Source organism: Flavobacterium sp. ALJ2, from assembly GCF_015594725.1.
Lineage (GTDB): Bacteria > Bacteroidota > Bacteroidia > Flavobacteriales > Flavobacteriaceae > Flavobacterium.
Genome location: NZ_JADNRC010000010.1, coordinates 1 through 57,671, shown reverse-complemented (window position 1 = coordinate 57,671; position 57,671 = coordinate 1). Strand labels below are relative to the sequence as shown.

The following is a 57,671-nucleotide window of genomic DNA, read 5'->3' as shown; positions in this document are numbered from 1 at the left end:
TGTTATTACAATGGAGAAAGATTACAAGCAAAAATACGAAGGATTTGATCCGAATTCACCAGAATCAATGATTGGGATGACTTTAATGCAGGAAGAATATTTAGATTATAGTATTGCCTTGGCTAGTAAAATTGAGGATGCTTTTGGTTTAATGGGTAAAAAACTGCGTGGAGGTGGAGTAAAACAAGCCCCTTTTATGGTACTTCATAAAGCATATATGCCAAGAGTTTTGGTAGAAACAGGTTTTATTTCTAATACAGCCGAGGGAGATATCTTAAATTCAGAAGAAGGACAAAATGAATATGCAAAAGCTATTGCTGGAGCAATTATTAGTTATAAAAAAGAATATTTCGGCAGTGGTTCTGGTGAACCTGTCGATGAAAAGCCTTCTGAAAAAGCAGTGAAGGATTCTACACCAGTAAAAACAACAAATGCTCCATCTCAAAAAGCTACTGCAAAACCTAATTTAGATGGTTCTATATATAAGGTACAACTTTTGGCTAGTATAAAAAAGACGTCATTAGCACCAGCAAATTTCAAAGGCTTAACAGGAGTTGCTGTGGTATATGAGAATAATGTTTATAAATATACGTATCAACAAACAGCCGATTATAATCAAGCAAAAAAATATTTGCAAGAAGCAAAAGCCAAGGGGTATGACTCCGCTTTTTTGATTGCATTTAAAAATGGAGAAAAAATTAGTATCCAAGACTCGCTTAAATAATAATTACAAGTTCAATATTTTATATTAAATTTGTACAAACACTTACAATTTTGAAACTAACAAGAGAAATTAAAACGGCTATTTTAGTCATTGCATCAATTTTATTATTTATTTGGGGGTATAGCTTTTTAAAAGGTAAAGACCTCTTTACAAACTACAAGATATTTTATGTTGAATATGATAATGTAGAAGGATTAGCTACCTCTGCACCAGTTACCTTAAACGGATTGGCAATTGGAAAAATAAATAGTATAAAAATTAATGAATCTACAGGAAAATTGTTGGTTGAATTACAATTAAAAACAGATTTCCTTATTTCTAAATCCAGCACAGCTTCTATATATGAGCCTGGGCTAATAGGAGGAAAGCAAATTGCAATTTATCCAAACTTTGAAGATAAAGAACCAGCTGTTGAAGGACAACTGCTAAAAGGAACTACCAAACTTGGTTTAACAGCAGGTTTGGCTGATAAATTAGCTCCAGTTCAGGATAAAGTAGAAAAGATGCTAATTAATATTGATAAACTAGTTTCTGGATTAAATAATGTTTTAGATCAAAAAGGACAAGAAGACTTGAAAAAAAGTTTAGCTGAATTAAGTAAAACAATGGAGCAATTTCATAAAGCTTCAGGAAGTATCAATTCAATTTTAGATACTAATAAGGGACAAATAAATGGAGTTGTTACTAACTTTAATAAAATGTCTGGGAATTTTGCTAAAATGTCAGACTCTTTAAATAAAGCTGATTTAGGAAAAACGGTTAGAAATTTAAACCAAACGTTGGCTAAAGTTGATGGTATAATGAATGGATTAAATTCTGGTAAAGGTACAATGGGTAAATTGTTAAAAGATGAAGTTCTTTATAATAATTTGCAAGCAACTTCTAAAGAATTAGAATTGTTATTACAAGATGTGCGTTTATCGCCAACACGTTATGTAAATGTTTCTCTTTTTGGAAAGAAAAACAAGCCATACGTGGCACCAGTTAATGATTCAATTTCTAAAAAATAAATTTAAGATATGAGTTATTTAGATAATATTTTATTTGCTATCCTGCTTATTATTGGTTTTGGTTTTTTTGCGTCAAGTGTAAAAAAAATTATTCGGAACATAAATTTAGGAGTAGATGTAAATCGTAAAGACAATCCCAAAGCACGTTGGAAGAATATGGCTATGATCGCTCTTGGCCAGTCTAAAATGGTGAAAAGACCAATTGCAGGAGTATTGCATATTATTGTTTATGTTGGTTTTATTATTATAAATATCGAATTACTCGAAATCATTATTGATGGTTTATTTGGTACACATAGAGTTTTTGCACCCTATTTAGGTCCAGTATATGATGTACTTATAGGTTCTTTTGAAATATTAGCCTTATTGGTTTTGATAGCAGTAACAGTTTTCTGGATAAGAAGAAATATTATTCGATTAAAACGTTTTATTAATCCAGATTTAAATGGTTTTCCAAAGAATGATGCAAATTACATTTTATACTTTGAAGTTGTATTAATGACATTGTTTTTGTTAATGAATGCCTCTGATTTGCATTTGCAAAATGTTCCAGGAGGATTTTCACATTTTTATAAAGCAGGAAGTTTTCCTATAAGTCAATTTATAGCACCTATTTTTAATGGGATGTCTAATGAGTTAGTGATGCTTTTGTTTGAAGCATTTTGGTGGATGCATATAATAGGTATTCTAATTTTTATGAATTACTTATATTTCTCAAAACATTTACACATTTTATTAGCTTTCCCAAATACGTATTTTGCTGATTTAAATCCTGAAGGACAATTTGATAATTTAGAATCAGTTACAAAGGAAGTTAAATTAATGATGGATCCTAATGCTGATCCATTTGCAGCAGCTCCAGTAGATGAAAATGCAGTACCAAGTAAGTTTGGCGCGAGCGATGTTCAGGATTTGAATTGGGTTCAGTTGTTAAATGCATATACTTGTACAGAATGTGGTCGTTGTACTTCATCTTGTCCTGCAAATCTAACAGGAAAAAAATTGTCTCCTCGTAAAATTATGATGGACACAAGAGATCGTTTACAAGAAGTGGGAAAAAATATAGATACCAATAAAGGAGTTTTTGTTCCAGATAATAAAACGTTATTAAATGATTATATTACTCCCGAAGAATTATGGGCGTGTACATCATGTAATGCTTGTGTTGAAGAGTGTCCAGTAAATATTAGTCCATTATCTATTATTATGGATATGCGTCGTTATTTAGTTATGGAGCAAAGTGCCGCCCCAATGCCTTTAAATGCGATGATGACAAATATTGAAAACAATGGAGCACCATGGCAATATAATCAACAGGATAGGTTGAATTGGAAGAATGAGAATTAAAGAGAATATTATTTCAATAATTAGTGCTATAAAAAAAATATAGTTTTCAGATTAAAACATGAAACTTTAAACAAAATAGAGAGAAATGTCAGAAAGTTTAGTTGTGCCAACAATGGCAGAAATGCTAGCCCAAGGAAAACAACCAGAAGTTTTATTTTGGGTAGGTTGTGCAGGAAGTTTTGATGATAGAGCTAAGAGAATTACAAAAGCATTTGTACGAATATTAAATCGTGCAGGTGTTTCTTTTGCGGTTCTTGGTACAGAAGAAAGTTGTACTGGCGATCCTGCAAAACGTGCTGGAAATGAATTTTTGTTTCAGATGCAAGCTATGATGAATATTGAGGTTCTTAATGCATATGAAGCAAAAAAAATAGTTACAGCCTGTCCGCATTGTTTTAATACATTAAAAAATGAGTATCCTGAATTGGGAGGGCAATATGAAGTAGTACATCATACTGAATTTCTTAAATCATTGCTTGATGATGGTAGGTTAACTATCGAAGGTGGGCAGTTTAAAGGAAAACGTATTACTTTTCATGATCCGTGTTATTTAGGAAGAGCTAATAAAATATATGAAGCGCCAAGGGCATTAATCGAGAAACTTGATATTGAGTTGGTCGAAATGAAACGTTCTAAGGCAAATGGATTATGTTGTGGTGCTGGTGGTGCGCAAATGTTTAAAGATGCAGAACCAGGAACTAAGGAGATTAATGTAGAGCGTACAGAAGATGCTCTTGAAACAAAACCAGATATCATTGCAGCGGGTTGTCCGTTTTGTAATACAATGTTAACTGATGGTATTAAGCATCAGGAAAAAGAAGATTCTGTGAAAGTATTGGACATTGCAGAGTTAATTGCAAATGCTCAGGATTTGTAAGTTAAGTTTTGAGAATCTTAGTGATTTATGAACAAAGCCTGCTTAGATTAGTAAAGGTTTTTTAATTTGAAAACTGAAAAAAAATAACATAAAATAATTAAAATGTATATCCCTTTTGAAAATTTACCTGGTGAATCCAGAATTTGGATTTATCAATCAAACAGAAAGTTTTCTGAGGAAGAATTTTCTGAAATAGAAACTGCCTTACAATCTTTTATTGAAGGTTGGGCAGCACACGGAACAAGTTTGGAAGCTTCTTATCAATTGAAATACAACCGATTTATAATATTAGCAGTAAATCAGGATGTACAAGCGGCTACTGGATGCTCTATTGATAGTTCAGTCGAGTTTATACAAAGCTTAGAGAAAAAATATAATGTTGAGTTACTTGATAAAATGAACGTTACTTTTAAATTAGGCGAGCATATTGCCCATAAGCCTTTAATTGATTTTAAGAAAATGGTTAAAGATAAATCAGTATCAGAGAATACGATTGTTTTTAATAATCTTGTAAATAATATCGAAGAATACAACGAATCTTGGGAAGTTCCCGCATCGGATAGTTGGCATAGTCGTTTTTTCTAAAAGACTTTCGAATAGTAATCAAGGCATAAAATTCATATTTTATGCCTTTTTTTGTGGAATTATTTCAGTTCAGCTTTTTTAGGATCTATAAATTTTTATCAAAATCATAAAGCTTGATAAAGGAGAGTTGGATAATAGTTTCTCATTTAAGAAGAGCCTCAAATTTAGCCCCGATGGGAGTGATATCCTTTTTTAGTCTTTTTTAGACTGAAAAAGATATAGCAGACAGCGGGACAGGTAGGTTTCTTTTGGAAAAATAATAATGTGCTCCTAAAATAATTATATGCTATTATTTAAGTCATAAAACTGGTAAATGTAAAAGACTAGTATTGCAATAATCGGATATTATTAACAATCTAAAGTTTTAATTCAAAGTTAATTTTAAGTACTTTCGTAATACTAAAATTAATACATGAAAATAGCAATAGTTTGTTATCCTACTTTTGGTGGGAGCGGAGTCGTGGCAACAGAGCTTGGCCTTGAATTAGCAAGACGTGGTCACGAAATTCATTTTATAACTTATAGCCAGCCTGTTAGGTTAGCACTCTTAAATCCTAATGTGCATTATCACGAAGTAAACGTTCCAGAATATCCTCTATTTCACTATCAACCTTATGAATTGGCTTTGTCAAGTAAATTGGTTGATATGGTAAAATTATACAAGATCGAGCTTCTTCATGTGCATTACGCTATCCCTCACGCATATGCAGGCTATATGGCAAAACAAATGCTAAAAAATGAAGGAATTGATATTCCGATGATAACAACGCTTCACGGGACTGATATTACTCTAGTAGGGAATCATCCGTTTTATAAGCCAGCTGTGACTTTCAGTATCAATAAATCGGATTATGTGACTTCGGTTTCGCAGAGTTTAAAAGATGATACTTTGAAATTATTTAATATTAAAAATAAAATTAAGGTAATTCCTAATTTTATAGAATTGGATAAGGTTAAAAAAGATTTAGATGCTCCTTGTCATCGATATGTTATGGCTAAGGAGAATGAGCGTATAATTACACATATTAGTAATTTTAGAAAAGTAAAAAGAATTCCAGATATTATCAAGATTTTTTATAATATCCAGAAAGAAATACCTGCTAAATTAATGATGGTTGGTGATGGCCCTGAAAAAGAAAAGGCAGAAATTTTATGTCAGGAATTGGGGATTTATGATAAAGTAATCTTTTTTGGTAATAGTAATGAAATAGATAAAATTTTGTGCTTTACTGATTTGTTTTTATTGCCATCTGAAACCGAGAGTTTTGGTTTAGCAGCACTTGAAGCTATGTCTTGTGGGGTTCCTGTAATTTCGAGTAATTCAGGTGGATTGCCAGAAGTAAATTTTGAAGGGTATTCAGGATATTTAAGTGATGTTGGTAATGTTGAAGAAATGGCTATGAATGCGCTAAAAATTCTTAAAGATGACGCAACTTTAAATGTGTTTAAAGCAAATGCTTTAGAAGTTGCTAAGAAATTTGATATCAAAAATATATTGCCAAAGTATGAGGCGTTATATCAAAAAGCTATTAACGATTATAAAGAAATAAAGTAATTATTAATTTAAATAATTAAAAATGAAAAAGGTACTCGTATTGTTTATTTCAGTTTTTGCAATTTCTTGTGGAACAACTAAATCTGTAGATAAAAGCACAGCCTTGTATGAAGTTTTGACGCAACGTAGTGATGGCGGAGGGAATATACGTTTTTTTGAAATCTTAAGTGAACCTAATGAAATTAAGATGTTGTTAAACGATGAGTCTTTAAAAGGTAAAATAAATGGAGATGATATTGATAAAGCAAATTATATCATCTTGAATATGGGTGAGAAAAGCACGGGAGGTTATTCTATAGGGGTTGAAAAAGTAGAAGAAACAGATAAGAATATTGTTATTACTGTTAAAGAAACTGCTCCGGCTCCAGATAGTATGGTAATGCAAGTGATTACTTATCCTTATGCGGTTGTGAAGATAAATTCAAAAAAGGAAATTGTTATTAAATAAAAAAAATCCTGTTGTATAAACAACAGGATTTTTTTATAAATACATTTTATTAAAATTGAAATTTAATTCCTAATCCGATATCAAATCCAAAATTGTCATCGTCATAATACCCAGAACCAATTTCTGGTCTGGCATCTAATGAAAGTAAGATTGGTACCTCTTTAAATCCGTATTCGATACCTATATTTCCAGCAGCAAACACAAAAGTTCCATTATCTTTATATTGGTTATAATCATGACTCCAGCTACCGATACCACCACCGACACCTGCGTACCAATTAAAACCTTGGTCTATATTCCATACCCATTGATAAAGACCTACTAATTTAAAAGCATCAATGTCTCTGCTGTTCCTCCAGCCTAAATCAGCTTCAATTCTATTGTTTTTAGATAATGCTCTCTGGTAAGAAATCTCTCCTCCAAATCCGTGATTATCTCCTAAACGTAAACCAAGTGCATTTTTAGAAATATCTTGTGCCTGGGCAGTAAATGCCAATCCTAGCAGCATAATAGCTGACAAAATTATTTTTTTCATAAGTAAGTATTTATTTTGACAAAGTTATTATATCAATTATAAGTTAAAATTACAGAAAATTTGTTAAAAGTTTCATAATTCACATTTTACTTTACTAATAAAATAATTTTACCAATGAGTTGCAATGATTTTATTTTGGTATAAAACGTGATGTAATTAATTGATTGCTTAAGCTATCTTCCATTTCAAAAAGATTTTCTTCTTCTGTAAAACTCATCTGCGAGTAATGAAATAGTTTCCATCTTTTTTTATGGTATTCTAATGCGGTTAAGTTTTCAATCCAGTCTCCAGAATTTAGATATAGTGTTGATCCGTTTTTATTTTCTTTTTTTTCAATTTTGGGTTCATGGATATGACCACAGATTACATAATCATATTTTTTTTCGATAGCTAAATCGGTTGCAGTTGTTTCAAAATCTGATATATGTTTGACAGCTTTTTTTACGCTAGCCTTTATCTTTTTTGAAAAAGAGTACGGTTCTCTATCTATTTTGGATAAGCACCAGTTTATAAATCGATTGGTTAAAATAAGATAATCATAACCTATTCCGCCTAGTTTTGCAATCCATTTGGAATGTTGTACAGATGCATCAAATACATCTCCATGAAAAATCCAGGCTTTTTTATTGTCTAATTCTAGAATTAATTTATCGACTAAAGCAAAACTTCCCATGGTCATTTCGCTAAATTTTCTTAAAATCTCATCGTGGTTTCCGGTTACATAGTATACTTTTGTGCCTTTAGATGCAAAGCCAATAATTTTTTGAATCACCTTTAAATGGGACTTTGGAAAGTACGATCTTCTAAATTGCCAAGCATCAATTATATCGCCATTTAATACTAGAATTTTTGGTTTAATGCTTGATAAGTAGTTACTTAGTTCTTTGGCGTGGCTTCCATATGTTCCCAAATGTACATCTGATATTACGACAACTTCAACATTTCTTTTTTTCAATTGTTCTTGATTTGGTGTTCAACAAATTTAAAGATTCTGTTGTTGATTTACTTTTAATAAATAGTTATCAATTACTCTTCAATTTTAAGAAATAGTGATGTTTATGTATCTTAACCTTTAGATAATAATACCAATTTTAAATTTTTTAATTTAATTCATAAAACTTACATTTGCTCAAAACTAATTACAATGGCGGGAAATAGCTTTGGAACACTATTTAAAATTACAACATTTGGAGAATCACACGGCGAAGCTTTAGGCGGAATTATAGATGGTTGTCCTTCAGGGATAACATTGGATCTTGAAGCAATTCAGTTTGAAATGTCTAGAAGAAAACCAGGACAATCGGCAATAGTAACCCAACGAAAAGAGCCAGATGATGTTCAATTTTTATCGGGAGTTTTTGAAGGAAAAACTACGGGTACTCCAATTGGTTTTATTATTCCTAATACAAATCAAAAGTCGGATGATTATTCACATATAAAAGATAATTACCGACCTAGTCATGCAGATTATGTTTATGACAAGAAATATGGTTTTCGTGATTACCGTGGTGGAGGTCGTAGCTCTGCCCGTGAAACTGCCAGTAGAGTTGTTGCTGGGGCAATTGCGAAACAAATGTTACCTAGTATTAAGATTAATGCTTACGTTTCGTCAGTAGGACCAATTCATTTAGATACGCCATATCAGGAATTGGATTTTTCTAAAACCGAAAATAACCCAGTTCGTTGCCCAGATGAAGCTGCTGCAGCAACGATGGAAGAATATATTAGAGATATAAGAAAACAAGGAGACACTGTAGGAGGTGTTGTATCATGTGTGATTCAAAATGTACCTGTAGGTTTAGGTGAGCCTGTTTTTGATAAGTTACATGCTGAATTAGGTAAAGCAATGCTTTCTATCAATGCTGTGAAAGGTTTTGAATATGGTAGCGGGTTTTCGGGTTCAGAAATGAAAGGAAGTGATCATAACGATTTATATAATCCAGATGGAACTACCAAGACGAATCTTTCGGGTGGTATTCAGGGAGGAATTAGTAACGGAATGGATATTTATTTTAGAGTTGCTTTTAAACCTGTTGCAACAATTATGCAAACTCAGGATTCATTGGATAACAAAGGAAATATTACACCAATGACTGGTAAAGGACGCCATGATCCATGTGTTGTTCCTCGTGCTGTACCAATCGTTGAGGCAATGGCTGCAATAGTTCTTGCAGATTTTCATTTGATTAACAAAACATATTAGAGAGATACGTAAGACATGTGAGCGTCTTATATTTAATTAATAATACAAAAACAATTGATGAACAATAAAACAGAAATCAAAAAAAAATCTTTTTTTAGAGGCTTAACTGGGCAAATTCTTATTGCCATGTTTCTTGGTGCTACACTGGGTATAATATTACATAATACTATTTCGCATGAAGCTGCAGTAGAGTTTAGCAATAAAATAAAGATGCTAGCTACTATTTTTATTCGTTTGGTACAAATGATAATTTCTCCTTTGGTGTTTACTACTTTAGTAGTAGGAATTGCAAAATTAGGAGATATAAAAACTGTTGGTAGAATTGGAGGAAAGGCATTAGCATGGTTTTTTACAGCTTCTTTTGTATCATTACTAATAGGGTTGTTTTATATAAATATTTTACAACCAGGAGTGGGTTTGAAATTGGACCATGTTGATATGGAAGCTGCTAGTGAAGTAACAGCTAAAACACAATCATTGTCTTTTGATAATTTTATTACGCATATTGTTCCTAAAAGTATTTTTGAAGCAATGGCTACCAATGAAATTTTGCAAATTGTAGTATTTTCAATCTTTTTTGGATTAGCAGCTGCTTCATTAGGGAGTACAGTGAAACCAGTTATTAATGCGTTGGATAAAATGTCGCATATTGTCCTTAAGATGGTAAACTATGTAATGAACTTTGCTCCGATTGGGGTTTTTGGAGCTATTGCAGGAGTATTTGCTGTGAGGGATGCTGAGGAATTATTGATTACATATTTCAAATTTTTTGGATCTTTTTTAATAGGGATAAGTACTTTATGGGCTGTTTTGATTTTAGTAGGATATATTTTCCTTAAAGGAAGAATGACTGAGTTGTTAAGGCGTATTACTGGCCCTGTAGCGATTGCTTTTGGAACAACAAGCAGTGAAGCTGTATTTCCTAAATTAACAGAAGAATTAGAAGAATTTGGTGTAAAAGATAAAATTGTTTCATTTATGTTGCCGTTGGGTTATTCTTTTAACTTGGATGGTAGTATGATGTATATGACTTTTGCCAGTATTTTTATTGCTCAGTTCTATGGTGTACATTTAGATATAGGAACTCAAATGGTAATGCTTTTGGTTTTAATGCTAACCAGTAAAGGAATTGCTGGAGTACCAAGAGCCAGTTTAGTTGTTGTAGCTGCAACGTGCGGTATGTTTGATATTCCTATAGAAGGGATTGCTATAATTTTGCCAATTGACCACTTTTGTGATATGTTTCGTAGTGCCACAAATGTGTTAGGTAATGCTCTTGCTACATCAGTAGTAGGGAAATGGGAAGCTGATAACGAAATGAATTTCGATGCTCCTAGCGATACTAATAGCTAGATTTGAAGATTTAATTAGATAATATAATAAGGATATTCTTTTTAGTGAGGAAAACAGCATTCTTTTCTATTAAAAATATATTTTAAGGAGTTGTATTTTATTTATAAAATACAACTCCTTTTTTATTTTAAATGTATATTTGATAAAACTACATTTGTTTATGCCTAAAGTTCGTATTGTTTTAATTCTTTTTTGGATGATTTGCTTTGGGGAATCTGTAATTGCTAAGACTGAATTACCATCAGAGCAACAAATTTCAAAAACTGCCGAAAAGGCACTTAAGTATTTAAAAGAATCTGATTTCGAAAAATCTCTAATTGTTTCACGAGTTGCTTTACAGCAAGCATTAATAGTTAAAAATAATAACTTAATAGCGGTTTCATATAATATTATTGCAGCAAATTATAACGAGTTCTCCGAATTTGATAAGGCAATATTCTATTATAATAAAGCGCTGTCGTTTGCTAATAGAACAACTAATAATGTTTTAAAAAATAAAATTAATAACAATTTAGGTAATATGTATTGTTTTGAAAAAAAACAATACAAAAAAGGAATTGAGTTTTATAAAAAATCTCTTGAATACAGTAAAAGAGAGAAAAATAGTTCGCTTGTTTATTTAATTAATATAAATATTACATGGGCTTATTTTGATATTGGAGAATTTAAATTAGCATTGCCGTATTTTAATTATATGAATGAGCATCATATAGAACAACTCAGTGAATCTACGCTTGTAGTTTTTAATATGATTAACGGAATGTATTATTCTCATATTAAAGCTAAAGCTAAAGCAAATGCCTATTTTGTTAAAGCGATTAAGTATGGAATGATTGGGGTTGAAAAATCTGATTTATTGTATTCTTATATCGAATATTCTAAGTTTTTGAATAAAAGTGGTGACTATAAAAAGGCTTATGAGAATATCATTAAGCACAATGCAGTAAAAGAAAACATTTATAACGAGGGAAAATTAAAGAAAGCCGAAAGAGCTGGTTTTAATCTCGAATTGGATGAGTATAAAAGAAAAATAGGTAAGATAGAGATTGAAAAAGAACTTCAGGATCTGAGTTTAAAAAAGTCTAGGATTATAGTTTTATTATTTATTTTAACGTCATGTATTTTTTTGATTTTAATAGTTACATTATATAAAAATATTGTTTTTAAAAAGAGAAATAATGCCAAGTTATTATTTACAAACGAAGAACTTATTAAGGCTAAAGAGCAGGCAGAAGAGGCCTCGATACTTAAAACGCAATTTATATCTACAATTAGTCATGAATTACGAACGCCATTATATGGGGTTGTTGGTATTACTAATATGTTGCTAGAAGAGCATAGAGAATTGGCAAGAAGCGAACATTTAAGTTCTTTAAAATTCTCGGCTAGGTATTTATTGTCTTTAGTTAATGATATTCTCCAAATTAATAAAATAGAAGATAATAAAGTTATTCTTGAAAGGTTGACTTTTAATTTATCAGACGAGATAAATATGATTAAGAATTCATTGTCTTACTTATCTCAAAAAAACAATAATCAGATTACAGTAATTATCGATTCAGATATTCCAGAATATTTAATTGGAGATAAGTTGAGATTTGCTCAAATATTGATGAACTTGATAAGTAATGCTTTAAAATTCACTAAAAACGGGGAGGTATTTATTATTGCAGATTTGGTTAATGTTGTTGGGAGAGCACATTTTATTGAGTTTCAGATAAAAGATACCGGAATGGGAATTGCTGTTGTAAATCAAGATAAGATTTTTGAGAAGTTTGTTCAAGTAGGTCGTAATGAAGAGGATTATCAGGGTACTGGCTTAGGATTAACAATTGTAAAACGATTGTTGGGTTTGTTTGGTAGTTCAATATCATTAGAGAGTAATATTGGAGAAGGAACAATATTTACATTTACAATAGCTTTTGATTATGATTCAGAGAAAACAAAAAGTATAATAAATGAAATTCAAGTTGATTTAACCTCTAATCAATTGTTTAAGGTTTTGGTTGTTGAGGATAATCTGATCAATCAACTTGTCACTAGAAAAATTATTGAAAAAAATAATTATAGTTGTACTGTTGTTGATGATGGGTATGCAGCATTGGATATATTAGAAACGGAGTCTTTCGATGTGGTTTTAATGGATATTAACATGCCAATGATGAATGGGTTTGAAACAACTAGAAAAATACGCTTAAAAGGCATAAAAACACCCGTTATAGCATTAACAGCTTTTGATAAAGATGAAATCACAGAAGAGGCTATCTCTGCAGGGATAAATGATATTATGATAAAACCTTTTGAATCTGTAAAATTATTCAAAATTATAAATTGCCTTATTGTAGAAACAAGAAAACGTTGATTGTAAAGTCAACGTTTGAATATAGATTGGTTTTAAACACAAATTTTACTAATTAGTGACAATTCGTAAAATCTGTGTTTAATTTTTTTATTGATGCTTCATCAGTTTTAATACCAACGTTTTTTATTCTGTTTGGATGCGTCTGACTTTCTTGATTTATGAGCTCCGCCACTTCGATTTGAGTTCTTAGGCTTAGCTGTTGCAGCTGCTTCTGGATTTCCTGCATGCCATTGATAAGGATGGTCACTTATGGTTTTTACATCTACTTTTATTAATTTCTGTATGTCTTTCCAGTACCCGTGTTCGTCTTTACTACAAAATGAAATTGCAATTCCTCCATTTCCAGCACGTCCTGTTCTACCAATTCGGTGTACGTATGTTTCAGGAATATTCGGTAAATCAAAGTTAATAACATATGGTAGTTGATCAATATCAATACCACGTGCAGCAATATCTGTTGCTACAAGTACCCCAACTTCTTTATTTTTGAAAGCATCAAGTACACGTTGTCTCGCATTTTGAGATTTATCACCGTGAATTGCTTCGGCAGCGATATTGTTTTTTCTAAGTGCTTTTACAACATTGTCTGCTCCATGTTTTGTTCTAGAGAAAACTAAAACATTTGATAGATCTTCATTTTTAATTAAATGATATAGTAGGTTTCTTTTTTCTGTTTTTTCAACAAAATAAACGCGTTGTTCTACATTTTCAGCTGTAGATGATACAGGAGAAACTTCGACTTTTGCAGGGTCTTTTAAGAACATTTCGGCTAGTTCACGAATTGCAATCGGCATTGTGGCTGAGAACAATAAGGTCTGTCTGTTTTTTGGAGTAAGTTTTACAATCTTTTTTACATCATTTATAAAACCCATATCTAGCATTTGATCCGCTTCATCTAATACTAAAACATGTAGATTATCTAAATCTAAAAATCCTTGTTTTTGTAAATCGAGTAATCTTCCTGGTGTCGCTACCAGAATGTCTACACCTTTTTTAAGGGTATCTACTTGTGGGTTTTGAGATACTCCACCAAAAATTGTAAGTTGAGTTAAGTTGGTGTATTTTGCATAAGTTTCAAAACTCTGCCCAATTTGCACTGCTAACTCTCTTGTTGGCGTTACTATAAGTGCGCGAATTTGTTTGGCTTTTTTTGATGAACCTACAATTCTGTGTAATTGATGTATGATAGGAATAGCAAATGCTGCAGTTTTTCCAGTACCTGTTTGTGCACATCCTATTAAATCTCTTCCAGATAATACAATCGGAATAGATTGCTCCTGTATAGGAGTGGGGTTTGTGTAGCCTTCTTCAAATACGGCTTTTTGTATACTTTTTGAAAGTGATAAGTCTTCGAATAACATATTTTCGGTATTAAGAATTTAGTTTTAAGTACTAAATTTCTGTGCAAAGATAGGTTTATTCAGTTAATCGTTTATTTGATTATGGTTTTATTTGGTAAAAGAGAAAATTAATTAGACTTTTTCATAATTTGATTTTATAAAATCGGTGACTAAATAGCCTATTAATTTACCTATTAAGTGATTGTTTTTTTCTTCACCTAAATCTGGGGCTCCTTCACAAATATGTAAATAAGCAGCATTTCGATGTTGTCCAAAATAAGATATAAACTGGCGTAATTCTTCAATAGAAAACCCACTCAATGTCATGGCGCTACTTGCAATATTAGGAATTGAATCCAAATCGATTTCGATTCCGAAGACATCTGTTTTAACGAAGTCTAAAGCAAACTGCATTTCAGCATTAAAATCTTTTTCTTTTCGAATTTTTACACTGTCGTAGGTATTATAGCGAACGCGGTCTTCGATTTTTTTGATAATATCCAACACACTTTTTGAAGTGTAATTTTCATGTAGACCAAATATGAAATACTTTTTTAAGAACCCTTCTTCGTATGCATATGAAAATCCATTTCCGCTATGTCTTCCCTCAAGAATTCTAAAATCGGAGTGAGCATCAAAATTAACAGCATTAATAGGTTTTCCATGGGCAAGAGCTGCTCCTTTAATGTTTCCGTAAGCATTATTATGACCTCCACCAATAATAATTGGGGTTTTTCCTGCTTTGATAACGTTAAATATGATATGCGAAACTTCTTTATCTACTCGCTCTACAAGTTGGCTTAGTTTTGATCGGTCATCGATGTCGTTGAAATCAAGATGTTCTACTTCTTTCATTTCTTGTCGCACATCGATTTGTCCTAAGACGATAATATGGTTTCCTTTACAGAATCGATTATGCTGGATGTTTGCAATGCTTTTTATAGCGCTACTCCAGGCTGATGCTGCTCCAGGTCTACCATAGTTGGCACGTATGCCTATATCTTCTGGAATACCAATAAGGACATATTTTGCTTCACAATTTTTTAGAAAATCAATTATGTCAGCGCCTTTAGGAACTATAATCATTTTTTCGCCGAATTTTATTTCACCACTTCTGTGATTTGTAACTTTGGCCAAGTCGTTAATAGTAAAAGGGATTAGTTTTTCCATAAAAAATAATATATTTCCCAAAAATAATATATTTGTAGCAACTTACGTTATTAGCTTATATTAATTATTAAATTTGTTTATAAAAAATATTTAAATATGGAAAATCAAAAGAACAACAACTCAAGTCTAAAGGCTGTAATAGCGGTTTTAGCAATTTTATTGGTAGGTAGCTTAGTTTATATTTTTAAAATGACATCTGATAATGATGTTGCTAAGAGTGAGCTTACTACTACATTAACAGAGAAAGAATCTGTTATGAAAGATTTGCAAGAGTTAAAAGCGACTTATGATGCTGCAATTGCTGAAAACACATCTATGTCTGATGAATTAATTCAAGAAAGAGACAAGGTGGTTGGTTTAATGGATGATTTGAATAAAACAAAAGGAGATGTATCTAAGTTTAGATCTCAAGTTCAGGCTATGCAAGGTAAAATGAAGGTTTTAGTAGCTGAGAATGATGAGTTGAAAAAACAAAATGGTGTATTAACTGTTCAACGTGATAGTACAATTGTAGTTTTAGGAGAATCTAAAAAATTCAATGAAGTATTAGTTGGTCAAAATGAAGAATTAGCTAAAACTCTTGAAAAAGGATCAAAATTATCTATTCTAAATACAAAAACTGCAGCTTATAAATTAAGAAGCTCTGGGAAACAAATTGAAACTGACAAGGCTAGTAGAGCTGATGTCTTAAAAATTAGCTTTACGATTGCTGAAAATCAAATTGCTAAATCTGGCGATAAAACATATTATGTACAAGTTATCGATAGTAAAAACAATGTTTTAGGAGATAAAAAAATAGAGTATTTTGGGGATAAAACTTTAATTTATAGTTTTTTAACTAAAGTTCAGTATGAGAATAAAACAGTTAATGTTTCTGAAGATTTACCTGGTAAAAACTTTGAAAAAGGTACTTATTTTATTAATATTTTTGATAACGATGAATTGGTTTCTAAATCAAGTTTTAGTTTAAGATAATTAGAATAAAGTTAAATGTATTTTAATATTAAAAGGGCAGTAAAACTGAGTTTTACTGCCCTTTTTTTGGAATTTAGTTACTTAGATTTTCTTTTTTTATTCTGACTATCCTCTAGTTTTTTTAAAGCTTTTTCTTGTTTCTGTGCTTTCAAATCTTTAGTAGGTGCTTTCATATTTTTTACTTTAGCCATGATCTTTATTTTTTAAAATTATTTAAATAGTTTAAAATAACCGTGATCCTAAAATTTATGGGAATAAATAAAACTTTATATAGCGAGTAACATTATCCAATTTGTATTGGGATATGCTGGAGTAAAAATAAAGTTTATAGGATTTAATAAGCACACTCGCGGGTGCTTAATAATTCGGGAAGATTTTTAATTTAAATGAATTAAGAAACGTAATTGGAATGCTTATATCAGGAACCATCATTATGCTAGTTTTGAAACCTTTTTGTTTCAAACTAAACTTGCATAAATCTACGATGTTACCTAATGTATTCATAAGAAAAAAGCTATATTTTAAAAAGTAAAGATACTGACTTATTTAGTTGTAACCAAATATAAAGCATTCTTTTATAGTCTTTTAAATTAATTAAGGTTTTTACTTTAGCTTTCAGATTTGTTATTTAAAAATTTTACCTTCGATAAAAACAGTTTCTATTAAATTACTACCAAAAGCATAAGGGAGTTGGTAATAGGATGCAATAGGTTTTGTAAGTATTAAATTAGCTTTTTTGCCCACTGTTATGCTTCCATGAGTATCTGAAACTCCCATTGCATAGGCTCCATTTATTGTAGCTGCATTAATTGCTTCTTCAGGTGTCATTTTCATCTTGATACAGGCTGTAGCTACAACAAAATTCATATTGCCTGATGGAGTAGAGCCTGGGTTGTAGTCTGTGGCCAATGCCAAAGGTAATCCTGCGTTTATCATTTCTCTTGCAGGCGTGTATGGAATACTTAAGAAATAGGAACAAGAAGGTAATGCTACTGGCATCGTTTCGGTGTCTTTTAAAGCTAAGATATCCTCTGGGGTCATTATTTCGAGATGATCGACAGAAAGGGCTTTATGCTTAATCCCGGCTTGTATCCCGCCAATAGAATTGAATTGGTTGACATGAATTTTTGGTATTAATCCATTTTGGATACCTGCTTGCATTATTTGCTCTGTTTCTTCAACAGAGAAATAGCCTGTTTCACAAAATATATCGACATAATCTGCTAGTTTGTCTTTAGCAATTTCTGGCAGCATTTTATAAATAATCTCATCGATGTACCCTTTTTTATTTTCTTTGAATTCCAAAGGGAATGCATGTGCTCCTAAAAAGGTTGCCTTTATAGTTATTGGGTAGTTTTCGTCAAGTTTTTTTATCACTCTCAACATTTTTAATTCCCCATCAACCGTAAGTCCGTAACCTGATTTTATCTCAACAGCTCCAGTTCCTAATCGAATTACTTCTTCTAGTCTGGCTTTGGATTGATTGTATATATCTTCTTCTGAAGTTTCGTTAAGCTTTTTGGCGGAATTTAGAATTCCGCCACCGCGATTAGCGATTTCTTCGTAAGAAAGGCCGTTTATTCTATCCACAAATTCTTGTTCTCTGTTACCAGCATATACAATATGTGTATGGCTGTCGCACCAGGTAGGAAGAATCATTTTTCCTGTAGCATCAATAACAGAATCGGCTTTTATTTCTGGAATACTTTCCATTGTGCCAAAGTCTGCAATTAGATTGTCTTTTAAAACTAAATAGGCATTTTTTATAGTTGGAAGAATTGCCATTTCGGCTCCAGAAACTTTAGAAATTGAAGTTTCTCGAACTTGTATTAGCTCTTTTATATTGATAATAAGGGTCGTCATGATTTATTTTGTATTATTCAGAAACAGTTATTTCAAACATTTTGTCCCAGTTTTTACCTGTTACAAAAATTGTTTTTGTTTTTGGGTTGTATGCAATTCCGTTTAAAACATCATCGATAGTTATGCTTGGAGCTAATTGTTTGCGTAAGGCAGACATATCTAATATTCCTTCGACTGTACCGCTTGTTTGGTTTACAACAGCGATAGCATCTTTTTGGAATACATTTACATAGAATTTTCCATTTATTAGTTCTAATTCGTTTATTGCTTTAATTTTTGAGCTTCCAGAATATACATTGATATAATCAATCATTTTTTGAGTTTCTGGATCCATTTTCCAAATTTTTTCGGTTCCATCGCTTTGATAAATATATTTTCCATCATTTGTCATTCCCCAGCCTTGAATGTCTTTTTCGTAAGTAAATGTTTTTTCAAGTTTTAATGTGTTGATGTTATATATAAAACCTGTTTTTTCTTGCCAAGATAATTGGTATAGTTTGTTGTTGATAATAGTGATCCCTTCTCCAAAGTATTTATTATCAAGTGTTATTTCTTTATATACTTTGCCAGTTTTGTAATCGTATTTTCTAAAATAAGAATCTCCTTTTTGACCTGTGCTTTCATAAAGAGTATCTCTAAAAAACTCCAATCCTTGAGTAAATGATTTTGCATCATGAGGATATGTATTTATGATTTTATATTTTAATAATTTTGGTTGTATGTTTGAAACTAATTCGATTCTTGAAGTCGCTTCTGAGTTTTCTCCACCAAAATAAACTAATGCTTTTAATTTTTGGTAACCTAGTTTTTGATCTTTTAATTCAAAACTTAATTTGTTTATACCTTTTACTGTACCAGCTTTTTTATCATTTACAAAGTACACAATACTATCAATTTGTTTTGAATTTGGGTTTGTAATACCCAAAGAAACTGACTGATTTGTTAAAAAATGGGCAGGAAAATTAGAGTCATCAAAAGAAAATATAGAATTTTCTTCTTTTTTTGTCTCTTTACAACCAATTAGAGTAATCCCTAATAAAATGAATGTTAGGATGTTATGTTTTTTCATAGTCTAAAATTTAAAGTAGCCAATATACAATGTTATTTTTATAGGCCAAAGCTCTTGCAAAAATATAAAAAGTTTGTATATTTGCACCGGCAAGTCCTACACGATCTGCTCCTGCAGACTCCCCCAGGATGGGAACATAGCAAGGGTAAGTGGTTGAGCGATGCGATGTAGGTCGCTTGCCTTTTTTTTAATCTGAATTTTATTCAGATTTTTTTTGAAATTTATTTAAATGTAGTCTTCCTTCGGGGAGATTTTTTTATTTTTGGACTTGTCTAAAGTTAGAAGTTATATGCGAGAGGTTTGGGGTTTTTAAATACTTGATCCAAATTCTATTCGTAAACACTAACATTTAATCTATTAATATTTAATATCTAACCTAAAAATGAGCAAAGTCATTTTAATTACCGGAGGATCTTCAGGGATTGGAAAATCGATTGGAGAATTTTTGCATAACAAAGGATATGTAGTGTATGGAACTAGCAGAACTCCAGAGAAGGTTTTGAATTCTGTTTTCCCTTTAGTTGCATTAGATGTTCGAAATGTAGAGTCGATTAAGACTGCTGTTGCAAAAATCATTGAGACTTCAGGACGTTTAGATGTTGTTATTAATAATGCTGGTGTTGGAATTACTGGTCCTTTAGAGGAAATTCCGACTGAAGAAATCAAGAATAATTTTGAAACTAATTTTTTTGGTCCTATCGAAGTAATGAAAGCTGTTTTGCCACAAATGCGTGAGCAAAAATCGGGTTTGATTATCAATATTACTTCTATTGCAGGTTATATGGGATTGCCTTATCGTAGTGTATATTCGGCTTCGAAAGGGGCTTTGGAATTAATTACAGAAGGGTTGCGTATGGAAGTGAAGTCTTTTGGGATTACTATTACTAATGTTGCTCCTGGTGATTTTGCTACAAATATTGCTGCCGGACGTTATCATGCACCAGTAATTAAGGGGTCTGCTTATGAAGTTGTATATAGCAGAACACTTGAAACTATGAATGAACATGTTGATGCGGGAGGAAATCCTAATGAAATGGCTGAGGCAATTTATGAAATTATGCAAACTAAAAAACCAAAAGTACACTATAAAGTGGGGGCATTTATGCAGAAATTTTCGATTGTTTTGAAGCGGATCCTTCCTGATAAAGTTTATGAAAAGATGTTAATGAATCATTATAAGTTGTAATTTTGCAACGATTTTGCGTGAGGGATAGGAGTAGACTACCGAAGTAGTGCGGATAGCCCGACCCGATTTACGAAAGGCGCCTAATAAGCGGTTTGTAGATAGCGCCTTTGGAAAATAGGGGCATGCCCAAATTTAGGAACACAATTAAATATAATACATATGAAATTTTTTATTGACACAGCTAATTTAGCTCAAATTAAAGAAGCACAAGCATTAGGCGTTTTAGACGGAGTTACTACTAACCCAACATTGATGGCGAAAGAAGGTATTACTGGAAAGAATAATATTTTGAAGCATTATGTTGACATTTGTAATCTTGTTGAAGGTGATGTAAGTGCCGAAGTTAATGCTTTGGATTACGACGGAATGATTAAAGAAGGTGAGGAATTGGCTGATTTACACGAGCAAATTGTGGTTAAGTTACCAATGACTAAAGAAGGAGTTATGGCTGCAAAATATTTTTCGGATAAAGGAATTAAAACGAATGTAACTCTAGTGTTTTCTGCTGGACAGGCTTTATTAGCTGCTAAAGCGGGAGCTACTTATGTTTCTCCATTTATTGGTCGTTTGGATGATGTTTCTACTGATGGTTTAGCGCTTATTGAAGAAATTAGATTGATTTATGATAACTATGGTTATGAAACTGAAATCTTAGCTGCTTCTGTACGTCATACTATGCATATTGTAAATTGTGCAAAAATTGGTGCTGATGTTATGACTGGACCTCTTTCTGCAATTTATGGTTTATTGAAACACCCATTAACAGATATAGGATTGGCACAGTTTGTTGCTGATTTTGAAAAAGGAAATAAATAATTATCCTTTAGATTTATTCTAAACCGCCATGTTTGTTAAAAGCATGGCGGTTTTTTATGCCTATAAATGAGTTTTAGATAGATAGGTCTAGTTTTAATGTAAGCAAAAAAAAAGACCCATTGTAAAATGGGTCTTTTTCTATTTTAATGCGGTAGCTTTTAGTGACCTCCACCTTCACTTTGAGTATGACTAATTCCTTGTCTCTTAAGTATTTTAGGACAATAGTAACCATAGAATCCTAAATATGCAAAACCAAGTAATGGTACAATATAAGAGAAATGTGTCCATGTGATTCCAAAAATTCCTTCTGGACTAGTAAGGTCAATATCACAAATACTTCCTTGTACTAAAGGGATAACTCCTCCTCCAAGAATCATCATGATTAAAAATGAAGATGCTTTTCCTGTGTTTTTGCCTAGACCAGCGATAGCTAAATCGAATATAGATGGCCACATAATAGATAAGAATAAACCTCCAGAGATAAAGAAAAATTTAGCAATTGATGGGTCTGGACAAACTAATCCTGCAACCATCATTAATAATCCTGAAATTCCGAAAAGCATTAAAGTTTTTCCGGCATTTTTACCGCCTACAAAGCTTACTGCTATGAATAATAAGATCCAGATTGGGTAGATATAGAATGAAGAAACATCATGTGCTGCAAAAATATTCGCTCCAATAATTACTCCAAATGCTATAGCTGGAACAATAAATTTTAATGCGGTATTTACTAACGTCGAAGTATTGAAAACGTTTACTCCGCCATTCCAACGACCAATCATTAAACTTCCCCAATAAAGAGCGATAAATGGTGCGATAGCGTCTTCTAAAATATTGCCAAATTCGGCAGTATGTAGTAAAGCTGGTAAATTACTAATAATTGTTACCTCTGTTCCTACGTATATAAAGATTCCTAACATTCCTAAATATAGTTGTGGGTAATCTGAAATGTTGAATTTTTCGTGTGCTACTTTAACTACTTCTTCCTCTTCTTTTGCAGGATCTTCAATTTTAGAGAAGTTCATGAAAATAGCTACTACGATAAAAGCAAGTCCAAGGATAATGAAAGGTAGTTTGATGTCTTCTAATGAAAGAGATGTGTTTTTATTATCTCCCATTCCAAACAAAGCAATTCCTAGTAAGATTGCTCCAATTGTTGTTCCGAAAGAGTTGATACCTCCTGCTAAAGTTAAACGGTGAGCTCCTGTTTGTGGACTTCCCATTTTAATAGCTAAAGGATTGGCTACAATTTGTTGGATAGAAAAACCTAAACCAACAGTAAATAATGCAGTTAAAAAGAAAGGGAAGCTTTCCATAGTCGCTGCTGGAACAAATAAAAATGAACCTACAGCAGAAAGAATTAAACCAGCAGAAAGTGTTTTTTTATATCCAAATTTTTGTAGCACATCCATTTTTAAAGATACTAGAAAGAAAATGATAGATCCTACGAAGTAAGCAGCATAAAACGCCCAAGCTACTAATTGCGATTGTACTTGAGATAAAGTAAATACTTTTTTAAATACTGGTATTAGGATATCATTGGCTGATCCAACAAAACCCCAAAAGAAGAAGACTATTATCAATGAGATAAATTGTCCCCATTTGGTTTGTACATTTTCTGAACTCATAATGCGATAAGGTTAATTGTATTTGTTTTTATTGTTTTTTGACGAGCGTAAATATATTTGTTAACTCGTTTAAAAAAAAATAAAACAGAACAAATAATGTTAAAATTATACCAACAGCATGAATTATTCAACAAAGTGTTGTTTTTTGAACACTTAAAACTGATGATAGTGAGGTAGTTATTCTAGTATTTTGCTTTTTACTTCTTTGCTATAATTCCTACCTATCGGTAAAGTGAAAGATTGGATTTGTATACGATTTCCTTCAATAGATTTTACTTTATTGACTGCAATTAGATATGATTTGTGAATTCGCATAAATCTATCGGCTGGTAACTCGTCTGACAAAGCAGTTAATGACTTGTGTGTGATGTAAGTTTTATCAAGAGTTATAACCTTGATGTATTCTTTCATGCCTTCTACAAATAAAATTTCATCAATATTTATCTTTATCATTTTTTTATCTACTTTGATAAAAAGATGTGGTTCGACACGGTGATTTTCAACCTTGATGTTATTTTTTAAATTATATTCGGTTGTGATTTTATTTATGCATTTTATAAATCGGGGTAGTGGAATAGGTTTTACTAAATAATCTAAAACTTCAAGATCATAACTTTCTGCTGCAAATTCTCTAAAAGCTGTGGTTATAATAACCTTAGTTTTGTTTTCTATTAAACTAATGAGTTCAAAGCCAGTCATCATTGGCATATTAATGTCCAAAAACACGGCATCGACACTGTTATTGTTTATGTAATCTAGTGCTTCTAGTGCGTTAACAAATGTACCGGTAATTTCAAAATCGGTAAAGTTTGTAAAATAGTTTTGTAGAACTTTGATTGCTAATGGTTCATCATCAATCAATACGCATTTAATCTTCATTATTAATAGGTATTTGCAAACGAATTATATAATAATTAAATTTAGTTTTATGTTCTAAATTGTAATTATTTTTATAGATCAGTTTTAGTCTTTTTAGGGTGTTAGTTAAGCCAATCCCTTTTTTTGTCTTAAGATTTTGTGAATGTACAAAATTATTTATTACTTCAAAATCTAGCGTTTTGTTATCAATGATTTTGCAATTTACTTTTATTTTTAAATTAGGGTTATTAAGACCTCCATGTTTAAATGCATTTTCTATTAATGAAATGAATATCAATGGAGGAACCTCAATTTCATCAATATTAGATTCTAAATTGATACTAACTTCTACATTGTCAAATCGGAGTTTTTCTATTTCAACATAATTATGAATATAGTCTATTTCCTGAATTAGTTTAACAGACTTGGTTCCTTTTATGTCATATAGTACATATTCCATTAACTTGGATAGTTTAATAATCACATCTGGAACCTTATCGGATGATTCGAGAGATAAAGCATATAAGTTGTTTAAGGTGTTAAAGAAAAAATGTGGTTGTATCTGATTTTCGAGGTATTTTAATTTGATTTTAAATTGATTTTCTCTCAAAGACCGATTTCTTTCTCTTTCACGCAACCAAGTGAGTGTTAGATATACAGAAGAAGCCATTGCTACTACATATAATTCACCAATACATACAGCAACGATGTGATTTATTTCAAAAGGCTTGTATTCTCGATTTGCTTCTGGCCAAATGTTTTGTGATATAATATAATAGGTAAGAGCCGTTTTTACCAAATAAATTACAAAAAGGCTTGCTATTAAACTAAAGGTGTATTTGGTGTATTTTGATTTTAACACATAATGAGGTACCAGAACAAAAAGATTAAAATAGACTAAAGGTATATGTAATGAGAATTCAATAAGGTTCGATTTAAATGAGTAAGGATAATCATTAAAGTAGGCTCCCCATCTTAAAAAATTTAATAAAAAATAAAGACCCCAAAACCAAAGGTGATTTTGAAGTTTGATATCAAATTTCATTTTATTGATTGCTTTCAATTATTTAGTAGGTTTTTGATGGCTAAGAATATTTTTTGCAACTTTAAACAATTAGTTAGTAAAATCAACTATTTTTTGAGTAAAACTTTAAAAAAAATGCAAAATACGTTATATTTTGGATATGAAAACGTTTTCGTATAGCGTATTATTGATTATTTTGTGTCGTTCGTTTAAAGTTTGTTGTTGTTGGTATAATTTATTTTTTTTAACAATATCTTAAGAATAGATTTACACCATAACTAACAAAAATAAAAAAAACATGAAAAAAATTTTCTTAATCTTTATGATTGTTTTTACGGCGCAGGTTTCGCTTGCTCAGGTTAAAAACATTAAAGGTGTGATTACAGATTCTGATGGGATGCCGTTACCAGGGGCTTCTATTGCGGTTCAAGGAGGGCAAAGAGGAACAATTACCGATTTTGACGGTGTTTTCTCTATTGAAGCTCAAAAAGGACAAACATTGGTTTTTACCTATGTAGGTTTAGAAACACAAAATGTTGTAGTTGGAGATGCGACTACAATTAATGTTAAATTAAAATCAGCAGCTTCTAATATATTGAATGAGGTTGTTGTAACTTCACTAGGTATTAAAAAGGCAAAAAAAGCTTTAACATATTCAGCTCAAGAACTTAAAGGAGAAGAATTAACTCGAGTAAAAGATGCGAATCTTATCAATACAGTTGCAGGTAAAATTGCTGGTGTAACCGTAACTAAAAGCTCATCTGGTGCAGGAGGAAGTACTAAAGTTACTATTAGAGGTAAATCATCTTTTGTTAATAACCAACCTTTATATGTTATTGATGGTATTCCTTTGTATAATGGAGGTTCAGGACAGCCTAATGGAACTTTTGGGGATTTAGCAGGTGGTAACCGCGATGGAGGTGATGTTGTTTCTTTAATTAACCCAGATGATTATGAAGGAATGACTGTACTTAAAGGTGCGGCAGCTTCAGTATTGTATGGTAGCCAAGGTGCTAATGGAGTAATATTATTATCTTCGAAAAAAGCAAAAAATGGAGCAGAAACATTTAATGTAAATTCAGTGACTACTTTTGAATCAGCGGCTTATTTGCCAAAATTTCAATCTGATTACACTTCTAATGTTGGAGATCCAAGAACTTGGGGAGTAAAACAAAAAGTTGAAGGAGATATTGATGATTTCTTTGAAGTAGGTAATACGCAAATTACTTCAATGACTTTTTCTAAAGCTACAGATGGTGCTTCTACTGCTTTAAGTTATGCTAATACTAATGCATCTGGAATTGTTCCGGGTAATGATTTAAAGAAAAATAATTTTGGGATACGTCAAACTAGCAATTTTTTTGATAATAAGTTAAGTGTTGCCGTTACTGCAAATTATGTTTCACAAACAATTAATAACAGACCTACTAACGGTTTATATTTTAATCCAATTGCAGGAGTTTACGGGCATCCAAGAGCTTTTACTCTCGATGACTTAAAAACATATGAAGTTTTTAATCCCGTAAAAAATATGATGGAACAATACTATCCGGGTTTTAAAAAAGTAAATGAAAGTAATGAAAATCCATATTGGCAAATTAATAAACAAAAATCTGAAGACAAAAATAACTTCTTCAATGGAGCGATTGCTTTAGATTATAAAGTAAATAATTGGTTGCATTTAACGTCTAGATATAGCTACAACAGAAATGAAAGTACTTTCCAAAAAAGAATGTATGGTTCTTCAGCAGAATCTTTGGTTCATGAAACCGGTAGATATATTAATGCTGGTTTAGTAGGTGCTCAAAATTATGGTGATTTAATAGCTTTGATTGATACTAAATTTTCTCAAGATTTTAGTTTTAATGGGACATTAGGTGCAAGTATAAATAATTCAAAAGTTACCGGTTTAACTGTTGATTCAGGAATAGGTAAAGGTCTTGTTTTTGACAATATCTTTACATTGGGTAACTTTGTTAGTAACAATGGAAATTTTCAAACTGGAGCAGAAAGAGAAGTTCAATCTGTATTTGCGGCTACAACTTTTGGTTATAAAGATTATTTGTATTTAGATTTAGCTGCGAGAAATGATTGGTCTTCTACGTTAGTAAATACCGAAAATCCCGGATATTTTTATCCATCAGTAGGTTTAACTGGTATTATTAGTGAAATGACTGCAATGCCAGACTTTGTTAATTTTGGTAAGGTTCGTGCTACTTTTGCAAAAGTAGGTAACGATATTGCTTCTACTATTACTAGTCCTACGTCTGCTATTGTTGCAGGAGAAAGCTTAAATCCTATAGTAGGACCAAGACCAGGAACTAGCTTAAAAAATGAATTAAAAACGGAGATTGAGTTAGGTACTGAATGGAGAATGTTTAATAATAGATTAGGTTTTGAACTTTCATATTATACTTCAGAAACTAAAAATCAATTTATCCAAATTCCTGCAGAATCTACAAATGTTAATGGATATACTAATTATGCAATTAACGCAGGAAGTATTTCAAATAATGGTTTTGAGGTTGTTTTATTTGCTGACATTATTAGAGGAGATAAATTTAATTGGGATACTAGAATTAATTATTCACACAATAGGAGTAAAGTAAATGATATTCCTGCCGAAAGTGAAGAAGGAAGAATTGTTCTTACTGATCCGGGATCTAATTCGTATAGATACTCATTAATCGAAGGAAGACCTTTTGGTGTAATCGAAGGATATAACTTCAAAAAAGATGCACAAGGGAGAATATTGGTAAATGATGACAATACAATTCAAAGAACAGATTGGGAAGAATTAGGGAATGCAACTCCTGATTTTATGTTAGGCTGGTCAAATACATTTAAATTTGGTGCATTTACAGCAAATATCTTATTGGATGGGCGTTTTGGAGGAGAGGTTTTAAGTTTAACAGAAGCGATTAATGATTTTAATGGTGTTTCTAAAGCTACTGGTGATGCAAGAAATGCAGGAAGTGTTAAAATTAATGGTGTAAAAGCTAGTGACGGTGTAACGCCAGTTACTTCAATGGATGCATATACGTATTATGATGGAACTGCTGGGAGAAATGGTGTAAGTGGTGAGTATATTTATAATGCTACTAATGTTAGTGTAAGAGAAGTATCTATTGGGTATACTTTTAATAAAAAGACATTACCATTTGTACAATCGGCTAGCTTATCATTAATTGCAAGAAACTTGTTCTTTATATATAAAGACGCTCCTTTTGATCCAAATGTTGCTTTAAGTACAGGAGAAGGATTACAAGGAGTTGATGTTTTCGGTATGCCATCAACAAGAAGTATTGGTCTTAATTTAAACTTAACTTTTTAATCTTACTATCATGACATTAAATATAATAAAAAAGACAGCAATATGTTTCTCTTTACTTGCAGCTGTTAGTTGTACAGATAATTTTGATGAGATAAATCAAAATCCAGTAGGTGCAACGACACCAGATTTAGAACAAAACTTTAATAATATTAAAAGTTTAATTAAACCTGCTTTTACAAGACTGTATGTTTCTGATTTTACTTGGCAATATCAATTACAGCAAAGTTTGCAGGCGGATGGGTGGTCTGGTTATATGACAACACCTAATAATTTTGATGGGATTAGCAATCATAATTATGCATTGAATGCAGGATGGAATGGATATGCTTGGGATGATGCTTATATAAGAATTATCGCAAATCTTTATAAAGTTGAACAAAGAGCAAAAGGAAAATACGATCAGTTTTATGCTTGGTCTTTAATTATCAAGGTTGCTACTATGCAAAGGATTACAGATATGTATGGTCCTGCCGTTTATTCTAAATTTGGAGGAGAAGGTTTTGCAACTTATGATTCTCAACAAGAAATCTATAATCAAATGTTTAAAGATTTAGATTTAGCTATAAATGATTTGACTGCTAGATATAATGTTGAAGAACCTACAAAATTTGCTGAAACAGATTTATCTTCTTGCAAAGGGAGTTATGGTCAATGGGCTAAATATGCAAATTCATTACGTCTAAGATTGGCAGTGCGTATTTCTAAGGTAGATCCTGCTTTAGCTAAAGCAGAAGCAGAAAAATCAATAAATCATCCTATTGGTGTTTTTACTACAATGGCTGATGTAATGAAAATTAAATCGCCTCTTGATCTCAATGTAATTGAACAAATGAGTCATGCTTGGGGTGGTTTGTTTATGGGTGCCGATATGGAGTCAATTTTAGGTGGTTATGGAGATCCTCGTATGGCTAAATATTGGAATACATCTGAGCAAGTTCCTGGAGAATATAAAGGAGTAAGAACTGGTATTATTTATCCAACACCATCAACTTATGCTAAATTTTCACAAACTGGTCCTAGAACAAAAACTGGAGAAGTAACATGGATGTCTACTGCTGAGGTTTATTTCTTAAGAGCTGAGGGTGCCTTGAGAGGATGGAATATGAATGGTAATGCTAAAGATTTATATGAAGCAGGTATAAGAGCATCTTTTGATCAAAATGGAGTTGAAGGTGCTGCTACTTATATTGCAGATAATACCAAAATGGCTAAAGATTATACAGATCCAATTAGCGCGGTTAATAATACTCCTGCAGTTTCAAAAGTTACTGTTGCTTGGGGGACTGATAAAGAAGTAAATCTTGAAAAAATTATTACTCAAAAATGGATTGCTACTTATCCTGATGGGCAAGAAGCTTGGTCTGAATATAGAAGAACTGGTTATCCTAAACTTTTTAGGATAACAAATAATAAAAGTGGTGGTGTAATTAGCACTGCACTAGGCGTTAGAAGGTTGCCTTTTTCTGCAAATGAGGTAGCAAACAACCCAAAAGGAGTTGCATCGGGAGTAGCAGTTTTAGGAGGTCCAGATAATGGAGCAACTAGACTTTGGTGGGATACTACAGGTCCTAACTTCTAATAAAAACAGATTTTTAAGAAAGAAAGAATGTAAGCGGCATAAGTAATGAAAATTACTTATGCCTCTTTTAAACGCGCATGTCTTTATAATAAATAGTATAAAAAAATAAAAAATGGAAAGTGCTATAGAAATTAAACCAGACATTAGCTATAAAAGTGCTGGTAAATTTGAAGAGACACGATTTGAAAAAATCCACAACGAAATCTTCAAGAATTCTACCGAAGCATCGCTTGTTGTTGCGCAAGAAATTGCTCAATTAATTAGATCAAAGCAAGAAAAGAATAAATCTTGTGTACTAGGTTTAGCCACAGGTTCTTCACCTATAAAAGTATATGAAGAATTAGTTAGAATGCACAAAGAAGAAGGATTAAGTTTTAGCAATGTTGTTACTTTTAATTTGGATGAATATTACCCGATGACTAGAGAAAACAATCAGAGCTACCATCATTTCATGCATCAACATTTATTTAATCATATCGATATCAATCCAGAGAATGTTAATATTCCTGATGGAACAGTTGCAATCGATGAATTGAATCAGTATTGCATTGATTATGAAATGAACATAAAGAATGCTGGAGGATTGGATTTTCAATTATTAGGAATTGGTCGTACAGGACACGTAGGATTTAACGAGCCAGGTTCGCATATAAATTCAGGAACGCGTATTATTACTTTGGATCACATCACGAGAGTAGATGCTTCTTCCGATTTTAACGGAATTGATAATGTGCCAAAAAGGGCCATTACAATGGGAGTATCTACAATTCTCAGATCCAAAAGAATAGTACTTATGGCTTGGGGACAAAACAAAGCCGATATTATCAAGAGAACCATTCAAGGGGATATTAGTTCAGAAATTCCAGCCACATTCCTGCAAAATCATAGCAATGCAACCTTTGTTTTAGACCAATCAGCTGCATCTGAACTAACTCGTTTTAAAACACCGTGGTTAGTTGGTGAGTGCATTTGGAATCAGGAATTAAAAAGTAAAGCGATTGTTTGGCTATGCCAAAAAACGAAACAATCTATTCTAAAATTAACTGATAGAGATTACAACAATAACGGAATGTCTGATTTGTTGGCTCAGGAAGGTTCTGCATATGATTTGAATATAAACATGTTCAACGTATTGCAGCATACTATTACAGGATGGCCAGGAGGAAAGCCTAATACAGACGATTCACACCGTCCAGAAAGAGCCACCCCTGCAAAGAAAAGAATTATTCTTTTTAGTCCACATCCAGATGATGATGTTATCTCAATGGGAGGAACATTTTCAAAATTAATAAAACAAGGTCACGATGTACATGTGGTATATCAAACCTCTGGAAATATTGCCGTTACCGATGATGAAGCATTGAAGTTTGCTGAGGTAAGTAACGATTTTATTACCGATGCAGATACTAAAGTAAATTTCAAATCAGTAATTGAGTTTTTGAATAATAAATCAGAAAATCAAATTGATTCCTTAGAAGTTCGCAAACTAAAAGGGCTAATAAGAAGAAGAGAATCTTATGCAGCTACAAGATATATTGGGTTGAAAGATTCTAATACCCATTTCCTGGATCTTCCGTTTTATGAAACAGGACAAATCAAGAAAAATCCGTTAGGTCTAGAAGATATTGCTATCGTAAAAGACATTATCGAAAAAATAAAACCACATCAGGTATTTGCCGCTGGAGATCTTGCTGATCCGCATGGAACACATGAAGTATGCTTGAATGCCATCTTTGCAGCAATGAAGGAACTAAAACCACAACCTTATATGGATGATTGCTGGTTATGGTTATACCGAGGTGCTTGGCACGAATGGGATATTCATGAAATAGACATGGCTGTACCTTTAAGTCCATCAGAAGTATTGCTAAAACGTCATGCTATTTTATACCACCAATCTCAAAAAGACAGAGTTATGTTTCAAGGAAATGACTCCAGAGAGTTTTGGGTTAGAGCCGAAGATCGTAATAAAAACACTGCGATTTTATATGATGATTTAGGTCTGGCTGAATACGAAGCGATTGAAGCTTTTAAACGTTTTGATTATTAATAGATTGCATGAATTAGAATAATTTAAGTTACAAAATTCAGAGTGATAACCTTGGTGATAAAGAGGTTCAATTAGGTTTTCTTCTGAGTTTTGTTTTTACCCGAGTTTTTAAGTCAATATTTATTGCAAAAAGACTCTTTTACAACAAAAAGTATGAAATATATATTGATCTTATTATTTTCTGGTATAGTTGCCAATGCTCAAATTAAAAGAGAGCAATTAAACCTTATGCCATGGCCACAAACAATAAATTTATCTGAGGGTACATTTGCTTTAACAAAAGGTTTTACAATAAATATTACAGGAAATCCTAATCCGAGAATTTTTAGCGGGGCAACTCGTTTTTTAAGACGATTAGACGGTAGAACAGGATTGTTTTTTGAACAAGATTTTTTGACCAAACTTAATTCGGCACCTACAGCACAATTACAAATAAATTGCACTAAAAGTGGTAAAATTGGTTTATATGAAGACGAGAGTTATCATCTTGATATAGAGCAAAATAAAATCATAATTAATGCAACAAGTGATTTAGGAGCTTTACATGGTCTAGAAACATTATTACAAATGTTACAAAATAATAGTACCTCTTACTACTTTCCAGTTTCTCAAATCTCAGATTTTCCAAGATTTACATGGAGAGGCTTAATGATGGATGTTGCGAGACATTTTCAACCAGTAGATGTAGTTAAAAGAAATTTAGATGCATTAGCAGCTATGAAAATGAATGTTTTTCACTGGCATTTGGTAGATGATCAAGGTTGGAGAATACAATTAAAAAATCATCCTAAACTTACTGAACTAGCTTCAGATGGATTTTATTATACACAAGAAGAAATTAAAGACATTGTTAAATATGCTGATGAGCGAGGGATTTTGGTTGTACCAGAAATCGATGTACCGGGGCATGCATCAGCAATTTTAACAGCTTACCCAGAAATAGGAAGTAAAGTAGTAAATATATCTAATGGAAATGCAGAAGGTAGTGCAAAAGCGGCAGTAGTATCTACATATAGTATTGAGCGTAATGCAGGGATTTTTAGCCCTACGTTAGACCCATCTAATCCTAAAACTTATCAATTATTAAGTGAGATTTTTGATGAAGCATGTCCGTTATTTCCAGGAGCATATTTTCATATCGGAGGAGATGAAAATGAAGGTAAAGACTGGGATGCGAACCCTAAAATACAAGCGTTTAAAAAGAAGCATAAGTTAGAAACCAATCATGATTTGCAGACTTATTTTACAATGAAATTAGTTCCGATGCTTAAAAAACACGGCAAACAATTGATGGGTTGGGAAGAGATTATGACAAAAGATATGTCTAAAGATGCAATTATTCATGCATGGAGAGGTCCTAATGAAGGTGTTGCAGTTGGTAAATCATTAACTGAATCTGTTAAAAATGGTTACAAAACTGTTTTGTCTAATGGATATTATATTGATTTAGTTCAAGGAGTAGAAGCACATTATTTAAACGATCCATTACCTAAAAGTGCAAACTTTACCCCAGAAGAAAAAGCAAGAGTATTAGGTGGAGAAGCTACAATGTGGACAGAACTTGTAACACCTTTAACAATGGATTCAAGACTTTGGCCAAGAACAGCAGCAATTGCCGAAAGATTATGGTCTGCAGAAGATATTACAGATTTAAACAGCATGCGCAAAAGATTAGCGGTTGTTTCATTTAGATTAGAAGAGTTAGGAATTACACATATTAGAAACAAAGATGTAATCTTAAGAAATATTGCAAATAATCAAAGCATTACAGCATTAAGTGATTTCTCTAATATATGTGAGCCTTTAAAAGGATATAAGAGAAATAAAGGTGGAGTTGAATATCAAACGTATTCTCCATTTACACTGTTTGCGGATGCTTGTACACCAGATGCACCAGATGCAATTGCTTTTGATGCAGTTGTGAAAGAATATTTAGTAGATAAATCTGCTGAAAATAAAGCTAAAGTAACTTCATTCTTAAATAAATGGATAGGTTTAAAAGCTAGCCTAACAAGTTTAAGTGAAAACGCACCTTTAATTCAGCCTATTTTACCTCTTGCTACTAATCTTAGTGATCTGTCGCAGCAATTAATAAATGTATTGGATAATAAAGCAAAAGTTTCACCAGCAGTTTTAAACGATTTATTAGAGAAATGCAACTCTAAAGATTATGGAGATGTAGAATTAGCTGTTTATGAAAGTTTAAAAAAATTGTTATAATATAAAGTAGAATAGAATAAAAGTAGAGTTAGATTAATAATTGAATTAGTTGAAGTTTAGTTGCCATAATTAACTAGTAATTATCTCTTCTAGAATTTCTAGGAGAGATAGATTATGGTGAAGAGTTAGGATTTGATTTTCGAATCAGAATCTGTATTAAATAGATATTTAAGTTTTAAAAATATAATAAAACATTAAGATTACTAAGCCCCCAAGTCTATCTGTTTTAATTTAAAATAATTTAGTTGCATTTTATGTAATTGAATTTGTGATTGCCACTTGTCTAAAATGACTCATTGGTTTTTGTATTATCAATCATTTCATTTGATACAATTGGATGTTTATTTTTTATTAACCAACCTATTATTAATTATGAAACATTATTACAGATTACTGTTTTTATTTTTGTTTCCGATCGTATTATTTGCCCAACCAGCACATAATAAAAAAGTTGTCGGATACTATGCGCAATGGTCTATCTATGCAAGGGACTTTAATGTACCTAAGATTGACGGTATCAAACTGACCCATTTAAATTATTCTTTTTACGGAACTACTTTTGATCCGGCACGGCCAGAGAATACAAAGTTAAAAAGCTTAGATACCTATGCTGATTTTGAACACACTGAAGGCGGAATTCCATGGGATGCTCCTGTAAAAGGAAATTTTTATGATATGAAGAAGCTTAAAGAAAAGTACCCTCATTTAAAAATTTTAATTTCTGTCGGAGGTTGGACAAAAGGCCAAGACCTTTCTCCAATATCAGCAAGTCCAGTTGCCAGAGCAGCTTTGGCTGCAGATATGGCTAATTTTCTGGTTACTTATCCATTTATTGACGGATTTGATATTGACTGGGAATATCCTCTTTCTGGAGGAACAGATGGTACTGAGGTTGTAAATGGATCGCTAGTTCCTCCACAAAAATATAGTCCAGATGATAATAAGAATTTAGTGTACTTATTAAAAGCAATGCGCCAGGCAATGCCAAATAAATTAATCACTATTGCAGCAGGAAATAATGTTCGAAATGTATCGGCACAATATTTAGGTCCAAACAATAGAGCACAATATGGAATGACAGAAGACATTTCGACTTATTGTGATTATATCACTTATTTTGGATATGACTTTGGTGGAAACTGGTATGATAAAACGAGCTACAACGCTCCTTTATATCCAAGCGGAAATACTAATGATCCGTTATACAATGCAACTCAGTCTGAATCACTTGATGATTTAACAAATCAATATCTGAATGTTATTGGTTTTCCTGCTAATAAATTAGTGATGGGATTGCCCTTCTACGGAAAAAAATTTGATAATGTTGCCACCAATTCAACCAATGGATTATATGTTGCTGCTCCAAGGTATGTTGTTTCAGGATGTACAAATCCACAAAATCCAACTGGAACTTGGGATGGTCCTGCAGCTTGTGAAAAATCTGGAAGTATCGAAATTTGTGATTTAGTAGGTAATCCAGTAACAAATTCGCATCCTTATTTAGATCCAAATACTATGTTGGTAACACCAACAGCTACAGCAGCAGGATGGGTAAGGTATTGGGATAATACAACCAAAGTTCCTTATTTATATAATGCTGCTTTACGTCAGTTTATTAGTTATGAAGATAAACAATCAATTGATTTAAAAGCACAATATATTAAAACTAAAAATCTTGGAGGAGGAATGATTTGGGAGTTATCTCAAGATACAAGAGGTGCTATTCCAAATGCATTACTAACTCAGGTAGATGATACATTTCGTGCTGCGGTAATAGGAACATTAACAGTGAGCGGTTCTGTTAAAAATGGAGCAAATTTAATGCCAAGTGTAACTGTTCAGTTAAAAGATGCAACTAATGCTATTGTACAAACGGTAGCATCTCCAGACGGAAATTATACATTTAATAATGTTGTTTCAGGAGCAAATTATACGGTAACAGCTTTAAAAAGTGCGTATACTTTTACGCCAGTTATATTAACAAATATTACAGCTAACCAAGCTAATGTTGTTATAAACGGAACACAACCACTTTATACTATTAGCGGAACTATTCTTGATGGAACTACAGCGGTTGCAGGAGCAACGGTTACAGCAACAGCAGGAACTATAGTTTTTTCAGCAGTCTCTAATGCAAGTGGAGCATATAGTATTGGTAGTATAACAGCAGGACTTGATTATACTGTTACGGCCTCAAAAACGGGTAAGACATTTTTACCAGCAACTACAGTATATCCAGTTTTAAGTGATAATAAAGTTTTAAACTTCACTCAAACTGTATATTATACGATTAGCGGAAGCGTGATGAATGGAGCTACAGCAGTTTCTGGAGCTACAGTTACGGCAACTTCTGGAACAGCAACATTTACATCAGTATCTAGTGCTACAGGAGCGTATAGTGTTGCTAATTTACCTTCGGGAGCAAACTATACAGTAACAATTGCAAAAGCAGGAGTAACATTTTCACCAGCATCTACGGTTTACAACAATCTTACAGCAAGTAAAATTTTAAACTTTACACAAAATGCAGCTCCAGTTAGTAAAATTAGCGGAACAGTTAAGAATGGTGGAAATCCAGTAGTAGGTGCTAAAGTAGAGTTAATCTTTAATTGGACTGATAATGCCCATCCTTATGCTACTTTCTTAGCTACTACAGATGCACAAGGAAAATATAGTTTTGATAATGCAATATTCTCAGGATATACAATTATTGCTAGTTTGAAATTAAATAGTTGGCAGAATGGTGAAGTTACCTATTTGCCTTCTAATTTAACAAATCTTAATGTTCCAGCAACAGCTCAGGTATATAATTTTAATACAACAGCTGTTACACAAAAGAATGTGGTACTAAATGAAAAAGCACCAGTAGTTGTTACAGCTAAAAAGGAAGTACAAGCAAACACATCAGCTTCGATAGCAACAAATAGAGAATTAAGCTTAATGCAAAATGCTATTGCTGCAGATACCAAAATTAGCGGTACAGTTAAGAATGGTGCGATTCCAGTATCAGGAGCCAAAGTAGAATTAGTTGTGCCATGGACAGATAGTACACACAACTGGAAAAGTGTTATTGCTATAACAGATGCACAAGGAGTTTTCAGCTTCGACAATTCAGTTATCGCGGGGTATACTACCATTTTAAGCTTAAAATTAAACGCTTGGGAAAACAATAATATCACATACTATCCAACCAATTTGGCAAATTTTGCAGTACCAACAACACCGCAAGTTTATAATTTCAATACAAATACAGTTTCACCACCTCAGATTACCATTACAAGTCCATCATTGGCAACAATAGCGATTGCTCCTGGAACTGCTATTCAGCTGAAAGCAGCTGCAAGTGTAGATGCTAGCTTAGCTATTTCATCAGTTGTATTTAATATCAACGGACAAAATAGTACTGCAACACTTTCAGGAACAGAATACGTAGCAAATTGGGTACCAGTTGCAGCAGATTTTAATAAAAATTATACGTTGAAAGCTACTGTTACAGCTTCTAATGGTGTAACTGCCGAAAATACAAAAGCATTCTATTTACAATGTTCAGGTACAACTTGCCCTAATACATTGCCAGAAGTGGCTTGGGTTTCACCAGTATCAACAACAATTAATCAAGCTTCAGGATTTCAAGCCGTTCCAGTTAGTGTAAATGTTACAGATGCTGATGGTACAATTGCAAGTGTTTCTATTAGTATTGATGGTGCTTCTTACACAATGACTAAAGGTACAGGAAGTGCTTATAGTTATACTTTCACTCCAAATGCCTATAAAGCTTACACAATAATTATAAAAGCAACAGACAATTTGGGTGGCGAAACATTATTGAACCAAACGATTACGATTATTAATTCAGTATCGACATTTAATCCGTTGCCAGCCAAAGTTATTGTAGGTTACGCTCACGGATGGGATAATACTAGTGCACCATTCTTGTATTTTAACCAAATGGGAGATAAAAAATTCAACGTAGTGGTTTATTCTTTCATCGAGACACAAAACAGAGATGGATATACTCCAATCTTAGTTGTAAACGAACCAAGATACATGACAAATGGAGTTTTCAATCCACAGTTGTTAAAAAACGATATTAAATTTTTAAGAGATAAAGGAATTCCAGTAATAGTTTCTATCGGAGGACAAAACGGTCACGTAGAATTACAGACTGTTGCTCAAAAAAATATATTCGTAAACGGATTAAAAGCAATAGTTGATCAGTATAATTTTGACGGAATTGATATTGATTTTGAAGGTGGTTCTATGAATTTTGGAGCAGGTGCATTAAAAGATTTTTCTTATGCGGCGATTACTCCATATCCAAAATTGAAGAATATTGTAGATGCTTTCAAAGAGTTAAAAGCACATTACGGAACAGGATTTATCCTGACATCTGCACCAGAAACATTCTATGTACAAGTAGGATACTCAGTTTATTCAGATGGAGCAGGTTCATTCTTGCCAGTAATTCATAATTTGCGTAATGAGCTAGATCTTTTAATGGTGCAATTGTACAATACAGGATCGATTTTAGCTCTTGATAATGCCGCTTATTCACAAGCAACTCCTGATTTCTTAGTATCTATGTCAGATATGTTAATGAAAGGATTTAATGTGGCTTCTACAGGATTTTATTTCCCACCATTACCAGCTTCTAAAATTGTTATTGCAATTCCAGCTTGTGCTCCGGCAGCTCCGGCAGGAGGGTATTTAACACCAGAAAAAGGTATTCAGGCATTTAATTACCTGAGATATGGGACTACATATCCAGGAAGAGCCTATACGATGAAATCTGGTGCACAACCAGGAATGAGGGGAGTTATGACTTGGTCAATTAACTGGGATGCAGCTTGTGGATCAGGATATCAATTTTCTAATGCCTATGCTACTTATTTTGCTACGCAAAGTGCCAAAATAAAAGCAGAAGATAAGATAGAAGTAGGTAATACAACTATGATGGCTTACTTTAAAGATAATGCTTTGGCGATTTCTAATGAAGAAAGTAGTATTGATCAAGTTGAGGTGTACAATATGCTTGGACAGTCGATATTGAATTACAAGAATATTCAAGACAGTAATAGTTTGTTGCTTGAGAATAGAAGTTTCACAACAAAGCAATTGTTTATAGTAGTTGTGACTGATAAGCAAGGAAGAAAAAAAACATTTAAGGTAATGAACTTTTTAAATTAATGGAATAGATTAAGATTTTAAGATTTCAAAAAAATGAAAAATTGAGGCAATTAAAATTGAGTTTGGTTATTTATTTTTTAATTATATTTTTCATGTTTTGAATAAATGCATTGAATTTAGGTAATTTGTTATTTGGTTTTTACCTAGAGGAAATCATTATGAGCCTGGCACTAAGTGCCAGGTTTTTTTGCTTTATAGTGATTGAGTAAATTCATCTATTTTTTAACTATTTTTGAATCTCAATTAGTTCATTAAATTTCATGAAGAAGTCCTTTTTATTTATCATAATTTCTCTGATTTTCACTTCAGGTTTTGGACAACCCAAGTACGGTAATCCAGAAGTTGATTTTGTCAAAATTCAAAATAGTTACAGTAATTGGTGGACATATCAGAGTAAAAACATAATGCTTTCTCGAGATTTTGTTGCGTTAGACACGCTTTCGAGTGAAATACCAAAAGAGACTTTTTTAGATCAATTAGCAAATGAAAGTTATATCCCAATTCGATTACAATCAGATGATACCATTTATTACTATAAATTATTTAAAATCAATCCTAATTCCGATACAAGTATAAAAGCAACAATTAACCAAGAAGCTTTTGATGCGTATAAGAATTTTAAAATGGAAAATACCCCTTTTCCTAAATTCTCTTTTAAGGATTTAAATGGAAATCTGGTTTCTAACGAAATGATGAAAGGTAAAATTGTAGTTGTAAAATGTTGGTATATTCATTGCGCTGCTTGTATCAAAGAATTTCGAGATGTAAATAAATTAGTAGAAAAATATAAAGAACGGAAAGACATTCTTTTTGTGAGTTTGGCAGAAGATACCCCAAAACAGTTAAAAGTATTCTTGGCTAGAAAGCCATTTTCATATTCGGTTATTCCAAATATGAAAATCTATATGAATGAAACGTTGCAGTTAAATGCTTTTCCCACGCATTTCATTATCAACAAAGAAGGTTTTATTGCTAAAGTTTTAAATAATTATAAAAGCCTAGAAGTAGCTTTGGAAAAAGAAAGTAAATTGTAAATAATAATTGCAAGGTTTATAAAGTTTTTGAATCTGTTTTACCTGTGTCTTTACTTTTGTAAATAGGGCATCATCTGCGTTTCTTTATAGATAATCTATAGCAAGAACTATTTTTAGCTATTTTCATATTAAAAAAACTTAGGGACCTAGTTTCTTTGCACCTCTGAACCTTTTTCACTACTTTTGCACAAAATTAATTAAATAGGACATTCATGTTAACAGTCAATAATTTATCGGTACAATTTGGCAAACGAATTTTGTTTGACGAAGTAAATACAACTTTCACTCACGGAAACATTTACGGAGTTATCGGAGCCAATGGTGCTGGAAAATCAACTTTTCTTAAAATAATTTCAGGTGAAATGGATCCTACTTCAGGACATATCCATTTAGAGCCAGGAAAACGTATGTCGGTTTTAAACCAAAACCACAATATGTTTGATGAGCATACAGTTCTTGAAACCGTAATTATGGGTAACAAGGTATTGTACGCTGTTAAGAAAGAAATGGATGAACTTTATTTAGACTATAACGATAAAAATGCTGATAGAATAGGAGAGTTGCAAGTTCAGTTTGAAGAAATGAACGGATGGAACGCTGATTCTGATGCTGCTTCGATGTTGTCTAACTTAGGTATTGCCGAAGAGCACCATTATACATTAATGGGAGATCTTGAGGGTAAAATTAAAGTTCGTGTCCTTTTGGCACAAGCCTTATTTGGTAATCCAGATTTACTAATCATGGATGAGCCTACCAACGATTTGGATTTTGAAACAATCGCTTGGTTAGAAACTTTCCTTGCAAATTATGAAAATACAGTAATTGTAGTATCGCATGACCGTCACTTTTTAGATTCGGTTTGTACACATATTTCAGATATCGATTTTAGTAAAATCAACCATTATTCAGGTAACTATACGTTTTGGTATGAATCTAGTCAATTAGCGGCTAAACAACGTGCACAACAAAACAAGAAAGCCGAAGAGAAAAAACAAGAATTAGAAGAATTTATTCGTCGTTTTAGTGCTAACGTTGCCAAGTCTAAACAAGCAACTTCTCGTAAAAAAATGATTAGTAAGCTTAATATTTCAGAAATAAAACCATCAAGCCGTCGTTATCCAGCAATTATTTTTGATCAGGATCGTGAAGCAGGAGATCAAATTCTGAATGTTGAAAATTTAAGTGCTTCAATTGATGGAGATATTTTATTTAAAGGTGTTGATTTGAATATGGCAAAAGGAGACAAAATTGTTTTGTTCTCTAAAGATTCTCGTGCAACAACAGCTTTTTACGAAATATTAAACAACAATCAAAAAGCCGATGAAGGTACTTTTGATTGGGGAATTACAACAAATCAAGCCTATTTACCAGCAGAGAACCATTCTTTCTTCGAAAATGATTTGAGTTTAGTAGATTGGTTGCGTCAATATGCAAAAACGGAAGAAGAACGTGATGAGGTTTTTATTAGAGGTTTTTTAGGGAAAATGATTTTCTCAGGAGAAGAAGCTTTAAAAACAAGTAGAGTTTTATCAGGAGGAGAAAAAGTACGTTGTATGTTATCTCGAATGATGATGGAAAGAGCTAACGTGTTAATGTTAGATGAGCCAACAAATCACTTAGACTTGGAGTCGATTACAGCATTTAATAACTCGTTAAAAAACTACAAAGGCTCAGTGATATTTACGACACATGATCATGAGTTTGCTCAAACTGTAGGTAATAGAGTAGTAGAGCTTACGCCAAATGGAGTTATCGATCGTTACATGACATTTGATGAATACCTAGATGATGAAAAAGTACAAGAATTAAGAGTGAAAATGTATTCTTAATATCTAAATAATATATTTTTTTAAGAATCCCATCTGCACCAGCAGATGGGATTTTTTATATTCTATTATTTCTTACCAAACATTTTAATAATCAGATAAATTATTAAAACAATTACAATAATTACAGCAAAAGCACCAACTCCCATTCCTGCCTTAAAAATGCCTTCTACAACCTCACAGCTGGTAAGAGATAATGATGTAATTAAAGCGACTAGTATTATAGATAGTTTGCTTTTCATGATTTTTAGTTTTTAAATGAATTAAAAATGACAATCATTATTGTCTCCTTGTGAAATTAATAAATACTAGAAAAAGAGTGTTATATAATTTCTGTAAAATGTTTTATTATTTTGTTTTTTATTCAATATGATAATCAGCATAAAAAAGGAAATGATTTTAAGTGGAGGTAAGTTTGGTGACTTACTATATTGTTTGTTTTCGGATTAGCAAAGACAATCTTTTTTTTTAGGTGATATATTGATGTATGTTATTTTAGGATCATTTATTTACTATCGTTATGGCTTTACAAATATGCAGGGGCACTGTTTGGTTTGATAATTAGGTATAGTTTTGTTTTTACATCAACTTGGGTTCTGTACAAGGTGGTTAAAAATACACAGACAAGTACCATTAGAAGCGCTGTGGTATAAGCTTACTTGGATTTCTTTTAGGAAAGAGAAAAAGGCAGTTGTAGCTTAGTATTCTGTAACAGAAAACAGAACGTGGATAAAAACAAATTTTTAAAATCATCACAAAAAAACCGTTTTTATCTGTGTTTCCTTTTTTTAGCATTCTGTGTGTTATTAACTTTACAATATGGAGAAGTAAAAATAAAAGAAGGGTAATGTTGTCTTAAAAGTATTTGCATTTTGGTAGAATACTTTTGTTTCGTCTAACAACGAAAAGCAACTTATGAAAAAAATCTACTTTTTACTCTTACTATTAGGAATAGGCTTTACCGCAGAAGCACAAAAACTATTTCCTTATTTGCAAAACGCAACTCCCACATCTATTTATGTTAACTGGAAGACAGAAAGTAATCCTGAAACTATTGTAGAATACGGAACAACTGCGACAAACCTTAATGTTACAGTTACAGGAAATACCAATGTCTTTACAGATTCGGGTTATCCAGGGAATTATTTTTACCACAGTGCGAAACTGATGAATCTTTCACCAAACACTAAATATTATTACAGAATAAAAACCGGTGCAGATGTATCTACCGTTTATTCGTTTAAAACATTGCCTAACCCTGGGCAAGCAGCTACTGCTGATGGGCATATTCGTTTTTTGATTATGGGAGATAATCAGTTAAAAGCAGTACCTCGTTATGATTCATTAGTATCGGCAGCAAAAAGAAAAATAAAACAAAAATGGGGATCTACATTATCTCCAGAAGATAATATTTCGATGACTTTTATGGTAGGCGATCAAGTCGATGTAGGAACTTTAGATCATTACGAAAACGTACACTTTAAAAAGAACAGGGGATTATCTGGTAATATTCCGATTCAGACTACAGTAGGAAACCATGAAACGTATGGAACACTTGGTATGAATTCGTATTACGATCATTTTTATATCAGTGAGCTTTCCTATAAAGGGATTTCATCAGGCACAGAAAACTATTATGCACAACAAGCGGGTAATGTTTTATTTATCAGTTTAAGTTCAGAGCATACAGGAGCTGCACAGCTAACTTGGTTACAACAGGTTCTCGCTGCTGCAAATGCAGATAGTACTGTAGAGTGGATTTTTTCTCTTAGCCACAGGCCTTATCAAGCAGAGCAATATGTTGGAGATATCTCTACATGGGTTCGTAATACAGCCGTTCCTTTATTGGTCACTTCTCCAAAATATTCTATGCATATTGGCGCGCACCATCATTTGTACCATAGAGGACAATTAAAAAACACACCAACATATAATATCATTTCGGGCGGAACAGCTTGGGATCAATATTGGGGATCATCTACAGAACAAGATTTTGAAGATGTGCAGAAAACAATATGCAATTGGATTTACCAAATTGTAGATATTGATGTTACCAACGGAAAAATGGATATCGAAAGCTATTCTATCGGAAGCGTTGATAAATGGAAAAACAACCAGTTAATGGATGAGTTTCATAGATATAAAAACAAAGTAGCACCAGTAAAACCAGCCATTACAAATACTTTTGCGGCAAATGTTACCTTACCTTTAACAGTGACTGGTTCTGCATATAGTACAACAACGAATGAGTTGTTAAATACAAGTCAGTTTTTAATTTCGCAAACGCCAACATTTGATATAATTAAAAAAGAAGTATATCGCGATTTCGAAAATTTATACGGAAAATATAAGACTCAAAAAGATTCAACTGTTGATATAAATCTAGGTGTAGACATTACAAAGATGGATTTGGCTTCGAACTCACTTCCTAATGGGAAATATTATTTGAAATTAAGATACAGAGATCGCAATCTTGAATGGTCTCCTTGGAGCGATACTCAAGCATTTACTGTAACAGGAAGTAATAATGTGAATACTGAGATTGTTACCGATGCCTTAACTTATTCGCAAAGCGCACCTATTAAAGTTGATTTTACCGATGCACCAGCGAGTACAAAAACTTGGATAGGATTGTATAAAGATGGGCAAACACCGGGATCAACAACACCATCGCTAACTTGGCAATATACCAATGGCAGTCCAAGCGGATTTATTAATTTCCCTAACGGATTGGCTAATAAAGGACGTTATTATGCCGTAATATTCTCTAATGGAGGTTATACAGAAATTGCTCCTCGAAAATATTTTTATGTTGGGCCGGTTCCTGTATTAACTACAGATAATACCGAATATTCTGTAGGAACACCAATAATTGTTAATTATACTAATGGACCACAATTAGCAAAAGATTGGATTGGTATATATAGAATGGGAGTAAACCCAGGATCAGGAGTTACGTCAACTAGTTGGCAATATGTAACAACTGTAGCAGATGCTAAGTCATTTAGTACTTTGCCAAAAGGATATTATTATGCCGAATACTATTTGCAGGATAGTTTTAATGCTATCGGAAATAAAGTATTCTTTAAAGTTGGAGCTGTGGTTACCGAATTATGGATTAATAAACCCGTATATGATCTTGGCGAACAAATTACAGCTTCATGGACAGATGCTCCAGGAATTGTAAAAGATTGGTTGGGTATTTACCATGAAGGCGATAATCCTAACGAAAAACCATTGGTGAGCTACACTTATTTTGAAGGTCTTTCGGAAGGAACTAAAGCCATTGCTACCACAGAGTTGCCTAGTGAAAAAGGAAAATACTTTTTGGTAATGTTTACCAATGATTCTTATAACGAAGTATCAAACAGGGTTTCTTTTGAAGTAATAGATAGTTCTCTAGGTAACGACGAGTTTAAAATCGATAATGGATTAAAAGTATATCCAAATCCTACTAATAGTAGTGCAGAAACTTTTATTCAGTCGGAATATCCTATTGATGAAATAGAAATTTATAATATGGAAGGGAAACTATTGTACGCTACAAAAAATGTAAACAACAATAAATTCTCTCTTATAAACCAAGATTTACCAAAAGGTGTTTATATCTTAAAAATACATTCTCGTAAATTGTTTACTGCTAAGCTAATTGTGAAATAGTTAGGTAGTAAATAAGAATATTTAAATAGCAAAGAGGCTGTCCGAAAAGTAATTTTTGGATAGCTTCTTTTTTATTTTTATTAGTTTTAGAAAACATGATGGGGATTTGCTCCAGCTGAGCATCATATTTATAGCAAATATGCAGATTCTAGAGATAAAGCTACAGCGTAGCGATATTTTGGTTTTTCTTCTGATTGCGATATATCACCTCGATGGGGGGATTTGATAAAAGTTCTAGAGTAAAATATTATTAGTATTCTTTTCTCTCAAATAATAATCTTCTGTTTAGATCCTTTTCAATTGATTCCAAATAATCATTTTCGGTAAAATATCTGTCATAATATTGTTTCCAGGGAGAAGTCTTATCTGCATTATAATTTAAATAGTTGTTGATATTATTTAAGAGAAGTTCTCGATTAAAAATTATTATATTAAAATTTTCTATACGATCATTCTCTTCATTTTTAAGTAGGATATTATACAGTTTCTCTAAATTAATTTTGAAGTTATTTTGCCCAGTACTTCAATTGTATATTCAATATCTGATAATTCAGGATTAATAGATAAATTAAAAATTGGTGTTATGTCATTATATGGTTCTCCCCAGTCAAATTTATTCTCTTCAATGTAACAATGTGGAAATGTATTTTTATCGATGTAAATCATTTTTTTTATTGATCGAATCTAGATTTAATTTATGTTGAGTTATTCACTTTGTGGGCACGGAAAGAATTTCCGCGCTATCGTTGAGCATATTTAAGCAATCAGGTTATTCGGAATTATAACGTTTCTAAGGAGATATAGTATTGAAATTATATATCAGGTTTTTGAGAATTGTTATTATAACTTAATAGTTCTTGTACTTCTTTAACCATAAAGATGCTTTATTTGTATTTTCCCAAATATTTTTAGCAAATTCTGCATAATAGTCAGCCTCGTCTTCGCTACCCCAACTATAATAGTCACTAGAGTTGATAATTGGTTTTTTAGACAGAAGTTTAGCCACTACAAATTTATTTTGCTTAATTGCCTTTTGGAGTTGCTTATTAGTATTATCTGTTTCTCCTTCTGTTTTGAAAGTGAACAAAGCTCTATTGAAAAGAGAAAATGTAGTGTCATCGTCTTTAAACATCTTGGTATATTTTTCGAATTTTTCGTTCTCTTCAAGCAGGATAAGATAAAGTAAAAGTTGGTCTCTAACTCCTTGGTTGTCATTTTCATTAAGACCAATTATTTCTTCTAAAACAGCGGCGGCATCTTTTGCTTGTCCCATTAAATATAGGCAATCGGAATAGTGTTTTAAGCAGCGCATGAAAGGTCGGGTTTCATGAATGTACCAAAATTTCCCTTTGTTTTTTTCTAAAAACTTTCCTTTAAAATTTTCTCTGCCTATTCTAATTCCTTTTTCATAAAAAAGAATTGCAATTTCTTCAACATCTTCTATTGAACCGAGGAATTCATATGCTTCAATGCAGTTGCTGTCAAGTTTTAGAGCTTTTTTTATATTTTGTTTGGCTTTAGCAGTTGGAAGATCGTACGCTTCATAAACTAAGTTTTGTGCTTGTTCTTGAGAAGTTAATATTTCTTCTGGAAGTGATGGGATCTGTTGCTCCATACTTTCCATAAACTTTCTTAGATCGTTTTCTGATTTAAAATCTTGTGAGTTTAAAAAACGATGTAAGTCTGTGATTAATTTGTCATGATCTTTATTCATACGTCAAAAGAAAAAAAAGTATTGTTATGGTAAAATAGTTCATTTAATTAAAAACTAAATGTAAAAATATTATTTTTTATCAAGTTAAAGTATGTAGTTTGAAATTTATTTAAGCTCTAAACACTTATCCAAACCAAAAAAAAATATTTCCCGCCTGAACACCCCAACAAATAAAATCTGATTTTGTATATTTGCACAACCAAACACTACACTTTACTATGAGTCAAAAAGTATTACTTAATTCAAAAGAAGTTACTATCATATTACATCGTTTGGCCTGTCAATTGATAGAAAAGCATCTTGATTTTTCAGATACGATTTTGGTAGGAATTCAACCCAGAGGTGTTTACTTGGCAGAGCGACTGAAAGAATTATTAGAAAAAGAATATAAAACGCCTGAGATTGCTTTAGGCTATTTGGATATTACTTTTTTTAGAGATGATTTCAGAAGAACAGATAAGCCTCTAGAAGCTAATAAAACCCAAATCAACTTTATTGTAGAGGATAAAAAAGTCATTTTTATAGATGATGTTTTATTCACAGGACGAAGCATTCGATCAGCATTAACTGCTATTCAATCTTTTGGGCGACCTGCAGAAATTGAATTATTGGTGTTAATCGACAGGCGTTTTAGCCGACATTTACCAATACAACCCGATTATCGTGGCAGACAGGTAGATGCTATCAATAATGAGAAAGTGATTGTGAGTTGGAAAGAGAATGATGGCGAAGATGTCGTTTACTTGGTTACTAATTAAAAAGTTGAATCGTTAAATTGTTTAATCGCAAAACGAAACGATTGGCAATTTTAACAAATAACAAATAAACAAAACAATGAAAGAATTAAGCGTAAATCATTTGTTAGGAATAAAATATATCAATGAGAATGATATTAACCTAATTTTTGAAACAGCCGACCATTTTAAAGAAGTCATTAACCGACCAATTAAAAAAGTTCCTTCGTTGCGAGATATTACTATTGCCAATATATTTTTTGAAAATAGTACCAGAACAAAACTTTCGTTCGAATTAGCACAAAAACGATTATCAGCCGATGTTATTAGTTTTTCGGCAGCACAATCATCAGTTAAAAAAGGAGAAACACTTATCGATACGGTAAATAATATTCTTTCGATGAAAGTGGATATGGTCGTAATGCGTCATGCCAATCCCGGAGCTGCTTACTTTTTATCCAAGAATGTAAAGGCTAGTATTGTAAATGCTGGAGATGGAGCACACGAACACCCAACACAAGCCTTACTAGATAGCTACTCAATAAGAGAAAGATTAGGAGATGTTGCAGGAAAGAAAGTAGTAATTGTGGGAGATATTCTTCACTCAAGAGTGGCATTATCTAATATATATGCTTTGCAAATGCAAGGTGCTGAGGTGAAAGTTTGTGGTCCAAAAACATTAATTCCGAGATATATTGAATCATTAGGAGTTACTGTAGAACCGAATTTGCGTAAAGCACTAGAATGGTGTGATGTTGCCAATATGCTTCGTGTTCAGAACGAAAGGATGGATGTTAACTTTTTTCCTTCTACAAGAGAATATTCGCAACAATATGGTGTAGATAAAGCATTATTAGATTCTTTGAATAAAGAAATTGTAATCATGCATCCCGGACCAATAAATAGGGGAGTAGAGATAACATCAGAAGTAGCCGATTCAGAACATTCGGTTATTTTAAATCAAGTCGAAAATGGAGTAGCTGTTCGTATGGCAGTTATTTATCTTTTGGCTTCAAAACTTCAATAATTTCGAAAAAGAAACTACCTTCGTTATTCCAAAGATTTATTTGGAATAAAAGAATGTATAATAATTGAAAAAATGAAAGTAGATCAAAAAGGACATACTACAATAATTAAAGATACTCAGGGAGATTTTACTTTTTTTCTGGAAAAAATAACGCAGCAATTTAAGACTTTCGAAAATCATAATATTATTATCGACTTGTTGGCTCATAAAGATTTAACTATAAACGATATCAAATTATTATTACCTCTATCTAAGCAACATAAAAAAGCTAAAAAATCTTTTGTTATTGTCGTTTCAGATATTGATTATAATGCAGTTCCAAATGCATTGATTGTTGTTCCTTCGATTTTAGAGGCACATGATATTATTGAGATGGACGAAATAGAAAGAGATTTAGGATTTTAAAACAGGGGTTAATTGTTTATTTGTTTAACTGTTTAGTCGATTTATTTTGATGTTTTATTCATAAACGATTTACCCAATAAACAAATAAAGATAAAATTGAAACTAACAATATTAGGCTGTTATGCCGCAACTCCAAGAACTTTTACCAACCCAACTTCGCAGGTATTAGAAATTAAAAACAGATTGTTTCTTATTGATTGTGGAGAAGGAACTCAGGTACAATTGCGTAAAAATAAGATTAAGTTTTCTAAGATAAATCATGTTTTTATTTCGCATTTACATGGAGATCATTTTTTTGGGCTCATCGGGTTAATATCTACATTTAGCCTTTTAGGACGTACTACAGATTTGCATATTCATGGTCCAAAAGGAATTAAAGAAATCATATTACTACAATTAAAGTTATCAAGTTCGTGGACAAACTATGGTTTGTACTTTCATGAATTAGAGTCAGATCAAAGTGAAGTTGTTTTTGAAGATCAAAAAGTTATTGTAACTACAATACCTCTAAAACATCGAGTATATACGAATGGGTTTTTATTTCAGGAAAAATTATCTGAAAGAAAACTCGATGTAAATGCAGTTCAGCATTATAATATAGAGACTTGTTATTATCAGAAAATTAAAAACGGAGGAGATATAAAGTTGGATGATGGAACAATTATCACCAACGATAAATTATCATTTGATCCTTTGCCTCCTATGAGTTATGCATTTTGCTCAGATACTGTATATCATGAAGCTGTAATTCCAATTATAAATAATGTAGATGTATTGTATCACGAAAGCACTTTTTTGCAATCGGAAGAAGCTTTGGCTCTAAAAACATTGCATTCTACAGCTAAAGAAGCGGCTACTATTGCTTTAAAAGCCAACGCTAAAAATTTGGTTCTGGGACATTATTCAACCAGATATGAAAGCATCGAATTGTTTAAAGAAGAAGCCGAAACGATTTTCCCAAATGTATTATTAGGTGATGATGGAAGAAGTTTTGAATTTTAGCATTGTTTAATGTGAGAAGTTAGATGTGAGAATTAGGAAATGAGAGAATATGATAATGAAAGTGTTGTAATTAATATAGTATATTATTTGCCTCTATGGAGTCTAATAATCTAAGATGTCTAAAAATAAATAGTCAAAAATATGAATGATCTAAGTAATTATAGAAAATCCTACGAGAAAAGTGAATTACTGGAAACTACTATTCCAGAAGATCCAATTAATCTTTTTAATAGATGGTTTCATGAAGTAGAAGACTTTGGAGGTGTTGATGAGGTAAATGCAATGACAGTTTCTACAATAGGATTGGATGGTTTTCCTAAATCGAGAGTGGTCCTGTTAAAGAAATTCTCTGAGGAAGGTTTTATTTTCTACACTAATTACAATTCTGAAAAAGGAAAAGCAATACAAAATAATCCACATGTTTGTTTGTCTTTTTTTTGGCCAAATTCAGAGCGTCAGGTAATTATAAAAGGGATTGCTACAAAAACATCTGAGTCGGTTTCTGATAGTTATTTTGAATCTAGACCTGATGGCAGTAAGCTTGGTGCTATTGTTTCTAATCAGAGTGCAGTCATTCCATCGCGTACATTTCTTGAAGAAAACCTAAAAGAGTTGGAGAAAGAATTTGAAGGAAAGGCAATTCTAAGACCTAAACATTGGGGAGGCTTTCTTGTTGCTCCAGTTGAGGTAGAGTTTTGGCAAGGAAGACCTAATCGTTTGCATGATAGAATTAGGTATACTGCTCAAGATGATTATTCATGGAATATTGAGCGACTTTCGTCTTAAGTGTAAGAAAATTATATTTTAAAAAAGTTTTATGATGTAGTTCATCGGTTTTTTTTGGTGGTTTAACGATAAAATATGTAGATTTAACTAATAATAAGAAACAAATTTTATAAAAACACCATTTTAAAGAGTTTGCCCCACAATCTACTTTAAACTTAAACTTACTGATATTATGAAACTAAAAAGTCATATTCTATCGCTGATGGTAATAGTGTTTACCATGTATTCTTGCTCATCTGATTCGGTTGATTCAGTTTCTGATCAAGAATTAAGTGTTTCTTTAGGAGTTGTTAATAACTACACCTATAATCAATCTGAACTGGAAACAATGAAATTGATTAATGATTATAGAGCTAGTGTAGGATTAAGTGCTTTAAAAGCAATAAATCATATCTCTTTTAAATCAGAAGAACATGATATGTATATGATTGCTAATAATGTAGTTAATCATGATGATTTTGTAGCTCGTTCTGAAAACATTATTAAAGTTTTAGGTGCGATAAAAGTTGGTGAAAATGTAGCTTATAATTATAATACACCAGATGGTGTATTAAAAGCTTGGTTGGCAAGTACTGGGCATAAACACAATATCGAAGGCGATTATACGCATTTTGGTTTAGCAATAAAAATAAATCCTGAAAACGGAAGAAAATATTATACTAATATTTTTGCAAAAATATAATTAGAATCTATTTTTTTAAATAGAAAATAGATATAAAAGAACCCTTTTTATGTTACTGGTTTATTTAAGTTGAGGTTGATAGCCGTTATTTTACTAATAACGGCTATTTAATTTGTAGTGGTAAAAAGCTGTCTTTATAGACAGCTTTTTTTATATTCCATCGTTTTTAAGTTGGTATTTAGTTTTTTATAGATCAGATACAAAAGTTAGTATTAAGAAAAATAACAAAGCTATTTCGCTAAATTTCTTAAAATAAAAAAATAAAGGTTCACAAAGCTTAAGAATTAAGCTTTGTGAACCTTTGCATATCTCGAAATTTCGGGATTGGGGTCTTTGTTAAATTATACGGTTTTGTTATAGAGCTGTAATAATAAATTCGCTTCGTCTGTTCATTTGATGTTCAGCTTCGGTACATGGTACACCATCTGAACAACCGTTTACAAGTTGGGTTTCGCCATAACCTTTACCAGTCAATCTGTTTGGAGAAACACCGTTTTGGATCAGCCATTTTATAGTTGATTTGGCTCTTCTGCCAGATAATGCTTCATTGTATTTATGAGTTTGACGACTATCTGTATGTGAACGAATATCTAGTTTCATTGTTGGATTCTCTTTTAAAACATCTAAAATTTTCTCTAAATCTAAAGCTGCTTCTCTACGGATATTAGATTTATCCAAATCGAAATAAATCATTTTAATACCAAAGCATTTACCTAAGTCATCACCAATTGTTACAACACATTCTGATTTTTCTAGTGCTATTGATAGATTTGTTCTTCCGTTTTCTTTAAGGATAGTGACACTTTGTTCCTTTGTTGTATATTTTTCTTTTTCTGCTCTTACATTATATACCAATCCACATTCTACTGGGAAAGTATAATTTCCGTTTTGATCAGAATAGCTAGTATTTACTATTTTAAAGTTATTGTCATACAATGTCAATTTTGTGTTTGGTAAGACTGCTCCATTAGCCAAATCGGTGATCGTGCCATATAATTCTTGAACACAAGCCAATTTTCTTGTTTCTATAAATTTATAGATATCATCAGATCCTTGTCCACCATCTTTATTGGATGTAAAGAATCCTCTTCGCGATTTAGTATCGATTACGTAAGCAAAATCATCTTTGGGAGAATTAATATCAGCACCTAGGTTCTGGATATTACTTACTCCTTTTTCATTTAATTTCCCGACAAATATATCTAATCCTCCAAGTCCAGGATGTCCATCCGAAGCGAAATAAATTTCGTTTTCGTCAGTTACAAAAGGGAATGTTTCTTTTCCCTCAGTGTTTATCCCTGGTCCTAAATTCTCTGGTGAACCAAATCCTCCATTGTTATTTATAGCTATTTTGTAGATGTCTGATTGTCCGAATGTTCCGGGCATATCTGATGCAAAATACAATGTTTTTTCATCAGGACTTAATGCTGGATGTGCTGTACTGTAATTATCACTATTAAAGGGCACTTCTATTATATTTGTCCATTTATCATTTTCTAGCGTTGCTTTGTATATTTTTATTAAAGTAATTTTGTTTTCATCTTTTCCTTTTTTACCATCAATGTAATTGTTTCTTGTAAAATAAACTGTTTTTCCATCTTTTGTAAAAACAGGAGTAGATTCATGAAATTTAGAGTTTATTTTTGATTTGAATTTTCTCGGAGTATTTGGATTATAATCCTGATCGACATCTGACTGGTACAAATTGGTAAAATATTCTCCAGTCCATTTGTGTTTACGCTGTCCTAAGCTACCTGTATCTCTTGCTGAAGCAAATACGATTTTGTTTTGATAAAAAGCAGTTCCATAATCAGAGTATTTACTATTTATTCCTGCATCTTCAATTTTATAACGCCCAGAATTTGCTTTAATCTGATCGAAATAGTTCCTGTCATTTTCATAAAGTTTTCCTCGAGTGTCTTTTTTTGATTTTTGATTAAATAAATCAAGCATTTGATTGGCTTTGGTAAGATCTCCTTTAGATTTTAATGACTGTGCATATCTATAATAATATTCAGGTTCTACTTCGGTAGTCATGGCAAATAATTCATCATACCATTTTGCGGCCTTATCAAATTCAGAATTGAAGTAATAGGAGTTGCCTAGTTTCTTGAACATATCTTCTGATTTATATCCTTTTTCTGCTACACGCTCATAGGTTTTAATAGCATCTATATAGGCATAGTTATTATAGTTCTTGTCTCCAGTAGCGATTTTGCTCTGTTGTGAATAACTGTTTAATGAAAAAACACTTATTATTGTTATGTAGATGATTGTGAAGTTTTTCATGTTTATCTATTTTTGTTTTTTTTGAGGAACATAGTATCGATTTTCTTATTTAATATTGTTTCTTTGGAATCTTACCGATTTCATAATAAATATTTTTAGAAGAATCGTGGGGTTATCATTTTACTATTGTTTTTGATAAATTCATAACGCAGGAATATTTCATGCGATCCTGAATTATAATTGTTTAAGTTGGTAGTTTCACGGTCATAGCCATATCCTATATATAATCCATCGCTAACTTGAAAACCAACCATAGCACTTAATGCAGCGCTCCATCTATAAGCTACTCCAACTACAAATTTGTTAATAAACATAAAATTGGCTGATACATCAACTTGTAATGGTGCACCTTCTACCATTTTGGTCAATAAAGCAGGTTTAAACTTAATATCTTGATAATAATCCAAATCAAATACATATCCTGCCATTAAATAATAATTTATTTTATCCTTGTAAATTGCGATGTCATTATCATTATAACGATTGGTTTCGATAAAGTTTGGTACAGACAGACCGATGTATGCTTTATCTGAATGTAAATAAATCCCAGCTCCTATATTTGGTTTGAAGACGTTATTTAAATTCTGAAATTGTGGATCACCTTGATCAGCTGGATTTAATTTGTTGATATCTAAATTGAATAAATTACCAGTGGCTTTAATACCAAAAGAAAGTTTAAAGTTTGGTGAAGTAGGTATAGTATAGGAGAGATCCACAGAAAAATTATTTTCGTTAGTTGGACCAATTTTGTCATTAACCAATGATGCCCCTAATCCTAAATTACTATTATTTATTGGTGTGTTTACTGAAAAAGTACTTGTCTTAGGAGCACCATCAAGCCCAACCCATTGAGTACGGTATAAGCCAAAAATACTTAGAGCTCCTCGTGACCCTGCATAAGCTGGGTTGATATTTATGGTGTTGTACATGTATTGCGTAAATTGGGCATCTTGTTGAGCGTAACTTACTATAGCTGTAAACATCAAAACGAAAGAAAATAATTTAGTTCTCATAGTAGATATTTATTATTTTATTATTGCAATTGTTTTCTTGTTTATGATAAAAATGGGTCAATACATTTGTATATCAAAATTACAGTTTTTTTTCTCTAAAAACAGCTTACTGATAATATAGTTAGTGTATTATCAGTAAGTTATGTTTTGTTTGTTTATTTAGTTAGATATAAAAAACCATCTTTTTTATTGGTTTGAATAGCACCGTTTCCATCAACAGAAGTATAATTTAGAATATAAAAGTAAGTTCCTGTTGGAAGACCATCTGATTGTTTTATAGTTGTTCTTCCTCTTGAATAACCATCGAAAGAATTTGTTGTGTTGTTATAGTTTTTAGTTTCAAATACTAGTACTCCCCAACGGTTATATATTTCGACAGTGTTATCTGGATAACAAGTTGTATCTTCTATATTATCGATAACAAATTTATCATTTATGCTATCACCATTTGGAGAGAATGCATTATGAACTAATATAGTTCCACATGCTAATACTTTACAATCATCATTGACAGAAAGGTTTACAAATAGACTTCTTGGGCAAGCTTCATCTTGTATTTGATATTCAAATGAATAATTACCGACTGGAAGTCCAAAAGAAGTAACAACATTACCGTTTATAGCATTAGAATTATTAGTATCAACCCAAGTACCTGCTGTTGTTGTGCTTCTTGGTAGGAAACCGAATAAGTTAACTGTTGATTCATCAGCATTACAAGCTTGTGTAGAAATTACTGTTACTGGTGCTATAGCATCGCGTTTTATTGTTATTGTTTGTACCAGTACGGTTTTATTACCTGCGCAATCAGTTAAAGTGTATGTTCTTGTTAGAATATACGGAACGCCGCCACAACCAGTACCTCCATTATTGGTGTCACTTACAGTTACATTTACAGATTGGCTACAGTTATCTGCAGCATCAGTTATCGCATTAGGATTTGCTACAGGAATATCTAGTATGCTATTTAAGTTAGTGATATCTGCTGGCGCTGTTCCAGTAGGAGGAGTAGTGTCTTTAACTTTAATTACTTGAGTAAATGAAGCTGTATTACCAGAACAATCACTAGTTGTCCACTTACGAGTTAATATATAGTTTGTACTACATTCGTTTTCGATATTGCTTTTTGTTTCTGTATAAATTACAGGTACATCAACATTACAATTATCAGATGCAGTTATATTTGCAGCTTCAGGAACCTTATCACATGATACACTAATGTCAGTAGGAAGCTCTCCATTGAATGTTGGTTTTGTAGTATCTTCGATAGTAATCACTTGCGTGAAAGTATCCGAAGTATTTCCACATTCGTCTTTAACAGTCCAAGTATTAGTATATGTTCCAGCATTGGCACATGAAGCAGAAGCTACAAATTGTCCACTTACTTTTACAATGTTTGTTACATTACTATCACAATTATCAGTAGCCGTTGGAGCAGTTGCTTGCGCAGTAGTTAATCCAGTAGCATCACTACATTGAATAGTTATATCCAAACTTCCAGCCTGAGTAGTCCAAGTTGGTTTTGTAGTATCTTCGATAGTAATCACTTGTGTGAAAGTGTCCGAAGTATTACCACATTCGTCTTTAACAGTCCAAGTATTAGTATATGTTCCAGAATTTCCACATGAAGCAGAAGCTACAAATTGTCCGCTAGTTTTAACGATATTAGTTACGTCGCTATCACAATTATCAGTAGCCGTTGGAGCATTTGCTTGAGCAGTAGTTAATCCAGCAGCATCACTACATTGAATAGTTATATCCAAACTTCCAGCCTGAGTAGTCCAAGTTGGTTTTGTAGTATCTTCGATAGTAATCACTTGTGTGAAAGCATTAGTGATATTTCCGCAATCATCTTGGGCAATCCAAGTATTAGTATATGTTCCAGCATTGGCACATGAAGTAGAAGCTACAAACAGGCCGCTAGTTTTGGTATAAGTTACTATTGAACAATTTGCAGTAGCAGCTGGTGCTTGATTTTGTGCAGTTGTCAATCCTGATGTATCACTACATTGTAATGTGATATCTAATGTTCCTGCTTGTGTAATCCAATTTGGAATAGCACTATCTTGAACAGTAATTACTTGAGTAAAGATTGATGAAGTATTGTTACAATCATCATTTGCTATCCAAGTATTAGTATAGGTTCCTGTGCTTCCGCAAGCTCCTCTTTGAAAAACACCACTAGTTTTAGTATAAGTAACCGT

The 57,671-nt window shown here is 32.2% G+C and carries 42 protein-coding genes and 1 other RNA gene (1 of these 43 running past the window's edge); 28 read left to right on the top strand and 15 right to left on the bottom strand.

Annotated features, from left to right (window positions below; translation table 11 throughout):
• The 7 genes from IUY40_RS12725 to IUY40_RS12695 form a co-directional block, all read left to right on the top strand.
• On the top strand, positions 1-724 hold the 3' portion of the coding sequence (locus IUY40_RS12725) for an N-acetylmuramoyl-L-alanine amidase (protein ID WP_195737246.1). The gene continues 416 nt to the left of window position 1, outside the view; only the last 724 of its 1,140 coding nucleotides appear in the window; its start codon lies off the left edge, out of view; the stop codon is at positions 722-724.
• Between the two features lie 50 nt (positions 725-774).
• Complete coding sequence (locus tag IUY40_RS12720; protein ID WP_195737245.1) at positions 775-1,734, top strand: MlaD family protein; 960 nt, start codon at positions 775-777, stop codon at positions 1,732-1,734.
• Positions 1,735-1,743: 9 nt separating this feature from the next.
• A complete protein-coding gene (locus tag IUY40_RS12715; protein WP_195737244.1) occupies positions 1,744-3,081 on the top strand; it encodes a (Fe-S)-binding protein in 1,338 nt (445 codons plus the stop codon).
• A gap of 85 nt (positions 3,082-3,166) precedes the next feature.
• Positions 3,167-3,958, top strand: coding sequence for a (Fe-S)-binding protein (locus IUY40_RS12710; protein WP_195737243.1), 792 nt, complete (start codon positions 3,167-3,169; stop codon positions 3,956-3,958).
• A gap of 102 nt (positions 3,959-4,060) precedes the next feature.
• Entirely contained in the window at positions 4,061-4,543 is a 483-nt protein-coding gene (locus tag IUY40_RS12705; protein WP_195737242.1) for an ABC transporter ATPase, read from the top strand.
• Between the two features lie 412 nt (positions 4,544-4,955).
• Positions 4,956-6,098 (top strand): N-acetyl-alpha-D-glucosaminyl L-malate synthase BshA, encoded by a 1,143-nt coding sequence (gene bshA / locus IUY40_RS12700; protein WP_195737241.1) that lies wholly within the window; start codon positions 4,956-4,958, stop codon positions 6,096-6,098.
• A 22-nt stretch (positions 6,099-6,120) separates the two neighbouring features.
• A complete protein-coding gene (locus IUY40_RS12695) occupies positions 6,121-6,546 on the top strand; it encodes a protease complex subunit PrcB family protein (protein ID WP_195737240.1) in 426 nt (141 codons plus the stop codon).
• 49 nt (positions 6,547-6,595) lie between these two features.
• Here the strand turns inward: IUY40_RS12695 and IUY40_RS12690 are convergent, their stop codons facing one another.
• Both IUY40_RS12690 and IUY40_RS12685 read right to left on the bottom strand, forming a co-directional pair.
• Positions 6,596-7,081, bottom strand: a complete 486-nt coding sequence (locus IUY40_RS12690) for a hypothetical protein (protein ID WP_195737239.1) — start codon at positions 7,079-7,081, stop codon at positions 6,596-6,598.
• Between the two features lie 130 nt (positions 7,082-7,211).
• A complete protein-coding gene (locus tag IUY40_RS12685; RefSeq protein ID WP_195737238.1) occupies positions 7,212-8,036 on the bottom strand; it encodes a UDP-2,3-diacylglucosamine diphosphatase in 825 nt (274 codons plus the stop codon).
• Positions 8,037-8,225: 189 nt separating this feature from the next.
• Between IUY40_RS12685 and aroC the strand changes: the two genes are divergently transcribed.
• The 3 genes from aroC to IUY40_RS12670 all read left to right on the top strand — a co-directional run bounded on the left by aroC (position 8,226) and on the right by IUY40_RS12670 (position 12,999).
• Complete coding sequence (aroC, locus tag IUY40_RS12680; RefSeq protein ID WP_195737237.1) at positions 8,226-9,284, top strand: chorismate synthase; 1,059 nt, start codon at positions 8,226-8,228, stop codon at positions 9,282-9,284.
• A 57-nt stretch (positions 9,285-9,341) separates the two neighbouring features.
• Positions 9,342-10,637: a dicarboxylate/amino acid:cation symporter gene (locus IUY40_RS12675; protein ID WP_195737236.1), complete on the top strand. Its 1,296-nt coding sequence runs from the start codon at positions 9,342-9,344 to the stop codon at positions 10,635-10,637.
• Between the two features lie 160 nt (positions 10,638-10,797).
• A complete protein-coding gene (locus tag IUY40_RS12670; protein WP_195737235.1) occupies positions 10,798-12,999 on the top strand; it encodes a response regulator in 2,202 nt (733 codons plus the stop codon).
• Positions 13,000-13,106: 107 nt separating this feature from the next.
• Here IUY40_RS12670 and IUY40_RS12665 read toward each other — a convergent pair whose 3' ends face one another.
• Both IUY40_RS12665 and IUY40_RS12660 read right to left on the bottom strand, forming a co-directional pair.
• Complete coding sequence (locus tag IUY40_RS12665) at positions 13,107-14,360, bottom strand: DEAD/DEAH box helicase (RefSeq protein WP_195737234.1); 1,254 nt, start codon at positions 14,358-14,360, stop codon at positions 13,107-13,109.
• A gap of 111 nt (positions 14,361-14,471) precedes the next feature.
• Positions 14,472-15,509: a formimidoylglutamase gene (locus IUY40_RS12660; RefSeq protein WP_195737233.1), complete on the bottom strand. Its 1,038-nt coding sequence runs from the start codon at positions 15,507-15,509 to the stop codon at positions 14,472-14,474.
• Between the two features lie 96 nt (positions 15,510-15,605).
• Between IUY40_RS12660 and IUY40_RS12655 the strand changes: the two genes are divergently transcribed.
• A complete protein-coding gene (locus IUY40_RS12655; protein WP_195737232.1) occupies positions 15,606-16,484 on the top strand; it encodes a hypothetical protein in 879 nt (292 codons plus the stop codon).
• 624 nt (positions 16,485-17,108) lie between these two features.
• On the opposite strand, the gene hutI is transcribed toward IUY40_RS12655, so the two are convergent.
• Both hutI and IUY40_RS12645 read right to left on the bottom strand, forming a co-directional pair.
• Positions 17,109-18,347 (bottom strand): imidazolonepropionase, encoded by a 1,239-nt coding sequence (gene hutI / locus IUY40_RS12650; protein WP_195737231.1) that lies wholly within the window; start codon positions 18,345-18,347, stop codon positions 17,109-17,111.
• A 13-nt stretch (positions 18,348-18,360) separates the two neighbouring features.
• Positions 18,361-19,416 (bottom strand): glutaminyl-peptide cyclotransferase, encoded by a 1,056-nt coding sequence (locus IUY40_RS12645; RefSeq protein ID WP_195737230.1) that lies wholly within the window; start codon positions 19,414-19,416, stop codon positions 18,361-18,363.
• Positions 19,417-19,503: 87 nt separating this feature from the next.
• Here IUY40_RS12645 and ffs point away from each other — a divergent pair.
• The 3 genes from ffs to fsa all read left to right on the top strand — a co-directional run bounded on the left by ffs (position 19,504) and on the right by fsa (position 21,418).
• An RNA gene (gene ffs, locus IUY40_RS12640) (signal recognition particle sRNA small type) lies at positions 19,504-19,601 on the top strand.
• 197 nt (positions 19,602-19,798) lie between these two features.
• Positions 19,799-20,602 carry an SDR family oxidoreductase gene (locus tag IUY40_RS12635; protein WP_195737229.1) on the top strand — a complete coding sequence of 268 codons (804 nt, stop codon included), beginning with the start codon at positions 19,799-19,801 and terminating at the stop codon, positions 20,600-20,602.
• 159 nt (positions 20,603-20,761) lie between these two features.
• Complete coding sequence (gene fsa / locus IUY40_RS12630) at positions 20,762-21,418, top strand: fructose-6-phosphate aldolase (RefSeq protein ID WP_195737228.1); 657 nt, start codon at positions 20,762-20,764, stop codon at positions 21,416-21,418.
• 158 nt (positions 21,419-21,576) lie between these two features.
• Here fsa and IUY40_RS12625 read toward each other — a convergent pair whose 3' ends face one another.
• The 3 genes from IUY40_RS12625 to IUY40_RS12615 all read right to left on the bottom strand — a co-directional run bounded on the left by IUY40_RS12625 (position 21,577) and on the right by IUY40_RS12615 (position 24,967).
• On the bottom strand, positions 21,577-23,046 hold the full coding sequence (locus IUY40_RS12625; RefSeq protein ID WP_195737227.1) for an MFS transporter: 1,470 nt from the start codon (positions 23,044-23,046) through the stop codon (positions 21,577-21,579).
• A gap of 177 nt (positions 23,047-23,223) precedes the next feature.
• Complete coding sequence (locus tag IUY40_RS12620) at positions 23,224-23,925, bottom strand: LytTR family DNA-binding domain-containing protein (RefSeq protein ID WP_195737226.1); 702 nt, start codon at positions 23,923-23,925, stop codon at positions 23,224-23,226.
• Complete coding sequence (locus IUY40_RS12615; protein WP_195737225.1) at positions 23,915-24,967, bottom strand: histidine kinase; 1,053 nt, start codon at positions 24,965-24,967, stop codon at positions 23,915-23,917. Before IUY40_RS12615 ends, IUY40_RS12620 begins: the two co-directional genes overlap by 11 nt.
• 259 nt (positions 24,968-25,226) lie before the next feature.
• Between IUY40_RS12615 and IUY40_RS12610 the strand changes: the two genes are divergently transcribed.
• The 7 genes from IUY40_RS12610 (at position 25,227) to IUY40_RS12580 (ending at position 42,161) form a co-directional block, all read left to right on the top strand.
• A complete protein-coding gene (locus IUY40_RS12610; protein WP_195737224.1) occupies positions 25,227-28,262 on the top strand; it encodes a SusC/RagA family TonB-linked outer membrane protein in 3,036 nt (1,011 codons plus the stop codon).
• 10 nt (positions 28,263-28,272) lie between these two features.
• Positions 28,273-29,841: a RagB/SusD family nutrient uptake outer membrane protein gene (locus IUY40_RS12605; protein WP_195737223.1), complete on the top strand. Its 1,569-nt coding sequence runs from the start codon at positions 28,273-28,275 to the stop codon at positions 29,839-29,841.
• A gap of 112 nt (positions 29,842-29,953) precedes the next feature.
• Positions 29,954-31,891, top strand: a complete 1,938-nt coding sequence (gene nagB / locus IUY40_RS12600; protein WP_195737222.1) for a glucosamine-6-phosphate deaminase — start codon at positions 29,954-29,956, stop codon at positions 31,889-31,891.
• Between the two features lie 153 nt (positions 31,892-32,044).
• The gene (locus tag IUY40_RS12595) at positions 32,045-34,111 is read left to right on the top strand and encodes a family 20 glycosylhydrolase (RefSeq protein ID WP_195737221.1); all 2,067 of its coding nucleotides are present in this window, start codon (positions 32,045-32,047) and stop codon (positions 34,109-34,111) included.
• A 372-nt stretch (positions 34,112-34,483) separates the two neighbouring features.
• Positions 34,484-39,298, top strand: coding sequence for a glycosyl hydrolase family 18 protein (locus IUY40_RS12590; protein WP_195737220.1), 4,815 nt, complete (start codon positions 34,484-34,486; stop codon positions 39,296-39,298).
• Positions 39,299-39,558: 260 nt separating this feature from the next.
• Positions 39,559-40,332 carry a TlpA disulfide reductase family protein gene (locus IUY40_RS12585; RefSeq protein ID WP_195737219.1) on the top strand — a complete coding sequence of 258 codons (774 nt, stop codon included), beginning with the start codon at positions 39,559-39,561 and terminating at the stop codon, positions 40,330-40,332.
• A gap of 212 nt (positions 40,333-40,544) precedes the next feature.
• Positions 40,545-42,161, top strand: a complete 1,617-nt coding sequence (locus IUY40_RS12580) for an ATP-binding cassette domain-containing protein (protein ID WP_195737218.1) — start codon at positions 40,545-40,547, stop codon at positions 42,159-42,161.
• Positions 42,162-42,226: 65 nt separating this feature from the next.
• Here IUY40_RS12580 and IUY40_RS12575 read toward each other — a convergent pair whose 3' ends face one another.
• Positions 42,227-42,400: a hypothetical protein gene (locus IUY40_RS12575; protein WP_195737217.1), complete on the bottom strand. Its 174-nt coding sequence runs from the start codon at positions 42,398-42,400 to the stop codon at positions 42,227-42,229.
• Between the two features lie 673 nt (positions 42,401-43,073).
• On the opposite strand from IUY40_RS12575, the gene IUY40_RS12565 reads away from it, so the two are divergent.
• The gene (locus IUY40_RS12565) at positions 43,074-45,818 is read left to right on the top strand and encodes a fibronectin type III domain-containing protein (protein ID WP_195737215.1); all 2,745 of its coding nucleotides are present in this window, start codon (positions 43,074-43,076) and stop codon (positions 45,816-45,818) included.
• 489 nt (positions 45,819-46,307) lie between these two features.
• On the opposite strand, the gene IUY40_RS12560 is transcribed toward IUY40_RS12565, so the two are convergent.
• Both IUY40_RS12560 and IUY40_RS12555 read right to left on the bottom strand, forming a co-directional pair.
• Complete coding sequence (locus IUY40_RS12560; RefSeq protein ID WP_195737214.1) at positions 46,308-46,484, bottom strand: hypothetical protein; 177 nt, start codon at positions 46,482-46,484, stop codon at positions 46,308-46,310.
• A gap of 181 nt (positions 46,485-46,665) precedes the next feature.
• Positions 46,666-47,532: a hypothetical protein gene (locus IUY40_RS12555; protein WP_195737213.1), complete on the bottom strand. Its 867-nt coding sequence runs from the start codon at positions 47,530-47,532 to the stop codon at positions 46,666-46,668.
• Between the two features lie 218 nt (positions 47,533-47,750).
• Here IUY40_RS12555 and pyrR point away from each other — a divergent pair, with 218 nt between their 5' ends.
• From pyrR to IUY40_RS12525, 6 genes are all read left to right on the top strand, one after another.
• Positions 47,751-48,290, top strand: a complete 540-nt coding sequence (gene pyrR, locus IUY40_RS12550) for a bifunctional pyr operon transcriptional regulator/uracil phosphoribosyltransferase PyrR (protein ID WP_195737212.1) — start codon at positions 47,751-47,753, stop codon at positions 48,288-48,290.
• 76 nt (positions 48,291-48,366) lie between these two features.
• Entirely contained in the window at positions 48,367-49,293 is a 927-nt protein-coding gene (locus IUY40_RS12545; RefSeq protein WP_129539085.1) for an aspartate carbamoyltransferase catalytic subunit, read from the top strand.
• A gap of 72 nt (positions 49,294-49,365) precedes the next feature.
• On the top strand, positions 49,366-49,698 hold the full coding sequence (locus IUY40_RS12540) for a ribonuclease Z (RefSeq protein WP_195737211.1): 333 nt from the start codon (positions 49,366-49,368) through the stop codon (positions 49,696-49,698).
• A 96-nt stretch (positions 49,699-49,794) separates the two neighbouring features.
• Entirely contained in the window at positions 49,795-50,700 is a 906-nt protein-coding gene (locus tag IUY40_RS12535; RefSeq protein WP_195737210.1) for a ribonuclease Z, read from the top strand.
• A gap of 141 nt (positions 50,701-50,841) precedes the next feature.
• A complete protein-coding gene (gene pdxH, locus IUY40_RS12530; RefSeq protein ID WP_195737209.1) occupies positions 50,842-51,486 on the top strand; it encodes a pyridoxamine 5'-phosphate oxidase in 645 nt (214 codons plus the stop codon).
• A 172-nt stretch (positions 51,487-51,658) separates the two neighbouring features.
• Positions 51,659-52,168, top strand: coding sequence for a CAP domain-containing protein (locus tag IUY40_RS12525; RefSeq protein WP_229335544.1), 510 nt, complete (start codon positions 51,659-51,661; stop codon positions 52,166-52,168).
• A 354-nt stretch (positions 52,169-52,522) separates the two neighbouring features.
• Here IUY40_RS12525 and IUY40_RS12520 read toward each other — a convergent pair whose 3' ends face one another.
• From IUY40_RS12520 to IUY40_RS12510, 3 genes are all read right to left on the bottom strand, one after another.
• Positions 52,523-54,457: an OmpA family protein gene (locus IUY40_RS12520; RefSeq protein WP_195737208.1), complete on the bottom strand. Its 1,935-nt coding sequence runs from the start codon at positions 54,455-54,457 to the stop codon at positions 52,523-52,525.
• Positions 54,458-54,552: 95 nt separating this feature from the next.
• Positions 54,553-55,470 carry a type IX secretion system membrane protein PorP/SprF gene (locus IUY40_RS12515; RefSeq protein ID WP_195737207.1) on the bottom strand — a complete coding sequence of 306 codons (918 nt, stop codon included), beginning with the start codon at positions 55,468-55,470 and terminating at the stop codon, positions 54,553-54,555.
• A gap of 155 nt (positions 55,471-55,625) precedes the next feature.
• Positions 55,626-57,671: gliding motility-associated C-terminal domain-containing protein (locus tag IUY40_RS12510; RefSeq protein ID WP_195737206.1), on the bottom strand; the 2,046-nt coding region annotated here is incomplete at its 5' end.

Coding starts and splice junctions, on each gene's coding strand:
- IUY40_RS12715 (WP_195737244.1), top strand. CDS start 1,744: ATGAGTTATTTAGATAATATTTTATTTGCTATCCTGCTTATTATTGGT.
- IUY40_RS12710 (WP_195737243.1), top strand. CDS start 3,167: ATGTCAGAAAGTTTAGTTGTGCCAACAATGGCAGAAATGCTAGCCCAA.
- IUY40_RS12705 (WP_195737242.1), top strand. CDS start 4,061: ATGTATATCCCTTTTGAAAATTTACCTGGTGAATCCAGAATTTGGATT.
- bshA (WP_195737241.1), top strand. CDS start 4,956: ATGAAAATAGCAATAGTTTGTTATCCTACTTTTGGTGGGAGCGGAGTC.
- IUY40_RS12695 (WP_195737240.1), top strand. CDS start 6,121: ATGAAAAAGGTACTCGTATTGTTTATTTCAGTTTTTGCAATTTCTTGT.
- IUY40_RS12690 (WP_195737239.1), bottom strand. CDS start 7,081: ATGAAAAAAATAATTTTGTCAGCTATTATGCTGCTAGGATTGGCATTT.
- aroC (WP_195737237.1), top strand. CDS start 8,226: ATGGCGGGAAATAGCTTTGGAACACTATTTAAAATTACAACATTTGGA.
- IUY40_RS12675 (WP_195737236.1), top strand. CDS start 9,342: ATGAACAATAAAACAGAAATCAAAAAAAAATCTTTTTTTAGAGGCTTA.
- IUY40_RS12670 (WP_195737235.1), top strand. CDS start 10,798: ATGCCTAAAGTTCGTATTGTTTTAATTCTTTTTTGGATGATTTGCTTT.
- IUY40_RS12665 (WP_195737234.1), bottom strand. CDS start 14,360: ATGTTATTCGAAGACTTATCACTTTCAAAAAGTATACAAAAAGCCGTA.
- IUY40_RS12660 (WP_195737233.1), bottom strand. CDS start 15,509: ATGGAAAAACTAATCCCTTTTACTATTAACGACTTGGCCAAAGTTACA.
- IUY40_RS12655 (WP_195737232.1), top strand. CDS start 15,606: ATGGAAAATCAAAAGAACAACAACTCAAGTCTAAAGGCTGTAATAGCG.
- hutI (WP_195737231.1), bottom strand. CDS start 18,347: ATGACGACCCTTATTATCAATATAAAAGAGCTAATACAAGTTCGAGAA.
- IUY40_RS12645 (WP_195737230.1), bottom strand. CDS start 19,416: ATGAAAAAACATAACATCCTAACATTCATTTTATTAGGGATTACTCTA.
- IUY40_RS12635 (WP_195737229.1), top strand. CDS start 19,799: ATGAGCAAAGTCATTTTAATTACCGGAGGATCTTCAGGGATTGGAAAA.
- fsa (WP_195737228.1), top strand. CDS start 20,762: ATGAAATTTTTTATTGACACAGCTAATTTAGCTCAAATTAAAGAAGCA.
- IUY40_RS12625 (WP_195737227.1), bottom strand. CDS start 23,046: ATGAGTTCAGAAAATGTACAAACCAAATGGGGACAATTTATCTCATTG.
- IUY40_RS12620 (WP_195737226.1), bottom strand. CDS start 23,925: ATGAAGATTAAATGCGTATTGATTGATGATGAACCATTAGCAATCAAA.
- IUY40_RS12610 (WP_195737224.1), top strand. CDS start 25,227: ATGAAAAAAATTTTCTTAATCTTTATGATTGTTTTTACGGCGCAGGTT.
- IUY40_RS12605 (WP_195737223.1), top strand. CDS start 28,273: ATGACATTAAATATAATAAAAAAGACAGCAATATGTTTCTCTTTACTT.
- nagB (WP_195737222.1), top strand. CDS start 29,954: ATGGAAAGTGCTATAGAAATTAAACCAGACATTAGCTATAAAAGTGCT.
- IUY40_RS12595 (WP_195737221.1), top strand. CDS start 32,045: ATGAAATATATATTGATCTTATTATTTTCTGGTATAGTTGCCAATGCT.
- IUY40_RS12590 (WP_195737220.1), top strand. CDS start 34,484: ATGAAACATTATTACAGATTACTGTTTTTATTTTTGTTTCCGATCGTA.
- IUY40_RS12585 (WP_195737219.1), top strand. CDS start 39,559: ATGAAGAAGTCCTTTTTATTTATCATAATTTCTCTGATTTTCACTTCA.
- IUY40_RS12580 (WP_195737218.1), top strand. CDS start 40,545: ATGTTAACAGTCAATAATTTATCGGTACAATTTGGCAAACGAATTTTG.
- IUY40_RS12575 (WP_195737217.1), bottom strand. CDS start 42,400: ATGAAAAGCAAACTATCTATAATACTAGTCGCTTTAATTACATCATTA.
- IUY40_RS12565 (WP_195737215.1), top strand. CDS start 43,074: ATGAAAAAAATCTACTTTTTACTCTTACTATTAGGAATAGGCTTTACC.
- IUY40_RS12560 (WP_195737214.1), bottom strand. CDS start 46,484: ATGATTTACATCGATAAAAATACATTTCCACATTGTTACATTGAAGAG.
- IUY40_RS12555 (WP_195737213.1), bottom strand. CDS start 47,532: ATGAATAAAGATCATGACAAATTAATCACAGACTTACATCGTTTTTTA.
- pyrR (WP_195737212.1), top strand. CDS start 47,751: ATGAGTCAAAAAGTATTACTTAATTCAAAAGAAGTTACTATCATATTA.
- IUY40_RS12545 (WP_129539085.1), top strand. CDS start 48,367: ATGAAAGAATTAAGCGTAAATCATTTGTTAGGAATAAAATATATCAAT.
- IUY40_RS12540 (WP_195737211.1), top strand. CDS start 49,366: ATGAAAGTAGATCAAAAAGGACATACTACAATAATTAAAGATACTCAG.
- pdxH (WP_195737209.1), top strand. CDS start 50,842: ATGAATGATCTAAGTAATTATAGAAAATCCTACGAGAAAAGTGAATTA.
- IUY40_RS12525 (WP_229335544.1), top strand. CDS start 51,659: ATGAAACTAAAAAGTCATATTCTATCGCTGATGGTAATAGTGTTTACC.
- IUY40_RS12520 (WP_195737208.1), bottom strand. CDS start 54,457: ATGAAAAACTTCACAATCATCTACATAACAATAATAAGTGTTTTTTCA.
- IUY40_RS12515 (WP_195737207.1), bottom strand. CDS start 55,470: ATGAGAACTAAATTATTTTCTTTCGTTTTGATGTTTACAGCTATAGTA.